Below are 57,671 nucleotides of genomic sequence, written 5' to 3' on the forward strand. Positions count from 1 at the left end.
CGCTCAGCTAATCATTATCTGAATATCTGGCTTGGTTGTTTGTGTTTAATTCTTTTAAAAAGAATTTATATAATTAACCTACTGTTTAATTTTCAAAGTTCTTACATTTTTTTCTACAAGTTATACTTTATCACCTCTTTTATCTTTCGTCAATACTTTTTTTATTTATTTTATTTTTTATTTAGCTATTTTTTATTATATAATGAAAGCGTGAATAAAAGTATATCAAATAAAGGAGTTTTAAAATGAATAAACTTGAAAATAAAGATTTAATTATTGAAGTTAAAAATACAGGGGCTGAACTAAGTCGAATATACTCTAAAACCCTTAATAAAGAGTTTTTATGGAATGGAAATAAAAAGTTTTGGGGAAGACACTCTCCTATTCTATTTCCTATTGTAGGAAGACTAAAAGATAACGAAACTATTATAGATGAAAAAACATACAATATGAATCAACACGGATTTGCTCGAGATTTTGATTTTAATTTAATAGAAAAGGATCAAAACTCTTTAACATATAAATTAGCTTCTACTGGGGAAACTAAAAAGTACTATCCTTATGATTTTGAATTATTCATTAAATACATAATCACTGAAACTAAAATTAAAATTTGCTGGAAAGTTATAAATACAGATTATAGCGATATATTTTTTTCAATAGGAGCTCATCCAGCTTTTAATGTTCCATTTGATAAAGATACTACTATTGACAATTACTACTTAAACTTTAAAACTAGAGATGAAGTATCTAACTATTTATTACAAGGACCTTTTGTTTGTAAAAAATCAAAAGTCGATAATTTAAAATCAATTAAATTACATCCAGAAATTTTTAAAAATGATGCTTTAATATATGATAATGTAGATGAAATTGCTATATCGTCTAAAAACAGTTCTACATCTATAAATGTAAAGTTCGATAATTTTCCATTTGTTGGAGTTTGGTCTCCTTATAACACAGAAAATAATACAATAGCACCTTTTGTATGTATAGAACCTTGGTTTGGAATAGCCGACTGTTTAGATTCTAATAAAATTTTCAAAAACAAATTAGGAATAAATCAATTATCTCCAAATAAAACTTTCGAAGCTTCTTATTCAATAACTATAAATTCATAATTTGTAACAATAAAGGACTGAGGAAATCTAATTTCACATAAAGTGAATTAATTTGCCTCAGTCCTTTTAATTTTATTTATTTATTTGATTATTCATCCAATCTATAGCAGCTTGAAGTTGCTTATTTTCATCTTTTTCTTCTATTTTAGGCTTTATTCCCTTTTTATTTATATAGTCTCCACTCGGAGTATAATACTGAGCTGTAGTAAGTTTATAACCTGTTCCATCATTTAAACCTCTTACAGTTTGAACTAATCCTTTACCAAATGTAGTTGTTCCTATAGCTATCCCTCTATTGTTATCAACTATAGCTCCTGTAAGTATTTCAGATGCAGATGCACTACCTCCGTTTATAAGTAAAGCTATCGGTAAATCTAATTCTCTATTATTATCAGATTTTAAATACTTAGCTTTCCCACTATTATCTTTAACAGACACTATAGTATCTCCCTCAGGTAATATTTCATCTGCTATATCATCACATATATTTAATAATCCTCCTGGATTATCTCGTAAATCTAACACTAGACCTTTTATGCCTTTTTTATTTAAACTATCTAGAGCCTTTTTAAAGTCATCATAAGTATGTTCATCAAATGACGAAATTTTTATGTATCCAATATTATTTTCTAAAACTTTAGAATCTATAGTTTTCATTACTATTTCTTCTCTTTTAACATTTATATCTAATACTTCACTACCTCTTTTTATAGTTAACTTAACATCTGTTCCTGCTTTTCCTTTTATAAGACTCATTGCCTTATCCATATCTTTAGAAGTAACTTCTTTTCCATTAACTTTAATTATTTTATCTCCTGATTTTATTCCACTTTTTTCAGCAGGAGATCCTTCTATAGGAGATACAACAGTTATTAATTCATCATCAGATGTTGGACCTATAACTACCCCTATTCCTACATAACTACCTGATGTTTGTTCTTGTAACTTTTCAAACTCTTCTTTTGTGTAGTATTGTGAGTATGGATCATCCAAGCTTTCAAACATCCCTTTTATAGATCCTGTCATCAATTTTTCATTATCAGGGTCCTTATAAAAATCTTTATCTATCGTTCTTTTTAAACCAGCAATTTTATCATACCCCTTATACTTGAAACCTACTACTTGAGATGTTATTAATGCCGTAGCGATTACAATTATAACAGAGTATATTATAGCCCTTTTTTTGGATATCATTTTATGCATCTCCTTTTACATAATATACTATATTATTATATGCCTTCATATTATTTTTATTACTGCATGTCTTTCAGTTGATGTTATCGTATTTTAATACTAAACTCCTTATTAGGAAGTTTTTATACCATATTATACCACATTAAAGAAAGGTGATTTAAATTGAAAAAAGATTTTAGAAAAAAAGTTATAGAACTTAGAAAAAAACAATCTCCTCAATCTATAATTTACAAATCCAAAAAAATTTCCGATATAATTTTATCATTAGAGGATGTAAAAAAAGCCTCTACTATAATGATTTACTTAGACTTTAATAACGAAGTAAAAACTGATATCCTAGTAAACTCATTAATTTCTTTAGGTAAAAAAGTATTAGTACCTATTACCATAAAAGAAAACAAAACCCTTGTACCTTCACAAATCAAAAATATAAATACAGAAGTTTCAATAGGAACCTATGGCATAAGGGAACCTAAAAAAGAATTTATAAGAGTAACAGATATTGAGTCAATAGATGTTTTAATAGTACCTGCAGTTGCCTTTGATATAAATAAATTTAGGTTAGGCTATGGAGGTGGCTTCTATGATAGATTTATAGAAAAACTGAGACCTGATAGTATAACCATAGGCATAGCTTTTGAATTTCAAGTTTTTGATTCTATACCAAAAGAAAGTCATGATGCCCAACTAAATTACATTGTAACAGAAGAAAGAATTTTAAAATAAAAATATTAAATAGAGTAAAGTATTATCTTTACTCTATTTAATAACTATTTATCTTTTTTATCATCATCATTTTTTCTATATATATTTAATTGCTCTATAACTTTTTTATCTATTTCTTCTATAGTAAGTCCTGTAAGAATTCCTAGTCCTTCTTCTATATTGGATATTGCATATATACTAAACTGTCCATTTTTTACAGCTTCTACAACTTCATCTTTTAACATTAAATTTTTAACATTTTGTATAGGCATCATTACACCTTGTTTTCCATTTAAACCTTTTATCTTACAGACATCAAAAAATCCTTCTATTTTTTCATTTATTCCTCCTATAGGCTGAATTTCGCCTTTTTGGCTTACAGATCCAGTTACTGCTATATTCTGTTTAATTGGTATTTTAGATATACTAGATATTACCGCATATAATTCAGTACTAGATGCACTATCTCCATCTACACCACAATAGTTTTGTTCAAAAGTTATAGATGTTGATATAGATAAAGGTTTTTCCTTACCGTATCTTTCTCCTAAGTATCCCGTTAATATTAAAACACCTTTATCATGTATACTTCCACTTTGCTTTATTTCTCTTTCTATATTTATAATCCCACTTCTACCTTTATATGTTGATGCAGTTATTTTAGAAGGCTTTCCGAAACTATATTCACCTGTTCCCATTACAGCCAATCCATTTATTTGACCAACTTTTTCTCCATCTATATCTATTAATAATGTTTCATCTTCAAACATTTCATTTAACTTTTCTTCATATTTATTATTTCTATATCTTTTTTGATTAATGGCCTTCTCTACATCTGATTTAGTTACATATTTTGAATCTACTTTACTAAGAGCTTCCGATTCAAAAATCAAATCTACAATTTTATTAAATTTAGCTGTCAATTTTTCTTTATCATCACTAAGTCTTACACTATATTCTAAAACTCTTTCCACTGCTTCTCTATCAAAGTGTTTTAAGTTATATTCTTTACATTGATTGGATATAAGCTTAATAATTTTATATATGTTTTCATTATTTTTATTAATTTCAACATCAAAGTCAGCCATTATTTTAAATAAATTTCTAAAATCTTCCTCATAAGAGTACAATATATTATAAATATAATTATCACCTATTAAAATCACCTTTATATCTAAATCAATAGGTTCTGGTTTTAAATTAGATGTAACTAAGTATCCATACTGCTTATTTAGAGATTCTATTGATATTTTGCCTGTCTTAAGTGATCTTTTTAGACATTCCCATGAAAAAGGACTTGATAATAAATCTTTAGCATTTATTATTATAAATCCTCCATTAGCCTTGTGTAATGACCCTGGCTTTATTTCCATAAAACTAGTAGTTAATGATCCTATTTCATTTTTATAGTCTATCGATCCTGCCAAATTGTAATATGTAGGATTGTTTTCATTTATAACCTTGCCTTCCGTACACTCGCTATTATCAATTAGTAAATTAACTCCATATCTAACAAAAAACTTAGCATCACTTTTAGGACCCATTAAACCTAATAATGCCATTGGATTTTGATTATTTTCTTCTCCTGAAGTCTTAAATTTACTTATATTTTCCACAATATCATCGCATAAATCATTTATATACTCTTTAACTTTTTTACATTCTCCATATCTTTCTAGTAAATATCTCTCATAGAATCCAACTAAGCTTTTACCTACATTTTTATCTAATTCATCCAGTTTCTCTTTATATTGATCTTCACATAGCTTTATTTCATTAATATATTCTTTGCTATCTTGATTTAACTTTAAACCCTCTTCTCTTAAATCTTTTATCTGTTGAGGTGTTAAGTTCCCAATTTCTGCTTCTCCCAGCATATCACCATCTGAGTTTATGGGAACACTTATCAACCCTCTTTCTGTTACTTCAAATTTAAATCCTCTAGGTTTTGCAATTCCATTTAGCTTATCTATTATATATTGAATATTACTTTCAAGTTCCGTCATCAATAGTCTATTATGATATTCATATTCCTTAGTACTAAAAATCTTAGGTATCTCTAATTTTAACTTTTCAATAATATCTTCCATATCTTTTTTAAATAACTTACCTTGTCCACATTCAAAAGATAAAGCTATTGGTTCGTTATTGTTCTTAAAATTATAAACATATGCCCAATCTTTTATATTTTTATTATTTTGCTTAACTTTGCTTATAAGCATATTCGTATAACTATTTCTTCCTGTCCCACTACTCCCTGCAACATAAATGTTATAACCTTTTTGTTTCATATTAAGCCCAAATTCTATAGCTTTAACAGCTCTATCTTGACCAATTATATCCCTAACTGGTTCTATATCTTCTGTAGATTTGAATTCTATATTATCTAAGTCACAAGTACATTTCAATTTTTCAATATCTAATTTAAACTTATCCGAATTAAACATTCATTCACCTCATAGCATTTATTTTTACATTTAGTTTTACCTATATAACATAAATAATGTACTTTACTTATAAACAATGTTCTTCAAACTAATATTTTTAATCCACTTATATAAAATTTGTTTTGCTCATAAAACTTTTTAAACATAAAAAAAGTTATAAATAATTAGTTTATCCTAATTATTTATAACTTCTTGTTATTTTTCTACTTTTGAATTCAGTTCAATTCTATCTGGTAGTTCTTTTAAGTTAGTTTCTACTACTATGTAAGGATGTGATTCCTCTTTATTTTTATGTACAACTTCAACCTTCATTACATTTTTATCTTCTTCTTTAAACATTTTTATAGAGTTCATCTCTATTCCCTTATTTGCATCTTTACCTCTAGTCACAACTACATATATCTTGCCATCTAGTTTAACAGCTAGAGCCCTTTCTTCATCTGTGTATTTACCCATCATATCAAGAATCTTTTCTGGAATTTCATTTTTTTGGAGCATTATATAATCTACAGGTTTTGACTCATCCATAAACATTTTTGGCACAAATACAAAACCTCCTAATAGTAGAATTAAAACTATCATTCCATAGATTACGCCCCTAATATTAAATTTAACTTTCAATTAATCACCCCCCATATAAATATATGAGCTTGTTTTTAATAATAGAAGATTTTTGAAAAATAAAAAGCCGCAAATATTAGATACAATATCTAATATTTGCGGCTCAATAATCCTAAATTTATTTTTTAGCTATAGCTTCTTTTACACTCTTAACTATTTCCTTAGAAGTTAATCCATAAGCTTCTAATAATTCTTTCGGTGTTCCTGATTGTCCAAATACATCCTTAACACCAACTTTTTTAACTATAACTGGGCACTCTTCACTAACAACTTCACTAACTGCAGATCCTAGTCCACCAATTATATTATGCTCCTCAGCTGTAACTATTACTTTAGTTTCTTTAGCTGCATTTAATATTATTTCTTTATCTATTGGCTTTATAGTAGGCATATTTATAACTCTAACATTTATACCTTCTTCTTTTAATTGTTCATGTGCTATTACAGCTTCATTAACCATTATTCCGCAAGCTATTATAGTAGCGTCATTACCTTCTCTTACTACTACACCTTTACCAATTTCAAACTTGTAGTTCTCATCAAATAAAGTTGGAACTGCAGATCTACCAAGTCTAACATATACTGGTCCATTGTATTTAGCAATTTCAAATATAACTTGTTCTGTTTCAACTCCATCAGCTGGAACGATAACAGTCATATTAGGTATTGATCTCATTATAGCTATATCTTCTACACTTTGGTGAGATGCTCCATCTTCTCCTACAGTTATACCTGCATGTGTAGCACATACTTTTACATTTAACTTAGGATAACATGCAGAGTTTCTTATTATTTCAAATCCTCTTCCTGTTGCAAACATAGCAAAACTACTTGCAAAAGGTATTTTACCTGCTGCTGCTAATCCACAAGCTGCACCTATTAAGTTTTGTTCCGCTATACCCATATTGAAAAATCTATCAGGGAATGCTTTTGAAAAGTCATTTGTTTTTGTAGATTTAGATAAATCTGCATCTAAAACAACCACATTATCATTTACTTGACCTAATTTAACTAAGGCTTTTCCATATGCTTCTCTAGTTGCTATACTACTCATTATCCGAACCTCCTAATTCTTGTAATGCTTTTTCTAAATCGCTATCACTAGGTGCTGTTCCATGCCATCCAGCATTATTTTCCATAAAAGAAACACCTTTACCCTTAACAGTTTTAGCTATTATCATTGTAGGTTTCCCTACTGTTTCTTTAGCCATATCAAGAGCTGCGAATATTTGATCAAAATCATGTCCATCTATTTCAATAACGTTCCATCCAAAGCTTTTGAATTTATCCATTGCAGGACCTACATTCATAACTTTTTCAACTTCTCCGTCAATTTGTAATCCATTGTAATCTAAAAATGCTACTAAATTATCTAATTTATAGTGAGCTGCACTCATTGCTGCTTCCCAAACTATACCTTCTTGTATCTCTCCATCCCCAAGTAATGTGTATACTCTCCATGGCGCATTATCTAATTTAGATGCCATTGCCATACCACATGCTACTGAAAAACCTTGTCCTAAAGAACCTGTTGACATTTCAACTCCTGGTATTCCCTTCATATCTGGATGACCTTGTAACATTGCTCCTATTTTTCTTAATGAGTTTAATTCTGCTTTATCAAAATAACCCTTCTCAGCTAATGTAGAATATAAAACTGGAGCTGCGTGTCCTTTTGATAGTACAAATCTATCTCTATCTTCCATCTTTGGATTTCTAGAATCTACATTCATTTCATCAAAATAAAGTGATGTTAATATTTCAACTGCAGATAATGATCCTCCTGGATGTCCAGATTTAGAACTATGTATCATGGTAACTATATCTCTTCTTATATTACGTGCAATTCCATTTAATACTTTATGGTCTCTCATGTAATTACCTCCTTGTTTTGTGAGTAAAACTACTGACTCTATATTATGTACTTTGCAATTGTACCATACTAATTCCATATTATTATATCACTTTTTGCGTTTTTTTTGCTTAAAAATCCAAAAAAAATTATTGATATACTCTTTCAATACACCAATAATTTAAATTAAATTTGAAATAATCCCAAACTTATAAGCAGACTATTATTCACTTTTTCCATCATACATTCATCTAGATAACCTATTTTTTCTCTTAAACGCTTTTTATCTATAGTTCTTATTTGCTCTAAGAGAATAACGGAATCTTTATTAAGCCCATACTCATTCGAACTAATTTCAATATGAGTTGGTAATTTAGCCTTGTTAATTTGCGAAGTTATTGCCGCGACAATAACAGTTGGACTGTATTTGTTTCCTATATCATTTTGAATGATTAGAACTGGTCTTATTCCACCTTGTTCAGATCCAACTACAGGGCTTAAATCGGCATAAAATAAATGTCCGCGTTTTATATCTAAATTGTTAGAACTCACCTTGAGCTATAGTCCCTTCAAGGTTATCATCAGAAGATACCTCATTTGTCATTCCTAGCTCGGCTAAAGTTAAATTGATTTGACCCATTTCTTTATAACCCTTAATCATGGATTCTTTTAAGTCAAATTTTTTCTTTTGTGTAATGTAGAATTGAAAAGCAGCTTTTGCAAAATCTTCTCTGTTAGAGTTCTCTATCTGTACTATATGATCAACTTCAGAAATCAAAGAGTCAGGTAGAGTAAACACAATTTTCTCTTTGCTCATATTGTGCACAAAATCGCCTCCTAGGGGGTAATACTATAATCTTTATTTTACCAAATAATTATCTTTTTGTACAATTGCATTTCTTTCCATATAAACACGTTCAACTCGTCTAGAAATCATACATAAGACTTCATAATTTATTGTTCCTAAGTCTTTAGCTATTTTTTCTACACTCTGATTTTCGCTCTCAGAAAATATTATAACCTCATCGTCAATTTTTATGTCTATATCTTTATCTATTTTTATCATACATTGATCCATACATATAGTTCCTACAACATCAAACTCTAATCCTTGTATATAAGCCTTAGGATTTTTTTGCATTCTTGTAAATCCATCAGCATATCCAATAGGTACCGTAACTATTCTTTCTTTAGATTTAGTTACATATTTAAGACCATAACTTATACCTATATTCTCATCTACTTCCTTTATATGAGAAATTCTAGTTTTCAATGTCATAGCTGGTTTTAAATCAATTATATCTTTATTCACCTCATCAGAAGGATAATGTCCATAAAGTATAATTCCACATCTAACCATATTAAAATTCAAATCTTTACATTCCATAGTTGCTGCACTATTAGAAACATGTTTTATAGGAATATCAATGTCTGCAGATTGTAATTTTTCAATTACTAAGTTAAATTTATAAACTTGACCATAAGTGTATTCTTTATTTCTTTCATCAGCCGTAGCAAAATGTGTATATATGCCCTCTATAAAAATATTTTCAAGTTGATTAATTCTAATTATTTCAGTTATAGATTCATCATTTACTTGAAATCCTATCCTACTCATTCCTGTATCTATTTTTATATGAATTTTAGCTTTTTTGTTATGTTTTTTTGCGATTTTATTTGCTAAAAATGCAGTTTCATATGAAAATATAGTTAAACTGATGTCATTAATTATAGCTTCTTCTAAAGATTGATTTGGTATATATCCTAAACATAATATAGGTAATCCTATATCATTTTGTCTAAGCTCTAGACCTTCTTCAAGCCTAGATACTGCTAAATAATCTACATTTTCTCTTTCTAAAAACTTTGATATATGCACTGCCCCATGACTATATGCATTAGCCTTAACCACTCCACAAATTTTAGTATCTTCTTTTAATATTTTCTTTATATTTTTTAAATTATTACTTATATTATCTAGATTTATCTCCGCCCATGTAGGAGCTGTTATATTTATCTTCATTGTCTATCTCCTTGCTATTTCTTGTACTTAAAATCAGAATAATTGACTATAAATCTGGTATTCCCTTCCTGATCTAATATTTCTAATTTAGCAGGATAATTTTCTTTTGAGTCTATATAAAGTATCTGCTTGTTGAAATATTTAGTGTTCCCAGGTATTGATACTGTAAGCATTAAATACCCATTTTTCATTCCAATCTCTACATCTTCCCCTTGTAGATAATTCTCCACAAAATCTCCAACAAATAAATGCTGACTATCTTTTCCTACATTAGGTAAAATCAATTTATCTTCTACCTCTGGGTTAGTTACAATTATCTTATCTTGTTTGTATTCTATAGTCTTACCCTTAAGATGCTCAGGTTGTAAGGCAACTAATTTAAAGTTGCCAGGACCATTATATTCATGCAAAAAAGAGTATTTATGAGATTTTTTATTTCCTATAACTTCTATATCTGCTTTACACTTATAGTACTTCATCTTCGATATGTCATTTTGAAAGTTTTTGTATACTTCTTCTTTTGTGGACTTGCTTTTTTCACAACCTATAAATATAGTCGTAAAGCTTATAACTAAAATCAAAAATAACGTCCACTTGCGTTTCACACAATACCTCCTAATTTAAAACCTATTCTTCATACATAGATTTTATTATATCGTATCTACAAATTATTCCTTTTATTTTGTCATTTTCATCAACTACAGGAACTCTGTTTACTGATTTTTTTATCATTATGTTTGCAATATCATCAAATGTATCATTCTCATAAACTTTTATTACATCTTCAGACATTAAGTCTTTGACTTTAGTAGCTGCTATATCTTTTATATCATGTTCTATCTTTTTAAAATCATTAATACATATTAACCCCTGTAAAAATGTTATGTACTCTGGAGGATCTACGTATTTTTCTTTTTTCATTATATCTGTTTCTGAGATAATACCTACAACTTTATTATCTTTATCCACTACAGGTACTCCACCTATTTTCTCAGTTATAAGAATGTTAGCTATGTCCTGTATATTATCAGTTTCTCTTGCTACCTTTACATTAGTAGTCATTATATCTTTCGCTTTTTTAGTTTTCATCTTATCACTCCTTAACTATTACCATAGCATTAGCTACAGCATAATTTTCACTATGAGATATAGATACTTGTATTTCTAAAACATTATAATCTATGCACATTTGTCTTAAATTATTATAAGTTTTAACTATAGGCTTTCCATTTTTATCTCTCAAAACCTCTATGTCATCAAAATTAAAATTTTTAATGCCTGTTCCAAAAGCTTTACTTATGGCTTCTTTTGCAGAAAAATTTCCAGCTATAGTTTCAGACCTAAAATTTTTTGATTCAAAATACTTTATCTCTTCATCAGTGAATATTTTATTTAAAAATCTTTTTTTATTTTTTAATATGTTTTCTATTCTTTCTATTTCTACTATATCTATACCTATACCCAATATATTCATGGATACCTCCAAATTAATGTATATATTACTATTTTGTGACTTAAATTCAAATCTATTCAATTGTTTATACTAAATTTTATTTATAAATCTATTTTTATATTACTATAGAGAAATTTATTTTAATAGTTCCACAAGTATTTAAATTTAAGTGAATAGTGGTTACAAATTTACTTATTTATATAAAAATAAAAAGGCTAGAGTTAAACTCTAGCCTTTTTTCTATAGCCATTCTGCAGATTCAGTTAAAATAACAGCTTGCTCTTTTTCAACTTGAACGAATCCTCCAGATATTTTTGCTTCTTTAAATTTACCTTCTCTTTTTAGACGTAGAGTTCCATCTGATAATCCTGCAACTAAAGGTCTGTGGTTTTTTAATATACCTCTATCTCCTTCAGTAGTTCTCACTATTATCATCTCTGTTTGACCTTCATAGAAGACTTTTTCAGGAGTAACAATTTTAACCGCAAATTCGCTTGCCATTATTATCTACTCTCCTTCGCTTTTTCAACTGCCTCTTCTATACTTCCTACGAATAAGAAAGCTGATTCTGGTAAGTTATCATGCTTACCTTCTAATATTTCTTTGAAACTTCTTACAGTTTCTTTAACAGGTACATATTTACCTGGTATTCCTGTGAACTGCTCACCAACGAAGAACGGTTGAGATAAGAATCTCTCTATCTTTCTAGCTCTGTTAACAGTTATCTTATCTTCATCAGATAATTCATCCATACCAAGTATAGCTATTATATCTTGAAGTTCTTTATACTTTTGAAGTATAGATTGAACTGATACTGCTATCTCGTAATGTTCTTTACCAACTATAGCTGGGTCAAGAACTCTAGATGTAGACTCTAATGGGTCAACAGCTGGGAATATACCTAGAGAAGCTTTTTGTCTAGATAAAACTGTTTTAGCATCTAAGTGAGTGAATGTTGTAGCTGGTGCTGGGTCAGTTAAGTCATCGGCAGGTACATATACAGCCTGAACTGATGTTATAGACCCTTTATTTGTAGATGTTATTCTCTCTTGTAATCTACCCATCTCTGTTGCTAATGTTGGTTGGTATCCAACTGCTGATGGAGTACGTCCAAGAAGTGCAGAAACCTCAGATCCTGCTTGAGTGAAACGGAATATATTATCTACGAATAATAAAACGTCTTGTCCTTGTTGATCTCTGAAGTATTCAGCCATTGTAAGACCAGTTAAAGCAACTCTCATTCTTGCTCCAGGTGGCTCATTCATTTGTCCGAATACTAGAGCTGTTTTATTTATAACTCCTGTATCGCTCATCTCATGGAATAAGTCGTTACCTTCTCTTGTTCTCTCTCCAACACCTGCGAATACTGATATACCACCGTGTTGAGTAGCTATATTGTTGATAAGCTCTTGTATAAGAACTGTTTTACCAACTCCAGCTCCTCCGAATAGACCTATCTTACCACCTTTTAAGTATGGTGCTAGTAAGTCAACAACTTTTATACCAGTCTCTAATATCTCAGCTCCTGGGTTTAATTCATCGAATGCTGGTGCTTCTCTATGTATAGGGTTTTTAGGAGCATCTTTTGGAGCTTCTTTACCATCAACTGGCTCACCTAATACATTGAATATTCTTCCTAAAGTTTCTTCTCCTACAGGAACACTTATAGCAGCTCCTGTATCAACAACTTCCATACCTCTTACTAGTCCATCAGTTGAACTCATTGATATACATCTTACAGTATCATCACCAACGTGTTGTGCAACCTCTACAACTATTTTTTTATCTCCGTGCTTTATCTCTAATGCATTTAATAGATTAGGTAAGCTTTTTTCATCATTGAACTTTACGTCAACAACTGGCCCGATAACCTGAACTATTTTACCTATGTTTGCCATGTCCTAACCTCCTTATTTATTGAGCTGAAGAAGCTCCTGCAACTATCTCAGATATCTCTTGAGTAACTGCAGCTTGTCTTGCTCTATTGTATTGTAATTCTAAATTAGATATCATTTCATTTGCATTGTCTGTTGCTGATTCCATAGCTGTTCTTCTTGCAGCTTGCTCTGAAGCATAAGACTCAGCTAATCCTCCGTATATCATTCCTGATACATACTTAGGAACTATAAATCCAAGCACAGCGTCTGCAGAAGGTAAGTATTGAACTGCCGCTCCACTTTGCTTCTTCTCTTCACCTTTGTTAGCTTCTATACTTATTGGTAAAAGCTTAACTAATCTTGGCTCTTGACTTAATGCAGAAACGAACTCTGTATATATTAATTTAACTTCGTCTATGTCTCCGTTTTGATACGAATCCATTACATTTTTTGATATATTCATTATATCTTCATAGTTAGCATTTTCAACAGAAGGTATTGATCCTATTACTTCAAAGTCTCTTTTGCTAACAAATTCTTTTGCTTTTTTTCCTATAGTAATAACTTTAACGTTTTTAGAACCTTGAGTTTCAGCAGCTAATGCTTTAAATACATTTGAGTTGTATCCACCTGCAAGACCTCTATCTCCAGCTATTACTACATAACATCTATTTTTAACTTCTCTTTGTTTAAGAAATTCACTTTTAACTCCGCTCGTACTCTTAGCTATATTCTCTACAGCTTCTTTTAAAGTGTTAAAATACGCTTTAGAACTTTCAGCTTTTTCTTTAGCTCTTCTAAATTTAGAAGAAGAAACTAATTCCATTGCTTTAGTTATTTGTTTCGTATTTTCAACACTGGCAATACGAGTTTTGATTTCCTTCATTCCAGCTCCTGCCAATTGAGTTACCTCCTTTTTTTAAAAAGGATTACGCTTCTATAACAAATTTCTTTTTGAAATCGTTTATAGCGTTCGTTAATTCTTGAGCAAAGTCTTCATTTGCAAGAATTTTTTCTCCTATTTGTGGATAATTAGCATCTATAAATTCTAATAATTCTGCTTCAAATCTCTTTATGTTATTTACAGGTATATCTGCTAATAAGTTATTTGTAACTGCAAATACCATTACAACTTGATTTGAAACTTCCATTGGTTGATGTTCTCCTTGTTTAAGAACCTCAACTATTCTTTCCCCTTGAGCAAGTCTCTTCTTAGTATCTTCATCTAAGTCAGATCCAAATTGAGAGAATGCAGCAAGTTCTTTATATTGTGAGTAAAGAAGTTTTAATGGTCCTGCAACTTTTTTCATTGATTTTATTTGTGCAGATCCTCCAACCCTTGAAACTGATATACCAGGATCAACTGCAGGTCTTATTCCTGAGTAGAATAATTCTGGTACAAGGTATATTTGTCCGTCTGTTATAGATATAACGTTAGTTGGTATATAAGCAGAAACGTCTCCACCTTGAGTTTCTATTATAGGTAATGCAGTTATTGATCCTGCTCCTAATTCATCAGATAACTTAGCTGCTCTTTCAAGTAATCTTGAATGTAGGTAGAATACGTCTCCTGGGTACGCTTCACGTCCTGGTGGTCTCTTAAGTAATAATGACATCTCTCTGTATGCAACGGCATGCTTAGTTAAGTCATCATATACTATTAATACATGTTTTCCATTGAACATGAATTCTTCACCCATAGCAACACCTGCATATGGAGCTAAGAATTGAAGTGGTGCAGATTCAGATGCAGTAGCAGAAACTACTATTGTATAATCCATTGCTCCACCTTTTTCTAATGTACTAACAACTTGAGAAACAGTAGAACGTTTTTGTCCTATTGCAACATATATACATATAACATCTTTACCTTTTTGGTTAAGTATTGTATCTACACATATAGATGTTTTACCTGTTTGTCTATCTCCGATAACAAGCTCTCTTTGCCCTTTACCTATTGGTATCATGGCATCTATAGCTTTTATACCTGTTTGTAATGGCTCATGAACAGATTTTCTAGCCATTATTCCTGTAGCTTCAGATTCAACTGGTCTGAATTTAGTTGCATTTATAGGTCCTTTTCCATCAACTGGTTGACCTAATGAGTTTACAACTCTACCTATCATTTCGTCTCCAACTGGAACTTGAACTATATTACCAGTTCTTTTTACGATGTCTCCTTCTTTTATTCCAGAGTCATCTCCTAGCATAACTGCCCCAACCATTTCTTCTTCAAGGTTAAGAGCCATTCCGTATACTTTACCTGGGAACTCTAATAACTCACCAGCCATAGCTTTTTCTAATCCGTAAACACTAGCTATACCGTCCCCAACTTTTAAAACACTTCCTGTATCTGTTAACTCTACTTTATTTTCGTAATTCTTTATTTGCTCTTTTATTATAGCACTTATTTCTTCTGGTTTTAAATTCATGGGTTCACCGCCCTCCTAAGATATTACTTGAGATAGTTGTTCCTTCATCTTATCTAAACGATTTTTAACTGTTCCATCTATCTCTTCGTTTCCAAGTCTAACTAGGACTCCACCTAATACAGACTCATCTACTTCATTTTTTAAAATAACTGTTTTGTTATATTTAGTTGAAAGTTTAGCTTGAAGTCCTTCAAGTTCTTCACTTTCCATAGGAACTGCTGTTATAGCAACTCCTTCTAATATATTGTTTTTATCATTTAATAAAGCTTTAAAAGCTTCTGCTATACCAGTTATTAAAGATAATCTATCTTTATCAGCTAATATTTTCATGAAATTTAACATTTCTTTATTTAATTGAGATCCAAATACATTAGATATTAAATCTTTTTTATCGTCCTTTGAAACTATTGGAGATTTTAATATATTTGCAAACTCTTTATTTTCATTTATTATATCTACTACAGCCTTTAGCTCATTATATAGTTTTTCAGTCGACTTAGAGTCTTCTCCAACTTGGAATAAGGCTTCAGCGTATCTGCTTGCAACTATATTTATCATTGAGCTTCGCCTACCTCTTTTATAAAGTCATTTATTAGCTTTTCATGCTTAGACTTATCTAGGTCACTTTCTATAACCTTAGATGCTGCAAGTAAAGCTATTGAAGATATGTCATCCTTAACTTCATTCATAACTTTTTGTCTTTCTTGTACTATATCTTTGCTAGCTTTTTCTTTTATGCTTGTAGCTTCATTTTTAGCTGTAGATATTATTTCCTCTGATTTTTGTTCTGCTCTTACAGTTGCTTGTTTTATTATTTCTTGCCCCTGCTCTTTAGCAGAACTTAATTTTTCTTCAAATTCTTTTTTGAACTTTTCACCCTCAGATTTAGATTTCTCTCCTTGAGCTAAGTTTGTTTGAATATCTTTTTCTCTCGCTTCTATTATTCCTAAAACAGGTTTAAATAAAAGTTTCTTTAAAATAACAAACACTAAGAATGTATTTATTAATTGGAATAGTAATTCATATGTTAACCCAATTAGTGGTTTTAATTCCATCCTTATTCCTCCTTTCTACTAATCACAATTCGTAATTAGGAGATGGTTCCCCACCTCCTATTTATAATGCCTTAAACTTTAATTCTTATTATTTTATGAATGGATTAGCGAATAGAAGTATTATAGCTACAACTAAACCATATATTGCTGAAGACTCTGCAACTGCAGCTCCAAGTAACATTGTTTGAGTTATATCACCTTTAGCTTCTGGTTGATTTCCAACTGCCTCAGCAGCTTTACCTGCTGCAAATCCTTGTCCTATTCCTGCTCCTATACCTGTTGCAACTGCGATACCTGCTCCTATAGCTGAACCTGCTAATATTATAGCTGTTTCCATGATTGTTTCCTCCTTAAATTTCAATAATTTTTTTATTGTTTTTTGTTTATTTACATATCAATTACTCTGTAGCATTTGATACAAATACCATTGTAAGCATTATGAATATGAACGCTTGTAATATACCAGCAAATATATCAAAGTATAAATGTAATGGTACTGGTATTATTAATTGTCCAAAAGGTATATTTATGCCTGTTAAGCTTGTTGACACGAATCCTAAGAATTGATATAAAAGTGCCATGATAACAGATCCTCCTAATATATTACCAAATGGACGGAAACTTAATGATATAGGTTTTGCTAATTCCCCTATTATATTAAGCGGTAATAAGAATGGTATTGGCTCAAGTAACTCCTTGAACATTCCCATACCTTTTTTCTTGACACCTGCATAGTAAATCATAAAGAATGTTATTAATGCCCATGCTAATGTAGTGTCTAAATCTGTTGTAGGTGATCTAAATCCTAATAGTCCTATAAGGTTTGATACTGCGAAGAATAAGAATAAACTTCCTACATACGGAACCATAAAAGGTAATTCTTTTATAGCTGTTGGTCCCATAGTTGTTTTTACAAACTTATCAAATCCGCCTATAACAAATTCTAAAAATATTTGCACTTTACTAGTTGGAACTTTCTTTAAGTTTCTAGTTAAAAAATAAGATGCTATAGCAAGACCTGCTAATATTATCCAACTTGTTATAACTGTATCACTTAACTTGAAGTTTCCAAAATATAGTATATATTTTGCTTGACTCACAGTTACGCCTCCTTTCTTTTAAGTTTGTCTACTACTACTCTTTTGCCTAATATAGAAAACTTAGTGCTCAATAAGCCTATGGTAGTTCCAATAACACTTATATGTGGAGATTTTGCTGAAACAAATAAAACCACACCTACTATTGTCATCCTTATTATGTATCTACTAGTTGAATATATTTGAGCCTTAGTAGGAGGACACGTTACTGATTTTTGTAACGAGATAGCTAGTAATCTAAAATTTAACATAGCTATTATGCTCCCAAACAAAAGACCTGTAAGCATTTCTTTTGGAGAGTTTGATAAAAAAACAATAAGGATTGCTGCGATTAAATCAATTATGAGTATACCTTTATTTACGTCTCTTATTTGTTTTCCTAAACCATTATTCATTTAATCACTTCCTTCTTGCGTATACAATTAAGGTTTTATAAACACCACTAAATGCACCGCCTATTCCTAATAAAAGGAAAATCAATAATAAAAATGGACTTGTTCCAAATTTATCATCTAAGTACTTTCCTATAAAAGCACATCCTAAAATAGGGATTAAAATCATCAATCCTACTTGGCTTATTAAAGAAAGCATACTAAGAGCCTGTACATATTTTCTATGTTTATCTTCCATAAATATCATACCTCTTGTATCGTAATTTATTTTAAATTCTATTAATTCATTGTACGTATGTAAGATGTTTGTTTGAAACGTTGAATATTTTAATTGTAAATTATATTTCATTATTATATTTCTTTTAAATATTTTTATCAATACCTAATATTGATTTTTAAATTTCAGTTTTTTCATTTTTGTATAAATTTTGAATAATTTTTTTTTAATTATTCAAATGTATATATTATGAAATAATTTTTGTATAATTCATTTCATTTTTTAGTTTATACTTATATAATCTTCATTATACTAGTATTTATGCACATTTTTACTTTTTAAAACATTTGAAAAATTTGAACTTTTTAATTTATTTTTTGGATATAAATCCATAAAAGATATATATATATTATACCTTTTATGAAAATTTTTCTACAAATAATTACATTTTAAAAAAATATTTTAAAATATTTTTTTAAATTTAATTTTTTTATAGTATACATTGGTTATTTTAATAAGTGTTTTCCTAATATTTGATCTAATGACTCAACGGAAAAAGGCATCTATAAAACTTTATAGATACCTTGTTTAAACTTATTACTTAGTTCCAAATAATCTATCTCCAGCGTCTCCTAATCCTGGAACTATATATCCATGATCATTTAATTTCTCATCGATATTAGCTACGTATATATCAACATCTGGGTGATATTTGTGAACTTCTTCTATACCTTCTGGAGAAGCAACTAAATTAACTAATTTTATAGTTTTAGCTCCATCTCTCTTTAATACATCTATCGCTGCTACAGCAGATCCACCAGTAGCTAACATTGGATCTACTACTATCATTTCTCTTTCTTGTATATCTTGTGGGAATTTACTATAGTATTCAACTGGTTGTAAAGTTTCTGGGTCTCTGTATAAACCAACATGTCCAACTTTAGCTGCTGGAACTAAGTTTACAAGTCCATCTACCATTCCTAATCCAGCTCTTAATATAGGAACTATTCCTAATTTCTTCCCAGCTATAACTTTTGCTTTAGTTTTAACAACAGGAGTTTCTATTTCTATTTCCTCTAAAGGTAATTCTCTTGTTATTTCATATCCCATAAGCATTGTTATTTCTGTTAGAAGTTCTCTAAAATCTTTAGATCCTGTATTTTTATCCCTCATTAAAGTTAATTTGTGTTGTATTAATGGATGATCTGCAACTACTACTTTTTTCATTATGTAAGCCTCCTAATTTTTTTGTTCTATGTCATTTAACATATTTACTCTTCTTAAGTGTCTTTCACCTTCAAATTCAGTGTTTATCCACGCATCAACTATCTCAAGAGCTAACCCTTTTCCAATTACTCTCTCGCCTAAAGAAAGCATGTTTGCATTATTATGTGCTTTTGACATTTTAGCTGAAAATGTATCTGAAACAACAGCACATCTAATACCTTTAACTTTGTTAGCTGCTAATGAGATTCCTATACCTGTCCCGCAACATAATATCCCATAGTCTACGTCCTTGCTAACAACCGCTTTGGCAACCTTTTCTCCATATATAGGATAATCAACTGAATCTACTCCATTTTCAGTTCCAAAGTCTACACATTCAATTCCTTTTGATTGTAAGTGTTTTTTTATTTCTTCTTTTAAATTGTATCCACCGTGATCGCTACCTAAACCTATCTTCATAGTCCAATACCTCCAATACTTTTGTATACATAGATTTATACTTAATTTTATATTATACTAAACTTTAAGTATTTTTGCATCCTTTATACATAATTATTTCATATATTTTTTGGACTTTATTATTTATAATTCTATAATTTTATACCCAGCTGACTTCATTAATCTATTCATTATAGCTCTACCAACTCCCTGATTAGAAAAAGCTTCAGAATATATTATATCCATTTCTTTTTTATCCATTTCTATTAATGCATTAAAAAGGTTACTTCCAACTTCTTCTAAGTTGTCTCCAAGACCTATCACTTCACCTTTATAATTTTCTTTATTTTTATTAAGACACATAACACCACATCTTAATCCTTTTTCTTCATTTTCGTCTATTAAAGAATTTATTTTATTAATTACTTTTGAGTCTTCTCCACTTACTATAAAAACATCTCCATTTGGTGAATAGTGTGTATATTTCATTCCTGGTGCTTTAGCTTTTTTTACATCTGCTTTACCTTCAATAGATGGATCTATAAGGACTTCTCCTATTAAAAGTTCCATTTGCTCTTTAGTAACACTTCCAGGTCTTAATATCATAGGCTTTTCAGATGTCATATCTACAACAGTAGATTCAAGTCCAAAATCGCAATCTCCTGCAACTATAATTCCATTTACCCTTCCGTTCATTTCGTCGCATACATGCTGTCCCTTTGTTGGAGATGGTCTACCTGATATATTAGCTGATGGAGCAGCTATAGGTACTCCTGATTGTCTTATAATTTCTCTGGCAATAGGATTCGAAGGCATTCTTATAGCTACTGTATCTAACCCACCACTAGTTCTTTGTGGAACTATTTCTTTTTTCTTAAAAATCATAGTAAGTGGCCCTGGCCAAAATTCATCCATTAATTTTTTAGCTTTTTCATTTATATCAGTAGCCAATTTATTTATCTCATCTTTTTCGCATATATGTACTATTAAAGGGTTATCACTAGGTCGTCCTTTTGCTTCATATATTTTTTTTACAGCATCTTCATCTAAAGCATTTGCACCTAACCCATAAACTGTTTCTGTAGGAAAAATAACTGTATTTCCTTCAGATAATAATTTTGCATGCTTTCTTATTTCTTCTATATCTATATTTAATTCATCGATTTTACTTATTTTTGTATTTATCATTAGTATACCTTCCTTCATATTTAGTTTATATATAGCTGACTACTAAAATTCCAATCAAAAAACCTATTATAGAATACATAGATTTCGCTGATGGAAATATTTCTTCTAAAACTACATACATCATAGTTCCTGCTGCTATAGCTAAGAACCCCCCTATTAAAGAAGTACACATACCTGCGAAATATGCGCCAAAAAAACTACCTATACCCATAGGAATTCCTGCTATTAATGTTAATAATACAACTTTAAACGTGCTCATTTTACTCCCAGCTAAACTAAGCGCCATTGCTAAACCTTCTGGTATGTTATGAATACCTATTACAATTGCTAAGGTAATTCCTAGGTTTTCAGTTGATATAAATGAAGATCCTATCGCTAAACCTTCCGGTAAGTTATGTAAAAGTATACTTAAAAATATTAAATACCCTGATTTAAGATCCGATTCTACTTCTAGTTTATTTTTTATTAACATAGTAAGTAAAGCTCCAGCAAATACAAACAAACTTGTATAAATAACTCCTATTTGGTTCATGGATTCTTTAAGAAGATCAAATACCACAACAGCTAGCATTACGCCTCCAGATATTCCCATAAAAAAACTTATATATCTTTTTACATTTTTTCTAAAAACAGTGGATATAATGCCTCCGATTCCTGTCCCTATAACTCCAGATATTAATCCAATCAATGTTATTCGAAACAATTCTTGTTACCCCCTAGTATTATTTAACTTGCTCTAAATTTTATGTAATATAAATTGCTATTATTACAATACTAGATAATAACTCTTTTTACTTGCAAAAAATCCCTATTCAAAATAGGGATTTTTTTATATTAAAACTATATAGACATCATTTTTTCAGTTTGATCTACAGTTATTAATGCATCTATCATTTCATTTAAATCTCCATCTAAGAATGCATCTAATTTGTATAAAGTTAAGTTTATTCTATGATCACTTACTCTTCCTTGAGGGAAGTTGTAAGTTCTTATTCTTTCAGATCTGTCCCCTGTTCCAACCTGACTTTTTCTTTCTGCAGCTATATCTTTATGTTGTGCAGCAACTGCTTTATCATATAATCTAGCTTTTAATATTTTTAAAGCTTGTTCTTTATTCTTTAATTGAGATTTTCCATCTTGGCAAGATACTACTTCTCCTGTAGGTATATGTGTAACCCTTACTGCAGAGTCTGTAGTATTAACACTTTGCCCTCCATTTCCTGAAGAACGGAAAACATCTATTCTTAAGTCATTTGGATTTATTTCTACTTCAACGTCTTCTACCTCTGGTAAAACTGCAACAGTTGCTGTTGATGTATGTATTCTTCCTCCTGATTCAGTAGATGGTATTCTTTGAACCCTATGAACTCCTGATTCGTATTTAAGAACAGAGTATGCTCCATTACCTTTTATCATGAAAGATACTTCTTTATATCCCCCAACACCAGTATCACTAGCACTTAATAACTCAATTTTCCATTTTCTTCTTTCTGCATATCTGCAGTACATTCTAAATAAGTCCCCAGCAAATAGAGCTGCTTCATCTCCTCCAGCTCCACCTCTGATTTCAACTATAACGTTTTTGTCATCATTAGGGTCCTTTGGTAATAATAGTATTTTTAATTCTTCCTCTATAGGCTCAACTTTTTCTTCCATTTCAGATAGTTCCATTTTAGCTAATTCTCTTAGTTCTTCATCTGATTCCTCTTGTAAGATAGTTTTAGAATCAGCTATAGCGTTCATTACATCTTTATATTCTCTAAATTTCATTACAATTGGCTCTACTTCAGCATGTTCTTTTATAAATTTCTGCCATACTTTTTGGTCATTTATTATTTCCGGGTCTGCTATTTTTTCACTTAGTTCTTTATATTTATCTTCTAGTACTTCTAATTTGTTTAGCATACTTTTCACCTCTTTAATTGTAAAATATCAATAGTTGATTATATCATAGTTTATAACCTATAACAACTCTATCGATTCCTTGCAAGTCTTTCTTTGTATATATTTTAGAGTAACCATTATCCTTCATAATATCACATACATCTTTAGCTTGATCATGGCCAACTTCAAAAGCTAATATTCCTCCGTCCTTTAAATAACAAACAGATTCTTTAGTTATTGACCTATAAAAATCTAACCCATCTTCTCCACCTTCAAGCGCTATATATGGTTCATAATCTTTAACCTGAGTATGAAGTGTCTCTATATCTTTTTTTCTTATATACGGAGGATTAGAAACTATTAAATCTAACTTTAAGTTTTTATCTTTAATTCCACTGAATAAATTAGATTCTATAAAATCAATTTTACTGTCAACCTCATTGCTTACAGCATTCTTTTTACCTATACTCAAAGCTTTTTCAGATATATCTAGTGAATATACATGGCTGTTATCTATATACTTTGCTAAGCTTACAGATATAGCCCCTGATCCAGTTCCAATATCAACGATGTCCAACATTTCCATACCCTTAGTAAGTTCTATTATTTCCTCAACTAACGGTTCTGTATCTGGTCTAGGAATTAAAACTCCTTCTTCTACAAAAAAATCTAATCCCATAAATTCTCTATTATTAACTATATATGCAATAGGTCTTCCATCTAATCTTTCCTTAATCATTCTATTAAACTCTTCTATTTGTTCATCTGAAAGTTTTTTATTCAAGTTTAATTGAATATACAGCCTATCAACATCTCCTAGTACCTTTTGTACTATTATTTCTGTATCTAATTTGGGAGTATCACTGATGCTTGATAACTCCTCCATATATTTAATTAAAATTTCTCTTATTGTCATAGAATTCTCCTTTTTTACTTTATGACAGAATCTAATGCTTTTAATGCAACTTCAAGTTGTTTATCATCCGGTTCCTTAGTTGTAAGTTTTTGTAACATCATTCCTGGATAAGCTACAATTCTCGTCAAAATGTTATTATATTTCCCAAGCAATTTTATTATTTCATATGATATTCCCGCAACTATAGGAACACATACAATTCTCATAATAATTCTTATAATTGGGTTAGGCCACCCAAAAAAAGAAAAAAGTATTATTGAAGTGAACATTACTATAAATAAAAAATTAGTTCCGCATCTTGGATGTTGTGTCTTAAACTTCCTTGCGTTTTCAACAGTTAAATCTAGATCATTTTCATAACAATAAATAGCTTTATGCTCAGCTCCATGATACTCAAACACTCTTTTAATATCTTTATTCATAGATATTAATAGTATATAAACAAATAAAATACATATTCTGGTAAATCCTTCTATTAAGTTCAATATTAAATCACTATTTATAAATCTTGAAAATAATCCACCTATCATTGTGGGTGTTACTACAAATAATAACATTGCAAAAAACAATCCTATTATCAGGGAAATTATTATTATCACATCATTTGCCTTATCTTTAAATAGTTTATTTATGAATTTATCAAAAGTTGATTCTTCTTCATCATCATCTAAAAAAAATTCAGATGAAAAGTTCATACTATTTATTCCTTCAATCATAGTCTCTATTAATATAAAAGCGCCTCTTAAAAATGGAATCTTATCTATATTCTTATCAGATATCCAACTTTTTATATTTCTTTTTCTAATTATAATTTCTCCATCATTTTTTCTGACAGCTATGGCTCTCTTGTTTTTAGATTGCATCATAACCCCTTCTATTACAGCTTGTCCACCTACCGGTTGTTTTTTCATATATTCACCTCTACTCCTAAACTATATATATAATATTACTATATTAGGCAAAGAAAAAACACCTAAAAGGTGTTTGTTATTTATAAATTTATTTTTCAACTACATGACATTTTCTACATCTAGCTTCATAACTTTCTACAGCTCCAACTTGTATTATCGGTTCATCATACTTAGCTGGTTTACCATTTATAAGTCTTTGAGATCTAGTTGCTGGTTGTCCACAAACTGAACATATAGCTTGAATTTTATCTACAAATTCAGCTACAGCCAATAATTTAGGCGTAGGTCCAAAAGGCTCGCCTTTAAAATCCATATCTAATCCAGCTGCAATAACTCTTATCCCTTTATCTGCTAACTTTATAGCCATATCAACTACTTCATTATCAAAGAATTGAACCTCATCTATCCCAACTACTTGAGTATCTTCATTTATATATTTTTCCATTTCCGAAGAATCCTTTATAGGAATAGCATTTATTGCATATCCGCTGTGAGATACTACATCTTCTTTACTATATCTATCATCAATAAGAGGTTTAAAAACAACTACGTTTTGTTTTGCAATCTTAGCTCTTTTTAATCTTCTTATCAATTCTTCACTTTTACCACTGTACATAGGACCTATGACAATTTCTATATATCCATGATTTACCGGTCTATACATACTTAATCCTCCTATATAAATAAAATAGGAGTTGGCAAGCCAACTCCGTATTTACTATTAGTCGATTTTGAATCTCTTCTTGAACTTGTCTATTCTTCCACCAGCTTCTATATTCTTTTGCTTTCCAGTATAGAAAGGATGGCATTCTGAACATATCTCAACTTTTATTTCGTCTTTAGTTGATCCAGCAACGAATGTGTTTCCACAAGCGCAACGTACTTCAACTTCTTGGTATTTTGGTTGTATATCTTTTTGCATATTTGTCACCTCTTCTCCTTACTTTTCGAAATTAATTATATTAACTTTTCGTTTTTCATTATTCAACTACACCATTATAACATAAGATTATTTAGGGTACAAGAGTTTTCTAATTAGTTTAAAGTCTCTTTTATATACTTTATAAACGAATTATTATCCTTTGTTCTCTTAAGTAATTCTAGTACTTTATCAGTTACTTCATATACAGAATTACTGCTCATCTCTTTTCTAAGTTTCCAAAGTGCAGCTTTCTCTTCTTCTGTTAATAATAAATCTTCTCTTCTTGTTCCTGATTTATATATATCAACAGCAGGGAACACTCTCTTCTCAGCTAATTTTCTATCTAAGTGTAATTCCATATTTCCAGTTCCTTTGAACTCTTCAAATATAACATCATCCATTCTAGATCCTGTTTCAACTAATGCTGTAGCTAAAATAGTTAAAGATCCACCTTGTCTAATGTTTCTTGCAGCTCCAAAGAATTTTTTAGGCCCATGAAGAGCTCCAGGATCTAACCCTCCTGATAACGTTCTTCCAGTTGGCGATATACTTAAGTTATAAGCTCTTGCAAGTCTTGTAATACTATCTAATAATATAACAACATCTTTTCCGTGCTCAACTAATCTTTGTGCTCTATTTAGAACCATCTCAGCAACTTTAACATGGTGACTTGACACCTGATCAAAAGTTGAGTAAATAACATCTGCATCTATAGATTCTTGCATATCCGTTACTTCTTCTGGTCTTTCATCTATAAGAAGAACTATTAACTCCACATCTGGATGATTTTTAACTATACTATTGGCTACACTTTTTAAAAGGATAGTTTTACCAGCTTTAGGTGGCGCTACTATTAATCCCCTTTGACCTTTACCAATAGGAGAAATTAAATCTATTAGCCTTGTAGATATTTCATTTTGATACTTCTCTAATGTAAGTCTTTCTTCCGGGTATATCGGTGTAAGAGTTTCAAAAGCTCTTCTTTTTGTAGCTGTCTCAGGATGTTCATCATTTATTTTTTGAACATATAATAATGCTCTAAATTTTTCTCCACTTTTTGGATGTCTTGTTATACCCTTAACTTTATCCCCTGTTTTCATATTGAATCTTCTAATTTGCGATGGTGAAACATATACATCATGTTCTGTAGATAAATAGTTAGGCCCTCTTAAAAATCCAAATCCATCTGGTAGTATTTCTAAAACACCCATTACCTCATCATCTTTAGATGTATTAAACTCATCAACAATCTTAGCTTCATCAACTTCTTTAACATTATATGAATTATTGTATGAATTTCTATTGTGATTTTGATTGTATCTTTGAGTCCTATTTTCATAAACCTTAGTTTCTTGCTTATTCACACTTTGTTTTTGTTCACTTTTAATTTCTTTTTTTTCGGTTTCTTTTTTCTCGATTTCTTTATTATTATCTATCATGTCCTTATTTTTATACTCATTTATTATTTGTATTAACTCATTCTTTTTATACTTACTTATAGACTTAATCTCTAATTTCTTTGCTAATTCTTTTAGTTGAACTAGAGTCATGTCATCTAAATTATCCAAAGTCATATCTTTCGTATTCAAAAAAGTCCTCCTATCCCATAATTACATTACAATTTTATTCGGAAATTAAAGGCGTGCAAATGAGAAGCTACCATTATTATAGCAAACAGTTAAACTTAATACTATCACTATTTATACATTATGGTCAACAAATAAAAAAATAAAACTATTCAAACAAAATAGTTTTATTTTTTACGCCTTTTATATACTATATTTACCCATTAAATCAGTTAATATATCATTTTTATCAACCGAATGTATTGCATCGACAAATCTTATAGTTCCTGTTTTCGCTCTCATAACAACAGAATTTGTTGTTATTCTATTATTACCTAAACTAACTACACCTTTTAATAAATCTCCATCCGTTATTCCTGTTGCTGCAAAGAATAGTTCATCACCTTGAGCTAAGTCTTCTAATGATAATACTTTCGATATATCTTCGTCTGTTAACCCCATTTCATGGCATCTAATTCTTTCTTGCTCACTTAGTGGATAAATCTGAGCTTGCATATCTCCGCCCATACACTTAATTGCTGCCGCTGTTATAACACCTTCTGGTCCACCGCCAATTCCCATAAGCATATCTATTCCTGTATCTTCAAAGCAAGTTGCAATACCTGCTGCTACATCTCCATCTCCGAACATTTTTATTCTTGTACCTAATTTTCTAGCTGCTTCAAATATATAATCATGTCTTTCTCTATCCTGTACTATTATAGTCATTTCTGTTGTCTTTTTATTTAAAGCTTTTGCTACATTTTTTATATTCTCTTCAACACTTGCGTTTAAATCTATACATCCCTTTGCCTTAGGACCAACAATTATCTTTTTCATATAAGTGTCAGGAGCTTTAAGTAAGCTTCCTTTTTTTCCCATAGCTATTACAGATATAACATTAGGTAGTCCTTTAGCTATTAGTGTAGTTCCATCCAAAGGGTCTACTGCTATATCAACTTTCATGCTATCCTCTGTTGCCATACCAACCTTTTCACCAATATATAACATAGGAGCCTCATCCAACTCTCCTTCTCCTATTACAACTTCACCATCGACCTTAACTGTTTCAAAAGCTCTTCTCATAGCCTCAACTGCTGCTCCGTCAGCTCCATTTTTATCTCCTCTACCCATAAACTGCGATGAGACTAAAGCTGCTGCTTCCGTTACTCTAACTAACTCTAATGCTAAATTTCTATCCATAAAATTCATCTCCCTTAGTTCGTTAATCTCTCTTCAAATTATATATCACATTTAATAAATAGTAAACATTTATAAATGTTAAATAAGGGTTTTAGTATGTTATATAGTTATAAAAAGACATAAAAAAAGCGATAATTTAAAAATTATCGCCTTTTTATTAGTTCTTAGGTACAGTTTCCCAGTCTTTTAAGAATTTTTCTATACCTATATCCGTCATAGGATGTCCTAACATTTGTTTAAAAACTTTGTAAGGAACAGTTGATATATCAGCACCTGCCTTAGCTGAAGTTAAAACATGTTGAGGATGTCTTATACTAGCTGATATTATTTCAGTTTCTATACCATGTATGCTAAATATTTCAGCAACTTCTTCTATTAACATTATTCCTTCTTGACCTATATCATCTAATCTACCAACAAAAGGACTTACATAAGAAGCACCTGCTTTAGCTGCTAATAATGCTTGGTTTGATGAGAATATTAAAGTTACATTAGTTTTTATTCCTTTTTTGTGTAAAGCTGATACAGCTTTTAATCCTTCTGCACACATAGGTATCTTTATTACTATATTTTCATGAATTTTACTTAACTCTTCGCCTTCTTTTATCATTCCTTCGCTATCCATTGAGATAACTTCTGCAGATATTGGTCCATCTACAATTTGAGTTATTTCCTTAACTACATTTTCAAAAACTCTTCCTTCTTTAGCTATTAATGAAGGGTTAGTTGTAACACCTTCTATAACTCCCCAAGAGTTTATTTCTTTTATTTCATCTACATTTGCAGTATCTATAAATAGTTTCATGTTTTACCTCCTTATATTTACAATCCTGTAAGTAAGATTAATACCTTTGAATATCCTTTTGATCTTTAGTTTTTACAAAGTTATTACCTTATCAATTTTAAACATTATGTATTACTTATAAATTAACCTAAACTAAAAGTTTAAAAAGTCCTTAAATTACAAGGACTTTTTAATATATTCTACCACTATTTCTCAATTACTTCTATCCTTAATTTATTAAGAGCTTTTCTAACTCTGATACTAAAGAATTAAATTTTTCAGTAGTTTGTTCTATAGGTTTAGTACTGTAAAGATTTATACCACTCTCTTTCAATAGCTCTATCGGATAGTTAGAGCCTCCTTTTTTAAGGAATGATAAATAATTTTCAGGCCCATTTTTAATTATATCTTGAGAAAATGCAATTCCCGCGCTACATCCTGTAGCATATTTATAAACATAGAAACTATTGTAAAAATGTGGTATTTTTGACCAACCAACTTTAGACAATTGGTCTACTCCAAAATCTTTACCATAATATTTTTGTAAAAGTTCTCCCCATATATCATTTAGTACTAATACATTTACAACTTCTCCACTTTCAACCTTTTGATGAACTTTGTACTCAAATTCCGCATACATGGTTTGTACAAACAAAGTATTCTTTATTAAATCTAAATACTGAGTTATATAATAAGCTTTTTCATCTTTATTTTGAGTATTTTTTATTAACATTTCATATAACATAGCTTCATTAGTTATAGATGCTACTTCATGAGTAAAAATACTAGGTTTTGAATTTAAATAATTTTGATTCTTTGAACTCATATACCCATACACAGCATGTCCTAATTCATGAGATAAAGTAGATACAGAATCTAAATTTCCGCTATAATTCATTAAAACATACGGGTGACTATCATATACAGATAAACAATATGCTCCACTTACTTTATTATCATTAGAATATACATCCACCCATCGTTCATTGAAAGCTTTATAAAGTATATCTCCATATTCTTTACCTAAGGGATTCAACGATGCATATACAATACTTTGTGCTTTTTCATATGGAATATACTCATCTACTGGGTTTATAATTGGAGCATGCATATCATATGAGTAAACTTTATCTAAGTTCAATACTTTTTTTCTTAAACCTATATATTTATGCAAACTTCCTAAATTATTATCAACCGTATTTATAAGTTCATCATAAACTTTAGGATCTATATCATCACCTGACATATACATATCTCTTGAATTTTTATAACCTCTAGTATTTGAGTAAAAAATATTTTTCTTAACTTGTCCTATAAATAATCCTGATAACATATTTATATTATCATTGTACTGTAGAGATTCATTTTCATAAGCTTTTTTTCTTTCTTCTCGATTAGAACTTTCTAGTGCTAATGAATATTGCGATGGATTTAAGTTTGATTTTTTATCCATATTCATAAAAAGATCATATACTTCTTTAGGTAAAGAAGCTATATCACTTATATTACTCAAAATTTCTTCTTCCTTAGAATTTAGATAATGCTTTTTGTTCCTTCTGATATCATTTAAATACATACTATACTTACTTGATATTTTTTCATTTTTCATTATATCTTTAAAATCTTTATTTGATAGTTTTAAAATTTCTAATTCTAAATTAGAACAAATAAAACTATATTCTTTATATACTTTATTCAAACTTTCATTCATATTTAAATAGTCATAAGATTTATTGTTAATATCGCTATTTAAAGATACATATGCACTTAATTTTTCTAATTCTGAATCTAACTCTTCTTTTATATTTAATGCATATAGTAAATGTTTTTGAGATTTGGTTACTTTTCCAACATAATTTTCTAACTCTTTAATTTCTTTACTAAATTTACTTAGATTTTTTTTCCAATCACTATTACTTTTATATAATTTAGATATATCCCAAGTAGTAAATTTTGTTGGTTTTTTTTCTTCTTCTTTTTTATCATTTTTAGAAGGTTCTTTTTTATTAGTATCATTTATCATTTCAAGTGCTTTTTCACTAAAAGCTTCACTGTTTCCATTTATATCTCGTTTCAATAAAATAGATGCAAATAATATAACTGCAATGACTATAGTTATTACTCTATACATATTTTTCCCCATAAAAAGCCATCCTTTCACTAAGATTATTAGTATTAGGATGTCTTTTTGAATTTATATTATTCAGTTTTTGGAAAATAAGTATTTTGAAAATTATCCACATAATTATCAACATATTCACATGTTTAAAATGTTAATTTTTCAACATATTTTATACAAATTTTTTCGTATTTATACATTTTATCGTGTTATTATCCACATATTATGCATAGTTATTAACATTTTTTATATTTTTTTGTTGATATTTATTTATTTTTAAATTACTGTTTTCTAGTTAAAATTGTTAGAATTATTTTTAAATTTATACATATTTTGTCGAATATTGTAATTTCAACATATTCACAGCTTTAAACGCTATATATATATCCACATTTTATCCACATTTTATTAACATTTTGTGTATAACTTGTGGATTTATAGATTTAATGTTTAAATACTTTACTCACAAGTACCGTCATATCATCATGAATATTATTATTTTGTATATCCAGAGCTCTATTTAAAATCTCATTTGAAATTTCTTTTGGATTAGTTGTCTCTAATCCTTTTAAAAAATATATAAGCCAATTGTCACCTAAGTTTTTGTTTTTTCCAGCATCAACAATTCCATCAGAAACCATAATTATATAATCTCCATCCTTTAATTTTCTGCTATCTCTGTCTATATTTATATCTGATAGTATTCCTACTGGCAACGAAGCACTAGATATAAGCTCTATTTCTCCATTACTCCTTTTTATATAAGTTGAACAAGCTCCCATTTTAATAGTATTTAATACTCCTTTATTTAAATCAACAATTCCTAAGTCTAATGTTGAAAACATCTCATCTGATGATTTAAGCATCAATATATTATTTATAGTGTCGATTATTATTTCTTCATCTATGTTAGAGTCCATCATGTTTTCTAGTATATCTATAGTTACAGATGATTCTTCATATGCCTTTCTTCCTTTACCCATTCCATCACTTATAGCTATCATATATTTACCATCTGATACTTCCATATAAGTGTAATTATCTCCTGAAATTATATATCCATCTTTAGACATATTCGAAACTTCTGTTGCAATTTTAAATTCTTGCCTTTTAGTTAATTTTATTTTACATTGTCCTCCTGTACAGGTACATCCAACTTTCCTTGCAACTAACTCTTCTCCTAAAACATTAGATATAATATTAGTTATTTTTCTTTCACATAATTTATTATCACTGCAAGCTTCTTTTTCTATCAAGACTTCAAAATCATTGCTATCTGTAGATATATAATTAAGTTTTTTCACACTTATATTATTTCTATCTAATTCAACAAGTAAATTTTTTTCCATCTCCATATCGAATGTTATATCTTTGTCTAATTCTTTAGCCATACTTTCAATTGATTTAGACATATATCTTATTTGATTTGCTACTAATTTCCTATTTTCAGAGAATTTTTGCTCCCAACTATAGTCTAATGCAAACATCTTATAATAATAATTAGATGCCTTAACAATACTTTCAGGCTTTATACAATCCTTTTTAAAATCAATAGGTATATTTTCTAAATAAATTTCACCACTGTCCTCTAGCTCTTCTAATATCCTATTCAGCATTGTATAAGTATAATTAAATTTAGAATCCCAGCATCTTCTTCTCATTCCACAATTTTTACACTCATCATTATGTACCATATCTATTATGTGTGCGATATCTTTTTGATCTAATATTTTTTCCTTTTCTCTGACTCTATCAAAAGTATTTGCTAAGTCTGAATAAGTTTTATACATCCCTCTTAATCTATTATTAGTTATTTCTCTATTCCTAGCTAAATAATCTTCAACTCCATCTTTAAGCCCACCATTACCTTTTATAGTTTTTTCTATTCCTTTTATTACCTTATCAGGAATAAGTATTACTAATACACTGGCTATTAAAATATCTCTTACTTCCATAATATTAGATCCTATTCCAGAGGTGTAAATATAAATCAAACTCCAACCTACTATATATCCCGCGATACTTAAATACTTGTTAACTTTATTAAATCCACCTGAAATAAGTCCTGCAAATGCATAAATACCCATATACATACTAGATACAAGATTATTTATGAAATAAACCAACCCAATTATAACTCCACTAGATGCACCTAGTGCTGCACCACCTGTAATAGATAATATTAATATAGTCATTGTTGTTAAAACATTTCTAATAGATATACCGAGCAAAGATACTTCCCCTATTCCCATTATGCTAAATATTACAATGATTGTTAAAGCTACTATTTCTTCATTAGAAGTTACAGTCCTTGAAGCCCTTTTATTTATAACAGCTACTCCATAAGAAAAAATATACGTTCCAACAAACATTAGAATACATTCAACTAAAGCTATACTTAAATTATATACGTAACTACCAAATATAAGAGCTTGTCCAATAGATATAGGAATCATTATTAAGGTTCCTATAATCGATATCTTATTTATCGATTTTATATTTTTAATATGACTAGAAACAATTTGAATAATAATTATACAAATTGAGTATTTTATAATATTAGGTACTTGATTAAACGATAATACCGTACCTGCTAAAGTAGCTATAAATACAGGAAATTTATACTTATCTATAATAGATACACATAAGAAAAAAGCTACCCCTAATGGGGCTATATTATCCACAACCATAGCTCTACTAAGTAAAAATCCAAATAAACATAAAACAAGTGTATTTGTATCTAAAAAATTAACTTGTCCTATATTTTTAAAAACTAAATTTCTTTTATTAACCGCTATACTTCTTTCCATAAAAAAACCTCCCCCTGTTATTTTCATACTGAAATTGTAACAAATGGGAGATATCTTTTTTGTCATAATAGGTAGCTAATACATTATAATATTAAGACATTTTTTTTGCATTTTGACATAATAACCCTTCCAAATTATCGTATTCACTTACTATAATTTTTTCTTTTTCTAAGTTTTTCATTATTAAATTTAAAATTGCTACACCAGCTGTTATAATATCCGCTCTTTTTGGTTGTAGCCCTTTTAAGTTTTTCTTATCATTTAATGTCATCTTTTTTAAATTTTGTAAAATATTATCTAAATCTTTTTTGCATATTTCACTTTCATGGATTTTTTCCATCGAGTATGTTTCTAATTCCTGATTCATAGCTGAAACAGAAGTTATTGTACCTCCGATACCAACTACAGATTTTATATTTTCTTTTTTTAATTTATTAAGAGTTTCATTTATAGTTTCAAATATAAATTTTTCCATATTTTCAAATTCTAATTCACATATAGGATCCTGCTTTAAAAATTTCTCAGTCATTCTTAAAGCTCCAACGTTTTCACTTTTACAGAATTCGATCCCTTCAAAACCTCCTAAAATAAATTCTGTAGAACCTCCTCCTATATCTATAGCTAATATGCCTTCTTTATCTTCTAGACCCTGTAAAACCCCTGCAAAGCCTAAATTAGACTCTTTTTCTCCACTTATTATATCTACATCTATATTTAATTCTTTTTTTGCTCTATTCACAAAATCCAATTTATTTTTGCTGTCTCTTAATGCCGATGTCCCTATACAGTATAATTCTTTACAGCCTTTAGATTTTGCTAAAACCGAAAACTCCTTTAAAGCTTCAATATTTCTTTCTATAGCTTCTTTTGATATATACCCTTCACTGTCTACACCTTGTCCAATTCTAGTCGTGTTTACAAACTTTTCTCTATTTAAAAGTTTACCATCTATATAATCTGCAACTAACAATCTCATAGAATTTGTTCCTATATCTATAGCTCCTAATTTCAATTAAATAACCTCCTATTAATGTAATTTAAAAAATGTAGATATAAATAGAGGAAGTATTTAATTACTTCCTCTATTTATATCTACATATATTATTTCATCTGGCTTTACCATTTTCAATCTATTTCTAGCTATGTCCTCTACATATTTATCATCATCTAAGCTTTTCTTGGATTCTTTTAATCCTTTAATCTCTTTTTCTGTGTTTTTTATTTCTTTTTTCAAAGAAGCAATTTCATTGTTATATTTAACAGATTTAAAAATTTGAGTCGTAAACCCACCTATAAGTGACATTACTAAAAAAGATAAAAACATTCCAACAATTAGATATTGACCTAAAAATTTTTTTCTTTTGTTCATAATCTCTCTCCTTACGATTTAACTTTTACTCTTTTTAATTTACCTACCTTACATTTCATGAACATCGCCATTCTTAAAATTAAATTAGGTATATAAAATATAGTATCAAATAATAAGTGTATTGAGTAGATTATAACGTAATACAAATTAACCGAAATCTTGCACGTACATACTAAAATTCGTCTTATAGTGTTAATAACAAATCCTATTGATTTATTTAATACTTTTAGTATGAATTTACTGATAGTATTATAATAAATAATAAATCCTATAAATAAAGCAATGAAATGATAATATCTTAAATCAAAGGATTCTATAACATTTATAGTCACAAAAACAAGCAAAGTCACAATTATCCAAAATAATACATCATAAAAAAACGAGAAAATTTTTATTATATTAAAGTTTTGTTTAAAAGCCCTGTATAGATCAAATAAAACCCCTATAAATATTCCACCATATATCGTTGCAAAAAATGCTCCGAGGTCCTGAGTGAATGGTATCATTATTTAAATAACTTCTTAAAGAAATTTTCTTGAGGTTCCTTAGCTTTACTGTAATTTATTCCATTTATAGTCCCTGTCACAGTAATAACTTTTTCGTCTATACTAAGCTTACTCATGTCTAAATTTTCTCCATCTACAATCATATCTCCAGATGTAGTTCTTATTTCTACTTTTTTATCATTGAAAGAGTATATATGCTCTACTCCAGAAATAGTTAAACTTGATCGATTGTTTAAGCTTATACTATGTTCCATAATATCCCTCCATATTAAATCTTTATAATTAACCTAATATAAATATACGAGGGATATTTAAAATTTATTCTATTATCTCAAACATTTCTTTAGCATCATTTTTTAATACATGCTCTTTTATTTCTTTTATTTCAAATTTCATTAGTTTTTCACCAAATTGAATTTCAAGAATATCTCCTATATTAACTTCTGATGATGATTTAGCTAACTTACCGTTTATAGTAACTATCCCTTTATCACAAGCCTCTTTAGCCACTGTTCTTCTTTTTATTATTCTTGAAACCTTTAAAAATTTATCTAATCTCATCTATGAAAACCTCCTTATATAGAAAAAGTGTGGAAAATCCACACTTTTAAATATAAATAAAATTATCCATTTATTATATCTTTTAATCCCTTTCCAGCTTTGAAAACTGGTGCCTTAGAAGCTGGTATATCTATAACTTCTTCTGGGTTTCTTGGGTTTCTTCCTTGTCTTGCTGCTCTTTCTCTAGTTTCGAAAGTTCCAAATCCTACTAATTGAACTTTTTCTCCTGATACTAATGCTTCTTCAACTGATTTCATGAAAGCATTTAATGCTGCTTCTGCTTCCTTCTTTGTTAATTCACTCTTTTCTGCCATTTTTGCTACTAATTCAGCTTTATTCACGTTACTTACCTCCTAAAAGTTTATATTATAGAATTTTATAATCAATATTAGATAAAATTCTAGATTTTTAACAAAATACCTTCTGCTTACTAAATTTTTTTAGATTCATTCCAAATTTCATCCATCTCTGCTAATGACATATCTTCTAATTGTCTATTTAAACTTATAGCTCTATTTTCTATAAATTCAAATCTATTTACAAATTTTTCAGTAGTCAAGTTCAATGCTTCTTCTGGATTTATATCTAAAAATCTAGCAAGATTAACTATAGAGAATAGTAAATCTCCTAGTTCTTCCTTTATGTATTTTATATTTCCTTGTTTGTGTTCGTCAAGTAATTCTTTATATTCTTCTACAATTTTTTTAAAAACATCGTTAATATCATCCCAGTCAAACCCTACCAAAGATGCCTTATATTGCACTTTTTTAGCCTTTGTTAGTGCCGGTAAACTATTTGGAATTCTTTTCAATCCTTCTGTTATCGTAGATTCACCTTTTTCCTTCTTTTTTAACTCTTCCCAAGTTTTGTCATATGTATTCATATCCACTTCTTCATTTTTAAATACATGAGGATGCCTAAATATTAATTTTTCACAAATACTATTAGTAATTTCTTTTAAATCGAAGTAGCCTTCCTCTTTACCTATTTGTGAGTGAAAAACAACATGAAGTAAAATATCACCTAGTTCTTCTATCATTTCATCAATATCATCATTATCTATAGCTTGTCCAAGTTCATATGCTTCTTCAATTATATGAGCTTTGAGAGATTTATGCGTTTGTTTTTTATCCCAATCACATCCATTTTCTCCTCTAAGTTGCTCAACTATGTTTTCTAGATCTTTTACTGTATTATACATAGTTTTATCAGATTTTGGAATATATAAACTTGTTAAATAATCAAATTCATTGTCATTTCTATCAAGTTCATATAGTTTAACATACTTTTTGCTTTCTAAAGCTTTAACGCCTGCAGCTTTTACTATACATATTTCTTGTTCATCATCATAATTTTCCATTAATGCTAACTTTACATTTGATGCTATAAATCTATCATAAATTTGAGTAATTATCATGCTAGTATTTGTATCTATATAGCTATTTTCAATTTCAAATGCATCTACTAATTTAAATCCCTCAGATGGATCGACTTCTAAATAGTTAAACATAGCATCTACAAAGCTCATAGAAGCTATTATTTCCACTTCTACGCCTTTTCTATGCGCAATCCCAGCAATTATACCTACAGTCTTTTCTGCAACCCTAGGATGTCCAGGTACTGCATATACAAGATCTCCATTTTGCGATTCTTCAATTATAAAATTTGATATATTGTTATAAACATTATCAAAGTTTTCATCTTGATTATAAAAATAATCTAAAGATGTATATTTTATCTCATTCTTTAACTTATCAATTATAGGGTGTTTTTCTGTTCTAAGAAAAACTCTAGAGCTATTTTTTAAAGCATCTAATGCACCTTGACTTATTAAAGAATATTCTCCTGGTCCAAGACCTACTATAGTTATTTTTCCCATATAAAATTCTCCTTATCATGTAAAAATAAAGGAAATTACTTTTATAAGTATTTCCTTTATTTACATATATATATACATTATTTCATAAGTTTTAGTTTTTTAAGAACTTTATAAACTTTGTCTCCTTTAGGCATACTTAATAATTCTTTTTTTCTTATTCCACCTAATGCTATTGTAAAAATTATATAAATTATACCTCCAATAGCTATTGATACTACCGTCGATAAAGTATTTCCTAACATTCCTACCATAAAACTATAACTTAATTTTACTGATATAAACATAATCAATACAATTATTAATGGTTTTATAAAGAATGTTTTAACTGACAATCTCATATTCATTGCCTTTTTTATGTAAATTAGTTCAAGCATAGCAGCTACAAAATAAGCAGTTACAGTCCCTAATGCAGAACCTATAACATTTATCTCTGGTATTGCTGTCAAAGTGTAACTAATTGCTATTTTAAAAGCCATTCCTATCACTAAACAAATAACAGGAACCATAGGTTTTCCCATTCCTTGAAGTATACCATTTAAGCTCTGTATAAGCCCTAAAAATACTACACAAGGTGTTAAAACTAATAATATAGTCCCAACTGAATCTGGTTGTGCTGGAAATAAAAGTTTCATTATAGGATGTGCTAAAGATGCCATCCCAAAAGCTGCTGGTAAAACAATCATTAACGTTACTTTTATAGCACTTTTAGTTTCTTTTATCGCTCTAGCTCTATTTCCTACAGCATACGCTTGTGATATTGTTGGTACTAAACTCATACTCATAGCAACTGTTATAACTGCTGGTAAGTTTATTATAGCCATAGCCATTCCTGTTAATTGCCCAAACATTACATTTGCCTCAGTTTGGCTAAAACCAGCTTCTACTAATCTCCTTATAACAATTACAGTATCTACCATATTTACTAGTGGCATAACAGCTGCTCCTATAGTTATAGGTATAGCTACTACTAATAATTTTTTTAGTATCCTAGATACACTTTCTTCTCTAAATTTTTTACTTGATTTTATTTCTCTTTTTATAGTTTTTAATTTAAATAAATAAGCTATTATCAAATATATAATAGATGCTATAGCACCTATAGTAGCACCAATTATAGCTCCCGCTGCACCTTGTTCTGGTCCAGGGTTTGGCCCAAGACTGTTCATAAAAAGGTAAGCCAACGTTATTCCTAATATAACTCTGAAAAGCTGTTCAATTATTTGAGAAATTGCTATGTGAGTCATTTCTCTTCTTCCTTGAAAATATCCTCTATAAGATGACATCGACGGAACAAATAAAAGAGCTGGTGAAATAGCAATCATTGCATATTTTGCGCCTGGATTTTTCATTATATCATTTACTATAAAGTCTGCTCCAAAGAAAAATATACAAAATGATACAAATCCTGTTATTGTCAGTACACAATGAGATACTTTAAATACCTTATGTGCTCCTTTATAGTTACCTATAGCCATTTTTTCTGAAACTAATTTAGCTAGTGCAGTTGGAAACCCTGCAGTTGCCAAAATTAAAAAAAAGGTATATACAGGATATGCTGCTTGATAATAACCCATACCTTCTGCCCCAATTAAATTTCCAACAGGTATCCTAAAAAATCCACCTATTATTTTAACTAAGATTCCTGCTAATCCTAGTATTAATGCCCCTTTCAAGAATGAATCTTTTCCCTTATTGTTACTCATAATTCCCCTCCATATTATGTTGTATAACAAACTCTAATATAACATATATGTTATTGTAGATTCAATAATTACCTTGCAAACTTTAAAAGACCCTTCATTAAAGGGTCTTTTAAAAAATACTATTGAACTTGTTTACCTAAAAAATTAGCTGCAACTTTAAGTAGTTTCTCATCACTATCATTTAGCCCTGCTTCATCCTTAGACACTAAACATATAGATCCTATACAATCGCCAGATGAACTAACTATAGGCATTATTATTTGCATTTTATAGTCCATAGAATCATCTTTGTATAGTGCAACTAATTTGTTATCTTTTACATGAGTAGAAATTCTGTTTTCTATAAGATCTTCTAATTCCCTACTTATACTTTTTTCTTTGTAATCTTTTTTAGGTAATTTAGATACAGCTATTATTGAATCTAAATCTGTTACCACAACTCCATGACCTAGAGTTTCTCCCAAAGTTTCTGCATATTCTTGAGAAAATTCATTAAGCTCTCCAATTGGAGAGTATTTTTTTAATATTACTTCTCCATCTTTAGCTGTAAATATTTCTAAAGGATCTCCTTCTCTAATTCTTAGAGTTTTTCTTATTTCCTTTGGTATAACAACTCTTCCAAGGTCATCTATTCTTCTAACTATTCCTGTAGCTCTCATATCAGATTAATACCTCCATTAGTAACTTTGAACTTATTTTTACCAACGTTAAGAAAAATATACAAAAAAAACCTATACCATTATAATAATGGTATAGGTTTTTTTATATGTTAATTTTTAGAGCTTCTTTTTCATTTGTTTCAACATCTGCCTTATCTGTTAACTGTTTAACTTTTTCAGTATATTTTTGATATAGTAAGTTTTGTTTTATATTATCTTTAACTTCATCAAATGTATATTCTTTATACTTTTTATCAGTTACTTTTATTATATGATATCCATATTGAGTTTTTACTACATTAGATATATCACCTTTATCCATTGCAAATGCAGCTTTTTCAAATTCTGGAACCATTTGACCTTTTGAGAAGAATCCTAAATCTCCACCTTTAGCTGCAGAACCTTTATCATCTGAATTTTCTTTAGCAAGCTTAGCAAAATCTCCTCCTGACTTAACTTTTTCATAAAGATCGTCAGCTTTTTTCTTAGCTTCTTTCTGTTTTTCTTCTGAAAGAGGTTTATTAGTTTTTTGGTCAACTGTTGATATTAATATATGAGATGCTCTAACTTCATCATCTACATAATTGTTTTTATTTTCTTCATAGTACTTTTTCATTTCAGCTTCACTTATTTTTGTGTTTTTATCAAAGTTATTTTTAAAATTTTGTATAGTTATGTCTTTTTCTAATTGAGCTTTTAAAAATTCATCATCGATACCATTGTCTTTTAAGAATTTTTCATAATCTTTATCTTGTTTTACACTTTCTTTTAATTGTTTAAATTGTTTATCAACCTCTGATTGTTTAGCTTCTAATTTATCTTTTTTTGCTTGTTGATATATAACTTGCTCTTGTACCATTTGTTGTAAAATAGCTTTTTTCATTTCATCTTTGTATTTTACACCCTCTTTAATTTCTTGGTTCCATAAATCTTTACCATACATTTTAGAAATAGATTCTTTATAAGTCTCAACTGTCTTTTTATAATCAGATGCAGTTATTTCAACTCCATTTACGACTGCTACAGGCTTTTCATTACCACATGCAGTCATAGCTACCCCTAAAAGAACTACCATTATTAACGATATTATTTTTTTCAATTTCAACATCCTCTCTAATTTTTTTATTTTTTTGAATTACACATTTGCTCAAGTATGTTTTCTAATTCTAAAATTATCTTATATCCATTTTTTTCCTTAGTTTTGTATCTAGTTTGCGGTAAAAGAATAATTTCATCTTTTGCCATTCTAACTTTTTCTATACCTAACTTTTTACATAATGTTTTCATGTACGCAATAGACATAAGTGCATTTACAGATTTCGGAATATCAGAGAACCTATCCTCTAACTCATCTTTTATATCATTTAAATCTTCTTCATTTTCTATAGAAGCAATTTTTTTGTACATTTCAATTTTTATAATTTCATCTTCTATATAGCTATCAGGAATGTATGCATTTACAGGTAAATCTATTTCTACATCTATTTCTTCCTCTACTATTTCTCCTTTTACCTTTCTTATTGCATCATTTAACATTTTAACATATAAATCATATCCAATAACAGCCATATGTCCATGTTGTTGTGGTCCTAGTATATTTCCTGCTCCTCTAATTTCTAAGTCTCTCATAGCAATTTTAAACCCTGATCCAAACTCAGTAAACTCTTTGATGGCTTTTAATCTTTTTTCTGCAATTTCACTTAAAACTTTATCCTTTTCATACATAAAGTAAGCATATCCTTGCCTATTACTTCTTCCAACTCTACCCCTTAGCTGATATAGTTGAGCTAATCCCATCTTATCAGCATCATAAACTATCATGGTATTAGCGTTAGATATATCCATCCCAGTTTCTATTATAGTTGTACATACAAGAACATTGTATTCTTTATTTAAAAATCCTAATATAATATTTTCTAACTCTTTACCAGTCATCCTTCCATGAGCAACAGCTATTTTAGCATCTGGAACTAATTTTTGAATCATACTGGCCATTTCATCTATTCTTTCAACTCTATTATATACAAAAAATACTTGACCATCCCTAGCGATTTCTCTTTCTATCTCATCTTGTATTATACTCTCTTTACCTTCTACAACATATGTTATAACTGGATATCTCTCTTGAGGTGGTTCTTCTATAACACTCATATCTCTTATTCCACTTAGAGACATGTGTAAAGTTCTAGGTATAGGTGTTGCTGATAATGTTAAAACATCTACTGTCGATTTTATCTTTTTTAAAGATTCCTTATGTTTTACCCCAAATCTTTGTTCTTCATCAATTACCACTAATCCTAAATTAGGAAGATCTATATCTTTAGATATTATTCTGTGAGTTCCTATAATTACGTCTACCAATCCTTTTCTAGCATCCTCAATTATTTGTTTTTGCTCTTTTGGAGTCTTAAATCTACTTAATACCTCAACTCTTATAGGGTAATTTTCAAACCTAGCTCTAAACGTATTGTAATGCTGCTGAGCAAGTATTGTAGTAGGAACTAATACTGCAACTTGTTTTTGGTCCATACAAGCCTTAAAAATAGCTCTTATAGCTACTTCTGTCTTTCCGTAACCAACATCACCGCATATAAGTCTATCCATTACTTTGTTAGACTCCATATCCTTTTTAGTTTCTTCTATAGCTTTTATTTGGTCATCTGTTTCTTGATACGGGAATAAAGTTTCAAATTCACCTTGCCATAAAGTATCTTTGCTAAACTTGTATCCTTTTATTTTTTCTCTTCTTGCATATAGTTCTACTAAATCTTTGGTCATGTCTTCTATTTCTTTTTTTACTTTAGCTTTAGCCTTTGACCATTCATTGCTACCAAGTTTATTTAATTTAATTTTTTCTGTATCTGAACCTATAAACTTCTGTATCTTATCCATTTGGTCTATAGGTACATATAAATTATCTCCACCTTGATATACAACTCTCATATAATCTTTTTTTACACCATTCACACTTAGTTGATCTATACCTACATATCTACCAACCCCGCTGTTTTCATGTACAACATAGTCTCCAACATTTAAATCTAAGAAACTTTCTATCTTTTGGCCTTTATTAGATTTTTTATTTTTCACTGTTTTAGCTCTTTTGTTTGAGCCTATCATTTCTTTATCGGTTATAACATCAAATTTTATAGACTTATATTGGAAACCTGACGTTATATTACCTACAACTATAACAATTTGTGATGATTGAATATCTATATCTCTTTTTCTAGATAAAATACTTTCTGTTCCTAAATTTAATAGTTCCTTGTTTAATTTTTTAGCTCTATCATATGTGTTAGTTGCTAAAAGAATTTTATGTCCATTATATTTTAATCTATTTAATTCTTCTGCTAGAATGTCTATCTTTCCATTAAAAGTAGGTATTTCTCTACTTTCAAAATTAACTATACTTCCTATGTTGAATTCCTTAACAGCTTTAGTTAATAACATATTTAATATCAATTTTTTCTCTTCTACTAAATATTCTAAATCTGAATAATGATAAAGAAGTTTACCTTGTTCTTTTAAAGCTAATCCTCTTTCTAGATTTAACTTATAATTTTCTTTAAACTCTGATGTGTAATTTTCACATCTTTCTTTCAAACGAGATAAGTCATTTATAAATACTATTGCATCTTCTTTTAAGTAAGTAAAGATGCTTTTGTTTTCTTCCTCATACATATAATCTATATAATTTTCTACACCTTCAAAATACGTTTTACTCGCTATATTATCTAAACTTTTATATACATCGTCATCCGTAAATTTATGAGTATCTTTTTTTATTTTCTCAATAGTAGAATTTACATCCTCAGGATATATAAATTCCCTTGATGGTGTTATTGTACATTTTTTTATTTTCTTTATAGATTTTTGAGTAAAAACATCAAAAGTTCTTATAGATTCAATTTCATCATCAAATAGTTCTATACGTACAGGTGTATCATATTCTAAAGAGAATATATCTATTATTCCACCTCTCACACTGAACTGTCCAAATCCTTCTATTTTAGATACTCTTTCATATCCTAGAGAAACTAGCTTTTTTGATAATTCATCTAAATCTACTACATCGCCTATTTTATAGGTAAAAATATTTTCCTTTAAAACATCTTTAGGTATATACTTTCTAAGAATAGCTTCTGCAGATGTCACTATAATTGTATTTTCTCTGCTTATCATCTTTAAAAGTACTTTTAATTTCTTTGCTTCTTCATTTCTATCCTTTGCATCTAAATGATAAAAATAGATATCTTGTGAACTTAAATAATCCACTTTATCCTTCATATAAAAACATAAATCTTCATATACTTTTTTAGCTTCTAAATCAGTATTTGCAACATATAAAATTTGCTTCTTTAAATCACTAAATATAGAGTAAGCTATATTGGATTTCTGAGCTTGTAATAATCCATTTACAAGCAATGCACTTTTATTATTTTCAATATTATTTATTATGTCTTTATATTCTTTAGAATTTTGCAAAGGAGATATAAAAATATCAGACATATTCAAATCCCCCTTATAAACTAACCATTATATTTATTCATTGCTAAATCTATATTTTCTCTAATCATACAATCAACAGATTTAGCAGCTTTTTCTAAGCCATCTTGAATATTTTCTGACTCTTCTTTTCTAAATCTAGATAACACAAAATCTGCTAAGTCCTGTCCTGGTCTTGGCTTTGATACTCCAACTCTAATTCTTGGAAACTCATTAGTCCCTAAGCATTTTAATATAGATCTCATTCCATTATGAGTTCCGCCACTACCTTTTTTTCTTATTCTTATTTTTCCAACATCTAAGTCTATATCATCGTATATAACAACTATATTTTCTGAATCTACTTTATAGTAATTATATATATCAATTAAAGTTTCTCCACTTAAATTCATGTACGTTTGTGGTTTTACCAATAAAACTTTTTCAGCTCCTACTCTACCTTCACCTATAAGGGCCTTATGTTTTATTTTCGTTACGCTTATGCCATATTCCTTTGCCAAAATATCTATAACATTAAATCCAACGTTATGTCTTGTGTTTTCATATTGTTTTCCTGGGTTTCCTAATCCTACTATTACATACATTTTCATTCCTCCTTATATCTTGTTTCAATTTAAAACTTACTTTAAAATTTTTATATTAGTAACATACTGTTTTGCTCTAAAAATATCACAGCCAATGTACTCAAAGAAATCCATGGTGCAAGAGGAACATACGATCCTACACGCTTCTTTTTCGTAATCAACATATACATACCATATATACCCCCAATTATAAAAGATATAGGTATTATATATATGCACTTTTCTATTCCTATACAAAAACAGCACAAAGCATAGACTCCTATATCTCCTGAGCCTACACCTTTCGTTATTTTTACCACTATATACGGAATCATAAATCCAAATACTAATCCCATCAAATGATCTATTATTATTCCTCTTGTTATCAATATAATAAATCCTTGCACTATTATACCACTAATCGTAGTTATATCGTATATATACATTGTATAATAGTCCACTATAGATATCACTATTAAAAAACCTATTAGTATTGCGTACATTATAAATTCTTTGCTTAATCCTAGTTTCACGTATAACATATAGATAATTATAGGTATTATAACATATAAAAATATTTTTATTTTATTATCTTTTAAATCAATTTTAAATACCTCATCTAAAAAAAATATTATTATTTGTACCATTAATAAACTCATTAATATTATTTTCATCATAATTTAAGTACTAATAGCAGGATATTTTAATTATTAACATCTTGCTAAAATTCTAATCCAATTAATCGTTTCGTATATTCTAAATCTATACATCTATTTATTACACTTTCTTTTGAAATTTTCCTTCTTTTAAATAAATTTACTAAATCTTGATCCATAAGTTGCATTCCATTTTTAGATCCAGTTTGTATAATATTTGAAATCTGATGAGTTTTTGAATCTCTTATTAAGTTTTTTATAGCGGATGTAGATACCATTACCTCAGTAGCCGCCACCATACCTTCATTATTTATATTAGGTATAAGTTGTTGTGAAATTATACCCTCACATACACTTGATAGTTGCATCCTAATTTGATTTTGTTGATTAGCTTGAAACATATCTATAATTCTATCTATTGTTTGAGCTGCTCCAATAGTATGTAATGTTGAAAAAACTAAATGCCCAGTTTCTGCTGCTGTTAAAGCTGTAGCTAATGTTTCTTCATCTCTAATCTCTCCTATAAGAATAACATCTGGATCTTGCCTAAGAACTGATTTTAATCCAGATTTAAAATTTTTTGTATCTTTACCTATTTCCCTTTGAGATATAATACTGTTTTTTCTATTGTAAATGTACTCTATTGGATCTTCTAGTGTTATTATGTGTTTTTGAAAATTTTTATTAATAGAGTCCAATATACTTGCTAATGTTGTGCTTTTTCCACTTCCCGTTGGCCCTGTAACTAAAACCAGCCCATTTTCTTTCTTTGCAAATTCTTTTACAACATTGGGTAATCCTAATATTTCAAGATCAGGAATTTTGGAATTTATTATTCTTGCAGCAATCGCATAACTATCTTGTTGTTTATATATATTAACTCTAAATCTATATAAGTTCTTTATTGAGATAGAAAAATCATATTCTCCTAATTCTTTAATCTCATTAAATTTTTGAATCCCTATTAATTCATTAGCCATTTTTTCAGTATCTGACTTGCTTAATAATTCATTTGAAATTTTTATAAACTTTCCATTCACCCTAGCTATCGGTTCGCATTTAGAATTTATATGTACATCTGACGCTCCTAAATCACTAGCGTTTATTAAAATATCAAATATATCCATAATCTACCTCCTACGATTTATTTGCATCTCTTTTAAGATTATTTCTATATTGAGTTCAGATATACAAATATTTTCCTAGGAAATATATAAAAATTAGATAAAATTTAAAATGTTATCTTAAGATTTAAGCAAAAAAAGAGTTCATTTATAAATAAATGAACTCTTTTTTATTTGATTTTAATATTAAAATAATTGACTTACTGATTCATTAGCAAATATTTTCTTTATTGCGTCTCCAAATAAAGAAGCTACACTTTTCACTTTTATCTTGTCAATTTTCTTTTCTTCAGGAAGTTGTATAGTATCAAGTACTATTAACTCACTTATAGCTGAATTCTCTATTCTTTCTATAGCTGGACCTGATAAAACTCCGTGTGTACAACATGCATATACATCTTTTGCCCCAAATTCTTTAAGAGCATTAGCTGCATTCACTATTGTACCTGCTGTATCTATCATGTCATCTAATAATATAACATTCTTACCTTTAACCTCACCGATTATATTCATCACCTCACATACATTCGCTTTTGGTCTTCTCTTATCTATTATTGCTATCGGAACATCTCCGTTTAAAGTATTGGCAAACTTTCTAGATCTTGTAACACTTCCTAAGTCTGGCGAAACTACTACTAAGTCTTCTATTTCTTTTGTGTTGAAATAGTCAGCTAATATTGTTCCACCTTGTAAGTGATCTAATGGTATATCAAAATATCCTTGTATTTGTGCCGCATGTAAATCCATAGTTAAAACTCTATCTGCTCCTGCTGCAGTTATTAAGTTTGCAACTAATTTAGCTGTAATTGGATCTCTAGCCTTAGCCTTTCTGTCTTGTCTTGCGTATCCATAGTATGGTATAACAGCAGTTACTCTACCTGCAGATGCTCTTCTTAATGCATCTATCATTATTAATAGCTCCATTAAGTTATCATTTACTGGGCTATTAGTTGATTGTATTACGAAAACATCACAACCTCTTACTGTTTCACTTATATTTACAGATATTTCTCCATCGCTAAATGTCCCAACTTCGCATTTTGCCATTGGTACACCTATGTAATCAGCTACTTTTTGAGCTAACTCTTTCGACGCATTTCCTGCAAGTATTTTAATTTCGCTTCCGCTAGTATTCATAATTACCTCCCGAAAATTTTGTTAAAGAAAATATTATATTTAAACGCAGGTATAGACTAGGCTATATCTGCGTTATAGCCTTGTTTATATGAATTTATTTCTTAAGGTTCTTCTTTTCTACCCAACCTTCTTTTATAACTTGTCTTTCTCTAGCTATTGCCAATGCTCCTTGTGGAACATCATCCGTTATAGTAGATCCTGTAGCTATATATCCATTTTCTTCTACTACAACTGGAGCTACTAAGTTAGAGTTTGATCCTATAAAAGCTCCATCTTTTACAACTGACTTAAATTTATTTTTACCGTCATAGTTTACAAATACTGTTCCGCAACCTATATTAACATTTTTTCCTACATGTGCATCTCCTATGTAAGCTAGGTGAGATGCCTTAGAATTATCTTCTATTGTAGCATTTTTAACTTCTACGAAATCTCCTACTTTTACATTATTACCTATATTACTCTTAGGTCTTAAGTATGCATAAGGTCCAACTGTAGTATTATTACCAACTTTACTATCTATTATCGTAGAATTTTCTACTTCTGTTCCATCACCTATTGTAGAATTTGATATAGAAGTATTCATTCCAATTTTACAATTACTTCCTATTTTTGTATTTCCTTTTAACATAGCTCCTGGATATACAATTGTATCATTTCCAATTTCTACATCTGATTCTATATATGTGCTATTTATATCTATTATAGTTACACCATTCACCATGTGCATAGTGTTTATTCTTCTTCTCATTATTTCTTCAGCTTTAGATAATTCAACTCTTGAGTTTACACCCATAAGTTCTTCTATCGTAGCTCCGTTAAATGCTCCTACTTTAAGATTATTATTTCTCATTATTTCTACTGTATCAGTTAAATAATATTCTCCTTGAGCATTATTATTGTCTATTTTAGAAAGAGCATATTTTAAGCTTTTTCCATTAAAACAATAAATTCCTGAATTTATCTCATTTACTAACTTTTCTTCTTCGTTAGCATCTTTTTGTTCAACTATTTTTAATAAGTCTTGTTTTTCATCTCTTATTATTCTTCCATAACCTGTTGGATTTTCTACTTTAGTAGTTAATACAGTAGCATGATATCCATTATCTAAGTGATATTTGAATAGATTTTCTAATGTATCTGAATTTACTAAAGGAGTATCTCCACATAAAACAACTATAGTATCATTTTCTGATATGTGCTCATTTGCCATCATAACAGCATGACCTGTTCCTAATTGTTCAGTTTGCATAGCTATTTTAGTATCAGTAGGTAATACATCTTGAACTACCTCACTTCCATGACCTAAAATCGCAACAATTTCATTAACCCCTGACTTTTTAGATACATTGACAACGTGGTTTACCATCTCTTTCCCACATACCTTGTGAACTACTTTTGGCAAACTTGATTTCATTCTTGTTCCTTTTCCTGCCGCAAGGATTATTGCCTTAAAATTCATAAACCCACTCCATTTCAATCTTTTTTAATTTTAAATAAATCTATATATGATGTGTAAATATTTTATTTTGTATACAATTTCCTAATTCTATTAACTAATATACCATTTTTGAAGTAAAAAGTACATATTATTCAAATAAAAAAGAGCCTAAAATTCGGCTCTTTAAGAAATATATTCGAAAATATATCTTATTTTAGTTCTTCTTTTTACTATTCAGCAGCTACTTCTAATTGAGAAATTGCTTCTTGATATGCTTTTAAAACTTCTTCTTCTAACATTTGTCTCATTTCAGCATTTATAGGGTGAGCTATATCTCTGAAGTTTCCTTCACCTATTTTTCTACTTGGCATAGCTATAAATAATCCATTGTGCCCCTCTATAACCTTTATATCATGTACCACAAATAAATTATCGAAAGTTAATGAAACTATACACTTCATTTTCCCCTCATCAGTTAATTTTCTTACTCTAACGTCAGTGATTTTCATTTTACTAATATCCCCCTTTTAGTTTTGACAAATTTAATTTGAACATTAAAAAATCTTTTTTTATTTATAATATATTAATTCTATCAAATTGCTAAATTTCCTCTATTATTTCAGAAAAATTTTTTTATTTTTTTACCTTTTTTTTATTTGATAGAAATTTACCCTTAAAATTTATATTATTCTTCTAATTTATCAATTTCACTTTCTTGTTCTACAGTTTCTCCCACTTCAGCTGTAGACCAATATTCTTCCCTAAAAGTTTGTAAATTAGGTTTAACGCTTACAACTTCATTATTAACTACATCTATTTCTATTAAAGATATATAATCTTCGACCATTTTTTGTGTTGGATTAGTAGTAGATATGAATACTCCCCTTCCTATAACTTCCGCTCCAAACTCATTCATAAGTTGCATCATACCTTTTATAGTTCCTCCGCCCCTCATAAAGTCATCTATTAATATAACTTTGCTTCCTGGCTTAACAGCTTTTCTCGGTAAACTCATGCTTTCTACTTTAGAAGAACTATTTCCACTTACATATGTCATGCTAAGTGTCGGACCTTCTGATACTTTAGTGTCTTTTCTTATTATCACTAAAGGTAAATTCATAGCTTTTGCTGTCATAAGAGCCATAGGTATTCCTTTTGTCTCCATAGTAACAACGTAGTCAGCTTGTGAATAATCTATATTTGATGCAAATATTTTACCAATCTTAGACGCTATTCTAGGATCGTATATTAAATCTATAAGATATAAAAATCCTCCTGAAAGAATTCTAGATGGATCTTTTATTTCTTCACATAGGTTTAATAAAAATTCTTCATTTTCTGATTTTGATGTTTTTGGAATATATTTAACTCCACCAGCGGCTCCTGATATAGTTATTACTTGTCCTAATTCTAGCTTTTCAAAAACATTTTTAACAACTATTAAATCTTCACTTATAGTTGATTTAGCCGAATTAAATTTTGATGTGAAATAGCTTAAAGTAAATATTTTATTAGGATTATCTGATAGTATTTTAACTATCGCTCCTATACGCTCCGTTCTTTTAAACTTCATATATAATACCTCCTGTACCTGAAACCTATGTATTTAAACTTGTTAATGCATATTTTTTTCCAATATGTTATAATATTTGTTATGTTTTATTTGAAATTTAATATATTAATGTATAGAAATATTTTATAATTTTAGTTTGCTTAAAATATTGAACATTATACTATTATATCACAAACATAGTTCTTATTGTAGAACTTTTAATTTATTAGAAAGGTGGTTTCAATATGAACATATTCTTTATAGGTGTTGGCGGTATAAGCATGAGTGCTCTAGCTAAAATATGCCTAAATAAAGGTTATAATGTTTTCGGTTCAGATTCTACAGAGTCATATCTATTAGATGATTTACGTTCTCAAGGAGCAACAATATATGTTGGTCATAAAAAAGAACATATAACTGATAATATAGATATGGTAGTATATACTGCTGCTGTTAAATCTGACAATGAGGAATTAATCGCTGCTAAAGAAAAAAATAAATTAACAATAAATAGAGCTGCATTTTTAGGTCAAATAATGAGGGAGTATCAAAATGCTATAGCAATCTCTGGTACTCACGGGAAAACATCGACAACTTCGATGCTATCTGCAATTTTTGAATACGCGGATCTTGACCCTACGATATTAGTTGGAGGAAACCTTAGTATTATAGGTGGAAATGTTAAAATAGGTAAATCTGAGAACTTCATAACTGAAGCTTGTGAGTATGTTGACAGTTTCCTAAACTTCAATCCTAAAATTTCAGTAGTACTTAATATAGAAGAAGATCATTTAGATTACTTCTCTGGAATCGATGAAATAAAAGCATCTTTCAATAAGTTTGGTAAATTATTACCTTATGATGGATACTTTATAATCAATGGAGATGACGAAAATACTAAAGATATACTTCATGAAATAAAAGCTACTGTCATAAAATACGGTCAAGATGAAGGAAATAATGCTTTAATAAAAGATGTTAGATTTGATGAAAACGGATACGGAATATTCAACATTAACTATAATGGAAACAATTTAGGAGAGTTCAAACTTTCTGTTCCTGGTGTCCACAATATATATAATGCTACTGGTGCTATAATAGCAGCTTTAGTTTCTGGTGTAGAATTAGAGACTATAAGAAAAAATATTGCATTATATGGAGGAGTTGGAAGAAGATTTGAAGTTAAAGGTAAATATAAAAATGCTTTAGTTGTAGATGACTACGCTCATCATCCAACAGAATTAAAGGCAACTTTATCTGCTGCTAAGAAAATTAAAAAGAATAAGTTATGGTGTATATTCCAACCTCATACTTATACAAGAACTAAATCTTTATTAAACGAGTTTTCAGATGCATTCTATGCTGCTGATAAAGTTATAATAACAGATATATACGCTGCTCGTGAAAAAGATCCTGGTGATATACATTCTAAAGATTTAGTAGATAAGTTATATCAAAATAATGTTGATGTACTATACCTAAGTGAATTTGAAGATATTGCTAATTATCTTGCTGAAAATGTAGTTGAAGATGATTTAGTTATAACTGCAGGCGCTGGTACAGTTTATAAAATCGGCGAAATGCTTCTTAATAAATAAAAAACTAGGGCTAAGCCCTAGTTTTTTTATTTACTTCCAATCTTAAATATATCATTTTTTAAATATTCATATAATCCATCATGAACTTCATAATATGCAGTTGCTTTATCTGATGTTATTTTAACATAATCGTTACCCATTGTTTCTAGTGTAGTAGAATAACCATCACCATGAATTTTAATAGTAAAGTTATATTCACTTCTTTCTTTACTCTTTTCTGGTTGAATTTTTCCAACTAATCTCTTTACAGATATTTTATAAGCTAAATCATCATATTTCCATTTCCATGGTTTTTTTACTTCATCTTTGTATATTATCTCTACACTATCCCAAGTTTTATATTTTTTTACAGAATCTATAGATGTATATATACTTTCTTGAAGCAATTTATCAAATGCTTGTTTTTCTGATACCGGAATTTTATAAAACTCTTCTTTATTTACTGTGTAAATTCTAAAATAATCTAAATCTGTAGAAAATCTAATTCCATTATCCATGTAAGCTTCATATTTACTTTCGTAATTACTAGGCTTTCTAACTTCTTTAAACTTTGTAGAGAAAAACTTTATTTGGTCCCAGTAATCTTTTTCTATCCTTACATCTTTTAATTTATCATCTGAAATATATACAGTGTCAGTCTCTTTCATTTGAGAAATTAAAGTTTTATTATCGGATTCTGTACTTTTATCTTGAACTTTAACAGGTTCACTACTTTCTTGTTGTTTTGAGAAATAAATATATGTACCCGCATATACAACGAAAAAAACAATCATCCCTATAAGTATGATTACGCGCTTTTTTATTTTTCTTTTCTTTGCCATAAAAGCTCCCCCCTATATAATTACGATTTTATTATACTATAAAATTCACAAACTAAAAAGCACTACAATTTAATCATAGTGCTTTTTTATTATTTTTTAAAATTTTGATTATTTTTTGCATGAATTTCCTGGGCAATTTATACATGGTTCTACATGGACTGTTATCCCTTTGACAAACTGCATATCTTTTATTATCCTTTTTTCTAATTTAGTGGCAATTTCATGCCCTTCATATACAGTTAAGTCTTTATTTACACATATAGTTAAATCTACATATGCAGTTGCACCATGTTTTCTTGTTCTAATTTCACCTAAGTTAATTACGCCCTGCGTTCCTTCAGCTATACTTATAATTTGTTTTTCTTCTTCTGTATCAATAGAATAATCCATAAGTTCATTTGCTGAATCTTTTAATATATCAAATCCAACCTTTGCAACAAATAACGCAACTACTATAGAAGCGATAGGATCTAATGCTTTAAAACCTAACATAGCTCCTCCTATACCTATAAATGCTGCTATAGATGAAAGAGCATCTGATCTATGATGCCATGCATCTGCTTTTAATGATGGTGAATTTATTTTTTGAGCTATTTTTATTGTTATTCTGTATTGATACTCTTTTATAGCTACAGATATAACTGATACTACTAATGGCAACGCTGTTGGTATTTGAACACTATTTAAATTAAATAATGATTTTAATGCATCAAATCCTATTTTTAATGATACCACTATTAATAATATAGAAAGTAAAAAAGATACTAATGTCTCGGCTTTTTCATGTCCATAATTATGATTTTCATCATTTGGAGCATTAGCTATTTTATTCCCTATTAAAACTCCTACCGAGCTAATAATATCAGATGCTGAATGTAATCCATCTGCTATCATAGCATTAGATTTACCTACTATACCTGCAAATATTTTTATAAAAGTTAAAATAACATTCCATACTATAGATTTTATTGTTACCTTATTTGCTTCATCATACCTTGTTTCCACTTAATTTCCCTCCTTTTAATACTATCTTTTATTTTACTATCCATTTTTATTCACATTTAAACTTATATTAAATATTAAATGCAATAAATTATGGTTATAATTCAATATTAATTATCATTTATCTTTAAAATGAAAAATCACCCAACAAATGTTGGGCGATCTTTATATTATATCATATATTTGATTAAGCTTCTTTAATTATTTCTAATACTGCTCTTGAAGAATTTATTATATCTTCTATAGCTATATATTCTTCTAATGTATGAGCATTTTTCATACCTATTCCTAAGTTTACAGCTTTTACGCCATTTCCATTTAATACGTTAGTGTCACTTCCTCCACCTGTTGCTGCTGTATAAGCTTCTATTCCTAAGTTAGAGAATGCTTTTTTAGCAAGTTCTACTATTTCTTCATTATCATCCATTTTGAATGGTGCATAACATCTAGTTACTTTAGCTGTTACTTCTGCTCCCATAGCTTCTCCTGCTTTTTTAAATTCTTCTACCATATGATTAGTTTGAGCTTCTAATTTAGCTACTTCTAAACTTCTAGCTTCTGCAACTATTTCAAGTTCTGGCATAACTATGTTAGTAGCTATTCCTCCATTAACTATACCTATATTTGCAGTAGTTTCCTCATCTATTCTTAATAACTTCATATTTTCTATAGCCTTAGAAGCTACCATTATAGCACTTACTCCATTTTCTGGTTGTAATCCTGCATGTGCTGGCTTACCTTTTATAGTTATTTCTATTTTATCTTGAGCTGGAGCTTTTGTTATTATTTCTCCTGGAGATCCACCGCTATCTAAAACAAATGCAAAATCTGGGCTTACTTTAGAATAATCTAAGTATTGAGCTCCAAATAATCCACCTTCTTCCCATATAGAGAATACTACTTCTATATCAGCGTGGTCTATATTGTTTTCTTGTATAACTCTTAAAGCTTCTAATATAGCTGCTATACCAGCTTTATCGTCAGAACCTAAAACTGTAGTTCCGTCACTTTTTATTATTCCAGTAGCTTCATCTATTATAGGTTTTATTCCTTCTCCTGGGCTAACTGTATCCATGTGAGAACTGAATAAAATAGTTTTACCTTCTCTGTTTCCTTTTAATTTAGCTATTACATTTCCTGTTTCTCCACCAACTTTTGTTCCAGCTTCATCTATACAAACTTCGCATCCTATAGCTTCTAACTTTTCTACTAAAGCCTTTGCAACTTTACCTTCTTTAGCTGAAGGACTATCTATTTTTACTAATTCAATGAATTCGTCTATTAATCTTTTTTTGTTTATCATCTTAAATTTCCTCCTTGGTATATGTGATATATACATTGTAATTTATATTGGTAGTTTTTTCAAGAGAAAACGATATTTTTAAACTAGTGCCAATTATTTTACAATTTTTCTAGTTCTAGAATCTACAAGACATATCCAGTATCCTAGTTTATCACTTCTATCATCGCAAGGTTTATACATATCAAATCCCGTATGGCCTTGGTCAGGCTGTTCATTTTTATTTCCTGGAATTGCATATATATAATTTTTACGTTTATTATATTCATCATATTGAACACCAAATAAATAGTGTCTATATCTATAAGCCTGTAAAACTATATCACTATACATAGTATAATTTAGAGTATTTACATATCCTAAATAAGGCATTGTATAACCACACATAGTCATTGGTGTTATTTCTATTTTCCACCATCTAGTATTGTCAAAACTTTCATTTACAAATGGTTTTACCTCTTTAAACATCTTTAATCCTTTTTTTATTTGTCTAGGCATTAATAGATTTCTTATTTTAGTTGTTTCGACTTCTTCATATTCTATATTTTCATTTACTTGTTTTATATCCTCAACTTGTTTGCTATATTTACTTTGTTTTTGTTTTTGACTTTGGTTTTGATTTCTATGATTATTATTAGGAGTATATTCTTGTTTAGGCTCTACATACTCTTCTACATCTTCTTGCTCATCTTCATATTCATCATCTTCTACTTCTATATACTCTAAATATTCGTATTCATATTCGCTATCTTCGTCTTCTACATCAATATACTCAACTTCTTCGTATTCATATTCATCATCTTCTATTTCTTCATATTCTCCGTATTCTTCATTTTCA

General features: G+C 29.1%; 60 protein-coding genes (1 of these 60 running past the window's edge). 3 read left to right on the forward strand and 57 right to left on the reverse strand.

The genetic code is table 11. From position 1 onward, the window contains the following. Positions 1-245: 245 nt before the first annotated feature. Positions 246-1,121, forward strand: coding sequence for an aldose 1-epimerase family protein (locus RWY47_RS12860; RefSeq protein WP_224171036.1), 876 nt, complete (start codon positions 246-248; stop codon positions 1,119-1,121). Between the two features lie 72 nt (positions 1,122-1,193). Here the strand turns inward: RWY47_RS12860 and RWY47_RS12865 are convergent, their stop codons facing one another. Further along, positions 1,194-2,315, reverse strand: coding sequence for a S41 family peptidase (locus tag RWY47_RS12865; protein WP_035118311.1), 1,122 nt, complete (start codon positions 2,313-2,315; stop codon positions 1,194-1,196). A gap of 162 nt (positions 2,316-2,477) precedes the next feature. Between RWY47_RS12865 and RWY47_RS12870 the strand changes: the two genes are divergently transcribed. Beyond that, positions 2,478-3,041 carry a 5-formyltetrahydrofolate cyclo-ligase gene (locus tag RWY47_RS12870; RefSeq protein ID WP_021430357.1) on the forward strand — a complete coding sequence of 188 codons (564 nt, stop codon included), beginning with the start codon at positions 2,478-2,480 and terminating at the stop codon, positions 3,039-3,041. A 44-nt stretch (positions 3,042-3,085) separates the two neighbouring features. On the opposite strand, the gene RWY47_RS12875 is transcribed toward RWY47_RS12870, so the two are convergent. The 52 genes from RWY47_RS12875 to purR all read right to left on the reverse strand — a co-directional run bounded on the left by RWY47_RS12875 (position 3,086) and on the right by purR (position 52,133). Beyond that, positions 3,086-5,467 carry a Lon protease family protein gene (locus RWY47_RS12875; protein ID WP_021430408.1) on the reverse strand — a complete coding sequence of 794 codons (2,382 nt, stop codon included), beginning with the start codon at positions 5,465-5,467 and terminating at the stop codon, positions 3,086-3,088. Between the two features lie 195 nt (positions 5,468-5,662). Beyond that, entirely contained in the window at positions 5,663-6,088 is a 426-nt protein-coding gene (locus RWY47_RS12880; protein WP_025161277.1) for a hypothetical protein, read from the reverse strand. A 118-nt stretch (positions 6,089-6,206) separates the two neighbouring features. After that, on the reverse strand, positions 6,207-7,142 hold the full coding sequence (locus RWY47_RS12885; protein WP_025161276.1) for a transketolase family protein: 936 nt from the start codon (positions 7,140-7,142) through the stop codon (positions 6,207-6,209). After that, positions 7,135-7,962 carry a transketolase gene (locus RWY47_RS12890; RefSeq protein ID WP_021430364.1) on the reverse strand — a complete coding sequence of 276 codons (828 nt, stop codon included), beginning with the start codon at positions 7,960-7,962 and terminating at the stop codon, positions 7,135-7,137. The genes RWY47_RS12885 and RWY47_RS12890 overlap by 8 nt, the downstream gene beginning before the upstream one ends. Positions 7,963-8,126: 164 nt before the next feature. Next, positions 8,127-8,492, reverse strand: a complete 366-nt coding sequence (locus RWY47_RS12895; RefSeq protein WP_021430410.1) for a type II toxin-antitoxin system PemK/MazF family toxin — start codon at positions 8,490-8,492, stop codon at positions 8,127-8,129. Continuing rightward, positions 8,482-8,757 (reverse strand): hypothetical protein, encoded by a 276-nt coding sequence (locus tag RWY47_RS12900; RefSeq protein WP_035118413.1) that lies wholly within the window; start codon positions 8,755-8,757, stop codon positions 8,482-8,484. Before RWY47_RS12900 ends, RWY47_RS12895 begins: the two co-directional genes overlap by 11 nt. Positions 8,758-8,799: 42 nt before the next feature. Continuing rightward, entirely contained in the window at positions 8,800-9,963 is a 1,164-nt protein-coding gene (gene alr / locus RWY47_RS12905; RefSeq protein WP_021430384.1) for an alanine racemase, read from the reverse strand. A gap of 14 nt (positions 9,964-9,977) precedes the next feature. Beyond that, positions 9,978-10,568 carry a germination lipoprotein GerS gene (gene gerS / locus RWY47_RS12910; protein WP_021430359.1) on the reverse strand — a complete coding sequence of 197 codons (591 nt, stop codon included), beginning with the start codon at positions 10,566-10,568 and terminating at the stop codon, positions 9,978-9,980. 22 nt (positions 10,569-10,590) lie between these two features. Then, a complete protein-coding gene (locus RWY47_RS12915) occupies positions 10,591-11,052 on the reverse strand; it encodes a CBS domain-containing protein (protein WP_021434186.1) in 462 nt (153 codons plus the stop codon). A 4-nt stretch (positions 11,053-11,056) separates the two neighbouring features. After that, entirely contained in the window at positions 11,057-11,437 is a 381-nt protein-coding gene (gene acpS / locus RWY47_RS12920) for a holo-ACP synthase (protein WP_025161275.1), read from the reverse strand. Between the two features lie 219 nt (positions 11,438-11,656). After that, positions 11,657-11,917 (reverse strand): ATP synthase F1 subunit epsilon, encoded by a 261-nt coding sequence (gene atpC / locus RWY47_RS12925; RefSeq protein ID WP_021430426.1) that lies wholly within the window; start codon positions 11,915-11,917, stop codon positions 11,657-11,659. Positions 11,918-11,919: 2 nt separating this feature from the next. Next, positions 11,920-13,314 (reverse strand): F0F1 ATP synthase subunit beta, encoded by a 1,395-nt coding sequence (atpD, locus tag RWY47_RS12930; RefSeq protein ID WP_021430421.1) that lies wholly within the window; start codon positions 13,312-13,314, stop codon positions 11,920-11,922. Between the two features lie 16 nt (positions 13,315-13,330). Next, positions 13,331-14,194, reverse strand: coding sequence for an ATP synthase F1 subunit gamma (gene atpG / locus RWY47_RS12935; RefSeq protein ID WP_224171035.1), 864 nt, complete (start codon positions 14,192-14,194; stop codon positions 13,331-13,333). Between the two features lie 28 nt (positions 14,195-14,222). After that, the gene (gene atpA, locus RWY47_RS12940; protein WP_021430385.1) at positions 14,223-15,725 is read right to left on the reverse strand and encodes a F0F1 ATP synthase subunit alpha; all 1,503 of its coding nucleotides are present in this window, start codon (positions 15,723-15,725) and stop codon (positions 14,223-14,225) included. A 15-nt stretch (positions 15,726-15,740) separates the two neighbouring features. Further along, positions 15,741-16,283: a F0F1 ATP synthase subunit delta gene (locus RWY47_RS12945; protein ID WP_021430392.1), complete on the reverse strand. Its 543-nt coding sequence runs from the start codon at positions 16,281-16,283 to the stop codon at positions 15,741-15,743. Continuing rightward, positions 16,280-16,780 (reverse strand): F0F1 ATP synthase subunit B, encoded by a 501-nt coding sequence (gene atpF / locus RWY47_RS12950; RefSeq protein WP_035118335.1) that lies wholly within the window; start codon positions 16,778-16,780, stop codon positions 16,280-16,282. Before atpF ends, RWY47_RS12945 begins: the two co-directional genes overlap by 4 nt. 88 nt (positions 16,781-16,868) lie before the next feature. Further along, on the reverse strand, positions 16,869-17,117 hold the full coding sequence (gene atpE, locus RWY47_RS12955) for an ATP synthase F0 subunit C (protein ID WP_021434191.1): 249 nt from the start codon (positions 17,115-17,117) through the stop codon (positions 16,869-16,871). A gap of 61 nt (positions 17,118-17,178) precedes the next feature. Continuing rightward, positions 17,179-17,880, reverse strand: coding sequence for a F0F1 ATP synthase subunit A (gene atpB / locus RWY47_RS12960; RefSeq protein WP_150886809.1), 702 nt, complete (start codon positions 17,878-17,880; stop codon positions 17,179-17,181). 2 nt (positions 17,881-17,882) lie between these two features. Continuing rightward, the gene (locus RWY47_RS12965) at positions 17,883-18,272 is read right to left on the reverse strand and encodes an ATP synthase subunit I (RefSeq protein WP_021434193.1); all 390 of its coding nucleotides are present in this window, start codon (positions 18,270-18,272) and stop codon (positions 17,883-17,885) included. Between the two features lie 4 nt (positions 18,273-18,276). Next, complete coding sequence (locus tag RWY47_RS12970; protein WP_224171034.1) at positions 18,277-18,618, reverse strand: AtpZ/AtpI family protein; 342 nt, start codon at positions 18,616-18,618, stop codon at positions 18,277-18,279. 465 nt (positions 18,619-19,083) lie between these two features. Beyond that, positions 19,084-19,713, reverse strand: a complete 630-nt coding sequence (upp, locus tag RWY47_RS12975) for a uracil phosphoribosyltransferase (RefSeq protein ID WP_021430412.1) — start codon at positions 19,711-19,713, stop codon at positions 19,084-19,086. 12 nt (positions 19,714-19,725) lie between these two features. After that, on the reverse strand, positions 19,726-20,172 hold the full coding sequence (gene rpiB / locus RWY47_RS12980; protein ID WP_021430373.1) for a ribose 5-phosphate isomerase B: 447 nt from the start codon (positions 20,170-20,172) through the stop codon (positions 19,726-19,728). A gap of 123 nt (positions 20,173-20,295) precedes the next feature. Beyond that, positions 20,296-21,339: an L-threonylcarbamoyladenylate synthase gene (locus tag RWY47_RS12985; RefSeq protein ID WP_226883350.1), complete on the reverse strand. Its 1,044-nt coding sequence runs from the start codon at positions 21,337-21,339 to the stop codon at positions 20,296-20,298. A 25-nt stretch (positions 21,340-21,364) separates the two neighbouring features. Beyond that, positions 21,365-22,042 (reverse strand): ZIP family metal transporter, encoded by a 678-nt coding sequence (locus RWY47_RS12990; RefSeq protein WP_224171033.1) that lies wholly within the window; start codon positions 22,040-22,042, stop codon positions 21,365-21,367. 137 nt (positions 22,043-22,179) lie between these two features. Beyond that, positions 22,180-23,244 (reverse strand): peptide chain release factor 1, encoded by a 1,065-nt coding sequence (gene prfA / locus RWY47_RS12995; protein WP_021430379.1) that lies wholly within the window; start codon positions 23,242-23,244, stop codon positions 22,180-22,182. A gap of 43 nt (positions 23,245-23,287) precedes the next feature. Then, the gene (gene prmC / locus RWY47_RS13000) at positions 23,288-24,139 is read right to left on the reverse strand and encodes a peptide chain release factor N(5)-glutamine methyltransferase (RefSeq protein WP_224171032.1); all 852 of its coding nucleotides are present in this window, start codon (positions 24,137-24,139) and stop codon (positions 23,288-23,290) included. Positions 24,140-24,153: 14 nt separating this feature from the next. Continuing rightward, a complete protein-coding gene (locus RWY47_RS13005) occupies positions 24,154-25,050 on the reverse strand; it encodes a DUF1385 domain-containing protein (RefSeq protein ID WP_150886807.1) in 897 nt (298 codons plus the stop codon). A gap of 88 nt (positions 25,051-25,138) precedes the next feature. Then, on the reverse strand, positions 25,139-25,714 hold the full coding sequence (locus RWY47_RS13010; RefSeq protein ID WP_021430400.1) for a thymidine kinase: 576 nt from the start codon (positions 25,712-25,714) through the stop codon (positions 25,139-25,141). A 57-nt stretch (positions 25,715-25,771) separates the two neighbouring features. Then, positions 25,772-25,972, reverse strand: a complete 201-nt coding sequence (gene rpmE, locus RWY47_RS13015) for a 50S ribosomal protein L31 (RefSeq protein WP_025161269.1) — start codon at positions 25,970-25,972, stop codon at positions 25,772-25,774. Positions 25,973-26,085: 113 nt separating this feature from the next. Next, positions 26,086-27,546 (reverse strand): transcription termination factor Rho, encoded by a 1,461-nt coding sequence (rho, locus tag RWY47_RS13020; RefSeq protein ID WP_021430377.1) that lies wholly within the window; start codon positions 27,544-27,546, stop codon positions 26,086-26,088. Positions 27,547-27,741: 195 nt separating this feature from the next. After that, a complete protein-coding gene (glpX, locus tag RWY47_RS13025) occupies positions 27,742-28,740 on the reverse strand; it encodes a class II fructose-bisphosphatase (protein ID WP_021430428.1) in 999 nt (332 codons plus the stop codon). Positions 28,741-28,897: 157 nt separating this feature from the next. Then, complete coding sequence (gene fsa / locus RWY47_RS13030) at positions 28,898-29,545, reverse strand: fructose-6-phosphate aldolase (RefSeq protein WP_021430419.1); 648 nt, start codon at positions 29,543-29,545, stop codon at positions 28,898-28,900. Positions 29,546-29,753: 208 nt separating this feature from the next. After that, positions 29,754-31,667 (reverse strand): oligoendopeptidase F, encoded by a 1,914-nt coding sequence (pepF, locus tag RWY47_RS13035; RefSeq protein ID WP_150886806.1) that lies wholly within the window; start codon positions 31,665-31,667, stop codon positions 29,754-29,756. Positions 31,668-32,086: 419 nt separating this feature from the next. Beyond that, complete coding sequence (gene spoIIE / locus RWY47_RS13040) at positions 32,087-34,453, reverse strand: stage II sporulation protein E (RefSeq protein ID WP_150886805.1); 2,367 nt, start codon at positions 34,451-34,453, stop codon at positions 32,087-32,089. Positions 34,454-34,544: 91 nt separating this feature from the next. Further along, the gene (locus RWY47_RS13045) at positions 34,545-35,465 is read right to left on the reverse strand and encodes a Ppx/GppA phosphatase family protein (protein WP_150886804.1); all 921 of its coding nucleotides are present in this window, start codon (positions 35,463-35,465) and stop codon (positions 34,545-34,547) included. 57 nt (positions 35,466-35,522) lie between these two features. Next, positions 35,523-35,822, reverse strand: a complete 300-nt coding sequence (locus RWY47_RS13050; protein ID WP_021430388.1) for an FtsB family cell division protein — start codon at positions 35,820-35,822, stop codon at positions 35,523-35,525. A gap of 11 nt (positions 35,823-35,833) precedes the next feature. Continuing rightward, positions 35,834-36,328 (reverse strand): spore cortex biosynthesis protein YabQ, encoded by a 495-nt coding sequence (gene yabQ / locus RWY47_RS18135; RefSeq protein ID WP_025161981.1) that lies wholly within the window; start codon positions 36,326-36,328, stop codon positions 35,834-35,836. Then, complete coding sequence (yabP, locus tag RWY47_RS13060) at positions 36,328-36,582, reverse strand: sporulation protein YabP (RefSeq protein ID WP_021430372.1); 255 nt, start codon at positions 36,580-36,582, stop codon at positions 36,328-36,330. The genes yabQ and yabP overlap by 1 nt, the downstream gene beginning before the upstream one ends. Before the next feature lie 64 nt (positions 36,583-36,646). Further along, complete coding sequence (locus RWY47_RS13065; RefSeq protein ID WP_021430396.1) at positions 36,647-36,889, reverse strand: RNA-binding S4 domain-containing protein; 243 nt, start codon at positions 36,887-36,889, stop codon at positions 36,647-36,649. A gap of 62 nt (positions 36,890-36,951) precedes the next feature. Further along, positions 36,952-37,230: an HU family DNA-binding protein gene (locus RWY47_RS13070; RefSeq protein ID WP_021430423.1), complete on the reverse strand. Its 279-nt coding sequence runs from the start codon at positions 37,228-37,230 to the stop codon at positions 36,952-36,954. Positions 37,231-37,319: 89 nt separating this feature from the next. Continuing rightward, on the reverse strand, positions 37,320-38,768 hold the full coding sequence (mazG, locus tag RWY47_RS13075; RefSeq protein ID WP_025161980.1) for a nucleoside triphosphate pyrophosphohydrolase: 1,449 nt from the start codon (positions 38,766-38,768) through the stop codon (positions 37,320-37,322). A 77-nt stretch (positions 38,769-38,845) separates the two neighbouring features. Then, positions 38,846-40,471 (reverse strand): putative polysaccharide biosynthesis protein, encoded by a 1,626-nt coding sequence (locus tag RWY47_RS13080; RefSeq protein ID WP_224171031.1) that lies wholly within the window; start codon positions 40,469-40,471, stop codon positions 38,846-38,848. Positions 40,472-40,590: 119 nt separating this feature from the next. Then, on the reverse strand, positions 40,591-41,130 hold the full coding sequence (locus RWY47_RS13085; protein WP_021430424.1) for a stage V sporulation T C-terminal domain-containing protein: 540 nt from the start codon (positions 41,128-41,130) through the stop codon (positions 40,591-40,593). Between the two features lie 103 nt (positions 41,131-41,233). After that, positions 41,234-42,229, reverse strand: coding sequence for a peptidylprolyl isomerase (locus RWY47_RS13090; protein ID WP_021430413.1), 996 nt, complete (start codon positions 42,227-42,229; stop codon positions 41,234-41,236). Positions 42,230-42,252: 23 nt separating this feature from the next. Beyond that, positions 42,253-45,642, reverse strand: a complete 3,390-nt coding sequence (gene mfd / locus RWY47_RS13095; RefSeq protein ID WP_224171029.1) for a transcription-repair coupling factor — start codon at positions 45,640-45,642, stop codon at positions 42,253-42,255. A gap of 20 nt (positions 45,643-45,662) precedes the next feature. Further along, a complete protein-coding gene (gene pth / locus RWY47_RS13100; protein WP_224171028.1) occupies positions 45,663-46,223 on the reverse strand; it encodes an aminoacyl-tRNA hydrolase in 561 nt (186 codons plus the stop codon). A 50-nt stretch (positions 46,224-46,273) separates the two neighbouring features. Then, a complete protein-coding gene (locus tag RWY47_RS13105) occupies positions 46,274-46,849 on the reverse strand; it encodes a prepilin peptidase (RefSeq protein ID WP_316030348.1) in 576 nt (191 codons plus the stop codon). 74 nt (positions 46,850-46,923) lie between these two features. After that, positions 46,924-47,985, reverse strand: a complete 1,062-nt coding sequence (locus RWY47_RS13110) for a type IV pilus twitching motility protein PilT (protein ID WP_224171027.1) — start codon at positions 47,983-47,985, stop codon at positions 46,924-46,926. 183 nt (positions 47,986-48,168) lie between these two features. Further along, entirely contained in the window at positions 48,169-49,119 is a 951-nt protein-coding gene (locus RWY47_RS13115; protein ID WP_021430390.1) for a ribose-phosphate diphosphokinase, read from the reverse strand. A gap of 94 nt (positions 49,120-49,213) precedes the next feature. After that, positions 49,214-50,581: a bifunctional UDP-N-acetylglucosamine diphosphorylase/glucosamine-1-phosphate N-acetyltransferase GlmU gene (gene glmU, locus RWY47_RS13120; protein WP_224171026.1), complete on the reverse strand. Its 1,368-nt coding sequence runs from the start codon at positions 50,579-50,581 to the stop codon at positions 49,214-49,216. Positions 50,582-50,790: 209 nt separating this feature from the next. Continuing rightward, positions 50,791-51,069 (reverse strand): septation regulator SpoVG, encoded by a 279-nt coding sequence (gene spoVG / locus RWY47_RS13125; RefSeq protein WP_021430398.1) that lies wholly within the window; start codon positions 51,067-51,069, stop codon positions 50,791-50,793. 176 nt (positions 51,070-51,245) lie between these two features. Further along, positions 51,246-52,133: a pur operon repressor gene (purR, locus tag RWY47_RS13130; protein ID WP_021430368.1), complete on the reverse strand. Its 888-nt coding sequence runs from the start codon at positions 52,131-52,133 to the stop codon at positions 51,246-51,248. A gap of 224 nt (positions 52,134-52,357) precedes the next feature. On the opposite strand from purR, the gene murC reads away from it, so the two are divergent. After that, positions 52,358-53,710 carry a UDP-N-acetylmuramate--L-alanine ligase gene (murC, locus tag RWY47_RS13135; protein WP_021430411.1) on the forward strand — a complete coding sequence of 451 codons (1,353 nt, stop codon included), beginning with the start codon at positions 52,358-52,360 and terminating at the stop codon, positions 53,708-53,710. 26 nt (positions 53,711-53,736) lie between these two features. Here murC and RWY47_RS13140 read toward each other — a convergent pair whose 3' ends face one another. From RWY47_RS13140 to RWY47_RS13155, 4 genes are all read right to left on the reverse strand, one after another. Beyond that, complete coding sequence (locus RWY47_RS13140) at positions 53,737-54,531, reverse strand: hypothetical protein (RefSeq protein ID WP_021430418.1); 795 nt, start codon at positions 54,529-54,531, stop codon at positions 53,737-53,739. A 108-nt stretch (positions 54,532-54,639) separates the two neighbouring features. Next, positions 54,640-55,536: a cation diffusion facilitator family transporter gene (locus RWY47_RS13145; protein ID WP_021430367.1), complete on the reverse strand. Its 897-nt coding sequence runs from the start codon at positions 55,534-55,536 to the stop codon at positions 54,640-54,642. Between the two features lie 184 nt (positions 55,537-55,720). Next, positions 55,721-56,836, reverse strand: coding sequence for a M20/M25/M40 family metallo-hydrolase (locus tag RWY47_RS13150; RefSeq protein WP_021430353.1), 1,116 nt, complete (start codon positions 56,834-56,836; stop codon positions 55,721-55,723). A gap of 93 nt (positions 56,837-56,929) precedes the next feature. Continuing rightward, on the reverse strand, positions 56,930-57,671 hold the 3' portion of the coding sequence (locus tag RWY47_RS13155; protein WP_021430397.1) for a hypothetical protein. Its footprint extends 377 nt past the window's final position; only the last 742 of its 1,119 coding nucleotides appear in the window; the start codon falls outside the window, past its right edge; its stop codon occupies positions 56,930-56,932.

Origin of the sequence: Paraclostridium sp. MRS3W1, assembly GCF_032465715.1 — a bacterium.
In the GTDB taxonomy this organism is placed as follows: domain Bacteria; phylum Bacillota; class Clostridia; order Peptostreptococcales; family Peptostreptococcaceae; genus Paraclostridium; species Paraclostridium dentum.

Bases quoted from the DNA above. Each gene is read 5' to 3' on its own strand.
- atpA (WP_021430385.1), bottom strand. From the start codon at position 15,725: ATGAATTTAAAACCAGAAGAAATAAGTGCTATAATAAAAGAGCAAATA.
- RWY47_RS13085 (WP_021430424.1), bottom strand. From the start codon at position 41,130: ATGAGAGCTACAGGAATAGTTAGAAGAATAGATGACCTTGGAAGAGTT.
- atpD (WP_021430421.1), bottom strand. From the start codon at position 13,314: ATGGCAAACATAGGTAAAATAGTTCAGGTTATCGGGCCAGTTGTTGAC.
- RWY47_RS12865 (WP_035118311.1), bottom strand. From the start codon at position 2,315: ATGATATCCAAAAAAAGGGCTATAATATACTCTGTTATAATTGTAATC.
- glmU (WP_224171026.1), bottom strand. From the start codon at position 50,581: ATGAATTTTAAGGCAATAATCCTTGCGGCAGGAAAAGGAACAAGAATG.
- RWY47_RS12965 (WP_021434193.1), bottom strand. From the start codon at position 18,272: ATGAATAATGGTTTAGGAAAACAAATAAGAGACGTAAATAAAGGTATA.
- prfA (WP_021430379.1), bottom strand. From the start codon at position 23,244: ATGCTAAACAAATTAGAAGTACTAGAAGATAAATATAAAGAACTAAGT.
- glpX (WP_021430428.1), bottom strand. From the start codon at position 28,740: ATGGATAGAAATTTAGCATTAGAGTTAGTTAGAGTAACGGAAGCAGCA.
- rpiB (WP_021430373.1), bottom strand. From the start codon at position 20,172: ATGAAGATAGGTTTAGGTAGCGATCACGGTGGATACAATTTAAAAGAA.
- RWY47_RS13080 (WP_224171031.1), bottom strand. From the start codon at position 40,471: ATGAGTAACAATAAGGGAAAAGATTCATTCTTGAAAGGGGCATTAATA.
- RWY47_RS12900 (WP_035118413.1), bottom strand. From the start codon at position 8,757: ATGAGCAAAGAGAAAATTGTGTTTACTCTACCTGACTCTTTGATTTCT.
- pth (WP_224171028.1), bottom strand. From the start codon at position 46,223: ATGTATGTAATAGTAGGATTAGGAAACCCAGGAAAACAATATGAAAAC.
- upp (WP_021430412.1), bottom strand. From the start codon at position 19,713: ATGAAAAAAGTAGTAGTTGCAGATCATCCATTAATACAACACAAATTA.
- murC (WP_021430411.1), top strand. From the start codon at position 52,358: ATGAACATATTCTTTATAGGTGTTGGCGGTATAAGCATGAGTGCTCTA.
- yabQ (WP_025161981.1), bottom strand. From the start codon at position 36,328: ATGATACCATTCACTCAGGACCTCGGAGCATTTTTTGCAACGATATAT.
- acpS (WP_025161275.1), bottom strand. From the start codon at position 11,437: ATGAATATATTGGGTATAGGTATAGATATAGTAGAAATAGAAAGAATA.
- RWY47_RS12915 (WP_021434186.1), bottom strand. From the start codon at position 11,052: ATGAAAACTAAAAAAGCGAAAGATATAATGACTACTAATGTAAAGGTA.
- spoIIE (WP_150886805.1), bottom strand. From the start codon at position 34,453: ATGGAAAGAAGTATAGCGGTTAATAAAAGAAATTTAGTTTTTAAAAAT.
- RWY47_RS12945 (WP_021430392.1), bottom strand. From the start codon at position 16,283: ATGATAAATATAGTTGCAAGCAGATACGCTGAAGCCTTATTCCAAGTT.
- rho (WP_021430377.1), bottom strand. From the start codon at position 27,546: ATGACTTTGGATAATTTAGATGACATGACTCTAGTTCAACTAAAAGAA.
- RWY47_RS13115 (WP_021430390.1), bottom strand. From the start codon at position 49,119: ATGAATACTAGCGGAAGCGAAATTAAAATACTTGCAGGAAATGCGTCG.
- RWY47_RS12860 (WP_224171036.1), top strand. From the start codon at position 246: ATGAATAAACTTGAAAATAAAGATTTAATTATTGAAGTTAAAAATACA.
- atpC (WP_021430426.1), bottom strand. From the start codon at position 11,917: ATGGCAAGCGAATTTGCGGTTAAAATTGTTACTCCTGAAAAAGTCTTC.
- atpF (WP_035118335.1), bottom strand. From the start codon at position 16,780: ATGGAATTAAAACCACTAATTGGGTTAACATATGAATTACTATTCCAA.
- RWY47_RS13010 (WP_021430400.1), bottom strand. From the start codon at position 25,714: ATGTATAGACCGGTAAATCATGGATATATAGAAATTGTCATAGGTCCT.
- RWY47_RS12890 (WP_021430364.1), bottom strand. From the start codon at position 7,962: ATGAGAGACCATAAAGTATTAAATGGAATTGCACGTAATATAAGAAGA.
- RWY47_RS12875 (WP_021430408.1), bottom strand. From the start codon at position 5,467: ATGTTTAATTCGGATAAGTTTAAATTAGATATTGAAAAATTGAAATGT.
- mazG (WP_025161980.1), bottom strand. From the start codon at position 38,768: ATGGGAAAAATAACTATAGTAGGTCTTGGACCAGGAGAATATTCTTTA.
- RWY47_RS13110 (WP_224171027.1), bottom strand. From the start codon at position 47,985: ATGGATATATTTGATATTTTAATAAACGCTAGTGATTTAGGAGCGTCA.
- rpmE (WP_025161269.1), bottom strand. From the start codon at position 25,972: ATGCAAAAAGATATACAACCAAAATACCAAGAAGTTGAAGTACGTTGC.
- RWY47_RS13005 (WP_150886807.1), bottom strand. From the start codon at position 25,050: ATGAAAAAACAACCGGTAGGTGGACAAGCTGTAATAGAAGGGGTTATG.
- mfd (WP_224171029.1), bottom strand. From the start codon at position 45,642: ATGTCTGATATTTTTATATCTCCTTTGCAAAATTCTAAAGAATATAAA.
- fsa (WP_021430419.1), bottom strand. From the start codon at position 29,545: ATGAAACTATTTATAGATACTGCAAATGTAGATGAAATAAAAGAAATA.
- RWY47_RS13105 (WP_316030348.1), bottom strand. From the start codon at position 46,849: ATGGTACAAATAATAATATTTTTTTTAGATGAGGTATTTAAAATTGAT.
- RWY47_RS12970 (WP_224171034.1), bottom strand. From the start codon at position 18,618: ATGAAATATAATTTACAATTAAAATATTCAACGTTTCAAACAAACATC.
- RWY47_RS13140 (WP_021430418.1), bottom strand. From the start codon at position 54,531: ATGGCAAAGAAAAGAAAAATAAAAAAGCGCGTAATCATACTTATAGGG.
- yabP (WP_021430372.1), bottom strand. From the start codon at position 36,582: ATGGAACATAGTATAAGCTTAAACAATCGATCAAGTTTAACTATTTCT.
- purR (WP_021430368.1), bottom strand. From the start codon at position 52,133: ATGAAGTTTAAAAGAACGGAGCGTATAGGAGCGATAGTTAAAATACTA.
- RWY47_RS12985 (WP_226883350.1), bottom strand. From the start codon at position 21,339: ATGATAAATACAAAAATAAGTAAAATCGATGAATTAAATATAGATATA.
- pepF (WP_150886806.1), bottom strand. From the start codon at position 31,667: ATGGGGAAAAATATGTATAGAGTAATAACTATAGTCATTGCAGTTATA.
- RWY47_RS13065 (WP_021430396.1), bottom strand. From the start codon at position 36,889: ATGAGATTAGATAAATTTTTAAAGGTTTCAAGAATAATAAAAAGAAGA.
- RWY47_RS13050 (WP_021430388.1), bottom strand. From the start codon at position 35,822: ATGAACAAAAGAAAAAAATTTTTAGGTCAATATCTAATTGTTGGAATG.
- prmC (WP_224171032.1), bottom strand. From the start codon at position 24,139: ATGACAATAAGAGAAATTTTAATTAAATATATGGAGGAGTTATCAAGC.
- RWY47_RS13150 (WP_021430353.1), bottom strand. From the start codon at position 56,836: ATGATAAACAAAAAAAGATTAATAGACGAATTCATTGAATTAGTAAAA.
- spoVG (WP_021430398.1), bottom strand. From the start codon at position 51,069: ATGAAAATCACTGACGTTAGAGTAAGAAAATTAACTGATGAGGGGAAA.
- atpE (WP_021434191.1), bottom strand. From the start codon at position 17,117: ATGGAAACAGCTATAATATTAGCAGGTTCAGCTATAGGAGCAGGTATC.
- RWY47_RS12885 (WP_025161276.1), bottom strand. From the start codon at position 7,142: ATGAGTAGTATAGCAACTAGAGAAGCATATGGAAAAGCCTTAGTTAAA.
- alr (WP_021430384.1), bottom strand. From the start codon at position 9,963: ATGAAGATAAATATAACAGCTCCTACATGGGCGGAGATAAATCTAGAT.